Below are 45,697 nucleotides of genomic sequence, written 5' to 3' on the forward strand. Positions count from 1 at the left end.
TTCAGAGATTAAAAAAACACAGAGACGCAGCAAAGATTAGGCTCAAGGTTGGAGAAGTTACAAAAACTGACCTTTTAAGAGCAGAGGCTGAGCTCAGTGGAGCAGAAGCTGATTTAATATCAGCAAAAAATAACCTGAAAGTGGCAAAAGCTGTTTTAGCAAGAGATGCAGGAATTGAAGGAGATTTTGAAATACTGGAGGGAAAGCTCAATGATCCTTATTTAAACCTTAATGTTCAGCATGTTAAAGCTCTGGCAAAAGAATTAAGACCAGAGATTAAAGCTGCTTTAATTTCAAAGGAAATAGCTAAAAAAAATGTAAACTATGTAATTGGCTCCTTTTTTCCTTATTTAAGTCTTTCTGCTATCTATCAAAAACTTAACCAGACTCCCTCAAATCAAATGACAAATAAAGAATCAACCTATGCCATTGCCTCAATTAACTTTCCAATATTTGAAGGAGGACTAAGAAGAGCAGAACTTTCAGAAGCTAAAGCAAAACTAAAACAGGCTGAGCTTCAGTATGAAGATACAGTTAAGGAAGTTTTTATAGATGTTGAAGCAGCTTATCATGATTACATAACCCAAAGAGATACGATTAAATCTCTTCAGGATGAAGTAACATACGCAAGAGATAACTTTAACTCTGTATTCAAGCAATATCAATTTGGGCTTGCTTCAAGCCTTGATGTAACTGATGCAAATACATTTCTTGTAACTGCTGAGAAAAAGCTTATGGAAGCCCAGTATAACTATCAGCTTGCTATACTTAGGCTTAGACAGGCAACTGGAACATTGCTTAAAGCATTTGCCAGTAATGAACTCGTTGTTCAGGGGGTAAATAAGTGAGCTTTAAAGGCTTAAGGGAGAAATTCAAAAATTCAAAAAAGATTAAAATTGCTTTACTGATTGTTCTTGCTGTGGGCGTTTTGATTTTTATGGCAAAAGAAATTTATTACTACATTGTTTACGAAAGCACAGATGATGCGTATGTTGAAGGAACAATAGTGCCAATCTCTCCTCAGGTTTCAGGAAAAGTTGTAAAAGTTTATGTTGACTATAACCAGAGAGTCAAAAAAGGAGAGCCTCTTGTTGAGATAGAACCAGATGATTATTTAGCAGATGTAAGAGCGAAAAAAGAAAATGTAAATACATTGTCTAATCAGTTAAAAGAACTAAGCTCTCAGTTAAATGAAGCAATGGCAAAACTTAAGACAATGCAAGCCAATCTTCAGGCAGCCCAGGCACAGAGAGAGCTTGCTGAAAAAGAGTTTCAAAGAATCAAAGGCCTTTATGAGGAAGACCTTGTTTCAAAAAGCAGATTTGATTCTCAACAAGCAGCCCTGAAAGTAGCAATTGCACAGGAGAAAGCTGCAGAAAGTCAAATAAAAGAAGTTAGATCCTTAATAAATACCCTTACAGTAAAATTAAAAACCCAACAGTATCAAATAGGAAAAGCTCAGGAAGAACTGAAAATTGCTGAAATAAACTTAAAAAGAACTTTGATTGTTTCTCCAAGAGATGGAAGAGTAGCAAAAAAATCAGTTGAGGCAGGACAATATGTTCGTCCAGGACAACTTCTTATGGCAATTGTTGATGAACAGGATATATGGATAGGTGCTAATTTTAAGGAAACTCAAATAGAAAAAATGAGAGTTGGGCAGCCTGTTAAAATCAGGGTAGATGCCTATCCTGGCAGGGTTTTTAAAGGTCATGTTGCAAGTTTTCAACCTGGCACAGGTGCTGTTTTTAGCCTTTTCCCACCTGAAAATGCTACTGGAAACTTCGTAAAAGTTGTTCAAAGAATTCCAGTGAGAATAATAATTGACACCCCCTTTGATCCGAATTATCCTCTCTGGCCAGGCATGTCAGTAATTCCATATGTGGATGTTACAGTTAATACAGGAGCAAAGTTGAAAGATGTTATAGGAAAGCAATGAAATTAAGAACAGGATTTTTCTTAATTGTACTATTGACTTTGCAATCTTTAGCCTATGGCATTGACTCTTTAGAGTCCACCAATAAGCCTGTTTATACTCTTACAGATTGCATTAATATAGCATTAAAAAAAAATCCTGAGATCCTTGCATCTAAGGCTAATGTTAATAAAAGTTTTTTTAAGATTGGACAAGCCCGTTCTGGTTATTTTCCTCAAATAGATTTATCTTTAGGATATCAAAGAAGTTATCAAGAGGATAGAATCCCAAGGGAATACTCAAAAGAATACTCAGCCCAGCTTGGTCTTACTCAAACTATTTTTGACTTTGGGAAAACTTCTAAGCAGATACAGGTACAAAAGCAGCTGTATAAAGCAACACAGTGGCAGGATAAAGACACTGTTTTACAAACAATTTATAATGTTAAAGAAGCTTATTACAGCGTGCTCAAGGCAAAAAAACAGAAGGAAACAGCCAAGGAAGTGCTCAAGCAGGCTCAAAAACATCTTCAGCTTGCAAAAGGATTTTATGATGTAGGACTTAAGCCAAAAATTGAAGTAACAAAGGCAGAGGTTGAAGTAAGCAATGCAAAACTTAATTTGATTACAGCTGAAAAACAACTTACTCAAGCAATTTTAAATCTGAAAGTAGCAATGGGAGCAGTAGATATGCCAGAGTTTGACATTAAAGAAGAAGATTATGCAATAAGAAAACTTGATGAAAATGAGGCAATCAAAATAGCCATTGAAACAAACCCTCAACTTCAGGCAATAAGATTTAATAGGAAAGCGTCAATTTCAACAGAAGAACTGGTAAAAAAAGAATACTTTCCTGTATTTACAGCTTCAGCAAATTATGGATATGTTAATGAAGATTTTCCTCTTAATAAACAATGGAGTTTGTTTTTCAAAATGAGTCTTCCTCTTTTCAGTGGATGGTCAACAAAATATAAACTTTCTGAAGCAAGGGCAGATACAGAATATTATTCTTACAAAGAAATCTCCTTGATCCAGCAAATAACATCACAAATAAAAAATCTCTTTGCCCAGTTAAAAGAAGCTTCCCAAAAAATAGAAACTCTTAACCTAACATTAAAACAATCAAAGGAAAATCTTGATCTTGCAATGGCAAGATATGAGGTTGGAATTGGAAGTTCTATAGAAGTTGTTGATGCCATAGTTCTTTATGAACAGACAAACACTCAATACTGGCAGGCAATTTATGACTACAATGTAACATATGCACAAATCCAAAGATATGTAGGATGGGTAGAATGAAAGGAAAGAAAAAAATAGCATTGGTTTCCTTAGGATTTTTAATTATCATTTCAGGCGTTTTAATCATTCTTTTTTCAGGATCAAAGAAAACAGAATTTAAAACAGTTAAAGCTCAAAGAGGAGATATTATTCAGACAGTAACTGCAACAGGAAATGTAAATCCAGTAACAACAATTCTTGTTGGAACAAGGGTCTCTGGAACAATTATAGCCCTTTATGCTGATTATAACTCCATAGTTAAAAAAGGGCAGCTTATTGCTCAGATTGATCCAACTCCTTTTGAAAATGATCTAAAACAGGCTGAAGCAGACCTTTACAATGCAAAAGCAAATCTTTTAAAAGCTGAAGTTACGCTAAAAGATGCTCAGAGAACCTTCAAAAGAAAGCAAGAGCTTTTTAAGCGTGACCTTATTGCTCGTAGTGAGCTTGATGATGCGGAGACAGCATACAATACTGCAAAAGCTCAATATGAAATTGCTCTTGCACAGGTTAAAAAAGCTCTGGCAGGAGTAAAACAGGCAAAAACAAATCTTGGATATACAAGAATAGTTTCACCGGTCAATGGTATTGTTATTGCAAAAAATGTTGAAGTTGGTCAGACAGTGGCTGCAACCTTTCAAACTCCAACACTTTTTACAATAGCTCCAGATCTCACAAAAATGCAGGTTGATACAAATGTAGATGAAGCAGATATATCAAAAATAAAAAAGGGAATGGAAGCAACCTTTACAGTAGATGCCTATCCTGACAAAAAATTTAAAGGAACTGTAGCTCAAATAAGACTTTCTCCAACAATTACTCAAAATGTTGTAACCTATGATGTTGTAATAGCAGTTGATAACTCTCATCTGCTTCTTAAGCCAGGTATGACTGCAAATGTTACTTTTGTTACTGAAGAAAAAAAGAATGTTCTTAAAATTCCAAATGCTGCTTTAAGATTTAGAATGCCAAACACTCCTCCATCAAAACAACAGGCAGTATGGGTTTTAAGAGGAGGCAAACCTGTAAAAGTTAAGATAAAAACAGGAATAGGAGATGGTGAATGGACTGAAATTGTGGAAGGAGATATAAAAGAAGGTGAAGAAATTATCGTAGAAATTCAAAGTGGTAAGAAAACTTCTTCTACTTCTACAGGACATCCTCCACCGCGCTTTTAAACCCGGGACAACACAAGATATGTCAATTATAAGAGTTGAAAATATAACAAAAATTTATAAAATTGGACAGCAGGAATTGATTGTTCTTAACGGAATTTCTGTTACAATTGAAAAAGGAGAATTTGTTTGCATTATGGGGCCAAGTGGATCAGGAAAATCAACATTTATGAACATTATTGGATGTCTTGACACCCCAACAACTGGAAAATGCTATCTTGAAGGAATAGATGTTTCAACAATGGATGTAAACGAACTTGCTGAAATAAGAAATAAAAAAATAGGCTTTGTTTTTCAACAATTTAATCTTCTTGCAAGAGCTACTGCCTTAGAGAATGTTGAACTTCCTCTTATTTATGCAGGAATTCCTGCAAAAGAAAGAAAACAAAGAGCACTTGAGACTCTTTCCTGGGTTGGACTTAAAGATAGAGCAAATCATTATCCAAGACAGCTAAGTGGTGGACAACAACAGAGAGTTGCAATTGCCCGGGCACTTGTAAACAATCCATCAATAATACTGGCTGATGAACCAACTGGAAATCTTGATTCCAGAGCAAGCATGGAAATAATGGAAATTTTTAAAAAACTTAATGAAGAGCAAGGACTTACAACAATTATTGTTACTCATGAGCCAGACATTGCAGCCTTTGGAAAAAGACAAATACGCTTCCTTGATGGCAAAATAGTAAGTGATACAGCATCATGATAGCTCTTTCATCAATAATTAACATTGCAGTGCGCTCTCTCATAGCGAATGCTATGCGCTCTTTCCTTGCTATACTGGGAATTATCATAGGTGTTGGTGCTGTTGTAACAATGATTGCAATTGGTCAAGGTGCAAGTGAAAAAATCTCTGCTCAGATATCAAGCATAGGAAGTAATCTAATTCTAATTCTTCCTGGAGCAACAACTCAGGGTGGCATAAAAATGGGAATGGGAACACAGCAAACACTTACTATGGCAGATGCTGAGGCAATATCAAAAGAATGTTCTCATATCTGTCAGGTAGCTCCTGTAATATCAGGAACAGCACAGGTAGTCTTTGGAAATCAAAACTGGTCAACAGCTGTGCTTGGTGTAACTCCTGAGATGGCTGCTGTGAGAGAGTGGGAAATTGTCTTGGGAAGATTTTTAACAGAACAGGATGTAAGAAATGGAACAAAAGTAGCTGTAATAGGCCAAACAGTGGCTGAAAAGCTTTTTGGAAACCTTGAACCTATCGGCAAATTAATAAGAATAAAAAAAATACCCTTTGAAGTTGTAGGAGTTCTTGGCAAAAAAGGACAATCCCTCACAGGACAGGATCAAGATGACATAATATATGTTCCGATTACAACAGCTCAAAGAACGCTTTATGGTAATGTTTTACCTGGCAGAGTGAGATTAATTTATGCAAAAGCTCAATCCCTGGAGTCAATTCCTCAGGCAACAGAGGAGATTAAATCACTTTTAAGACAGAGACACAGAATTGCACAGGGGCAGGAAGATGATTTTACAGTAATGGACTTAACACAAATGCTAAAAACTGCTGAAGAATCAACAAAAACCATGTCAATTCTTCTTGGTGCCATTGCCTCTGTATCTTTAGTTGTGGGTGGAATAGGAATTATGAACATTATGCTTGTTTCAGTTACGGAAAGAACAAGGGAAATTGGAATAAGAATGGCAGTAGGAGCAAAGCCAAAGGACATAAGAATGCAGTTCCTTATTGAATCTGTTTTTTTAACAATGGTAGGTGGAATTTTTGGACTTTTCCTGGGGATTGCAGGCTCTTTAATTGTATCCCATCTTATGCAATGGCCAATAATTATTTCACCTTTTTCAGCTTTTATAGCTTTTTCTTTTTCAGCCTTTGTAGGTATATTTTTTGGATTTTATCCTGCTTACAAAGCCTCAATGCTAAATCCCATTGATGCACTGAGATATGAGTAATCTGTTATAATAAAAAAGTTGAAACTGGAGAGGTGGCCGAGTGGTTTAAGGCGGCGGTCTTGAAAACCGCTGTAGGGTATAACCCTACCGGGGGTTCGAATCCCTCCCTCTCCGTTAACATTTTCAAGGCTGCTCAATTCCGTGAAATTTAATTTTTTCCCATAGAGCCTTTCTGCTGATTCCAAGTTTTTTTGCTGCTTCAGTTTTTTTCCATCCGCATTCTTGTAGGGTTTTTATTATCAAATTTCTTTCAAAGTTTTCAAGACATTCTTTAAGGGAAAAATTACTTATAAAACACTGTTTTTGAAATGATCCCATTGGTGAGAATTCTTCTGGAAGATGTTTAATATCAATTACTCCATCCTTTGAAAGAAGAACAGCTCTCTCAATGGCATGTTTCAGTTCTCTCACATTTCCGGGATAATCATAACTCAGTAAAGCCTCATAGGCTGACGGAGATATAGTGATATTTTGCTTGCTGTATTTTTCTGAGAAAATTTTCAGAAAATGTTCAATAAGCGCTGAAATATCTTCTTTCCTTTCCCTTAAAGGTGGTATTACGATGGGAATAACATTTATTCTGTAAAAAAGGTCTTCTCTGAATTTTTCAGCTTTTATCAATTCTTTAAGATTCTTGCTTGTTGCATAGATGCATCTTACATTAATCTTTACAGGGTTCTTACCTCCAAGAGGATATACAGTTCCATCTTCAATAACCCTTAAAAGTTTTGCCTGTAGCGGTATCGGCATATCGCCAATCTCATCAAAAAATATTGTGCCTTCATTTGCCAGTTCAAACTTGCCTTTTTTTGTTTCAGTTGCTCCAGTAAAAGCTCCTTTTTCATATCCAAAAAGCTCTGATTCAAAAAGACTCTCAGGAATAGCAGCACAGTTTATTTTGATATAGGGTTTGTCTTTTCTTAAACTTCTTCTCTGGATTGCATCTGCTATAAGTTCTTTGCCTGTTCCGCTTTCACCCTGAATTAAAACAGACACATCAGTTTTTGCCACTGCATCAATTTTATCAAGAATTTCTTTCATAGCAGGACTTACACAAACTATTTCTTCAAATCCTTCTTTTCTTTTAACAATCTCTGTAAGATGTTTTACTTTTTTTTCCAGATCACGAAATTTTAAAAATCTTTCTATTACCAAAAAAAGCTCTTCATTTGTAAATGGCTTAGCAATATAATCAAAAGCACCATCTTTTATTGCCTGAACAGCAGTTTTTATTTCAGCAAAAGCGGTTATTATTATTACTCCGGTTTGGGAAGACTTATTTTTTATATGTTTAAGCAAAGAAAGACCATCAACTCCTGGAAGTTTAAGATCAACTATGGCAATGTCAAATCTCTCTGAATCAAGTATAGCCAGAGCTTTTCTACCATCTTCGCAGGATTTTACTTCATATCCACAGGACTTAAGAAAATAAGTCATTCCAAGATTCATTGCTGGATCGTCTTCTACTATGAGAATTTTCTCTTTCATCTTACTGGAAGCTCTACTGTAAAAGTAGTTCCCTTGGGAGAAGTTTCAACCAGGATTCGTCCATTGTGTTGCTCTACAATAGATTTACTTACTGAGAGTCCAAGTCCTGTTCCCTCTCCAACAGGTTTTGTTGTAAAAAATGGATCAAAAATTTTTGGAAAAATTTCAACAGGAATTCCGGGACCTGTATCAGTAAAAGAAATATAGCAGTTGTTATTTTCTAAATAGGTTTCTATTGTTAATGTTCCTTCTTTACCATCCATTGCCTGAATTGCATTAAGAACAATATTTAAAAATACCTGTTCTATTTTATTTGAATCAACCATGATTTCCGGGACATCTGGCGAAAGCTTTTTTATAACTTTTATTCCGTTTTTTGATATTAAATACTCAGTTAATTTTAAAACATTTTCCACAAGAGTATTTACAGAAACCACAGAAATTACAAGCTCGCTCTGCTTTGAAAAATCAAGGAGTTGTTTTATTATTTCCTGAATCTTTATAAGCCCCTGATTTATCACCTCAATGTGTCTTTTTTTTGTTTCTTCATCCATATGAGTGCTCACCAAATTATTTAAACAAAGTCTGATTCCTCCAAGAGGATTATTGATTTCATGAGCTAATCCTGCTGAAAGCTGCCCTATTGCTGCAAGTTTTTCAGTAATTCTCATCTGTTCTTCAATTTTTCTTTTCTCAGTAATGTCTTTAACATAATGAACTACTTTTATTACATTTCCTTTATCATCAAAAATTGGATAAAGATGAATGAAATAATGCCTTCCATCATCACCTTCCCAGTATTCGGAAAAAGGTTTTTTCGTATCTATTACCTTCTTAAGAAAGTGAACACAGCAGAATTTATCTGGATCAAATCTTTCAGAATCACATTTTCCATTGAATACAGCAGCTCTTCCTTCTATCATCCATGTTCTGTAAGCATAATTTGTCATTTCCACTGTACAATCAGGATTAACAAGTGCAAGTGGGTCTGTTATACCCTCAAATATTGTCTGAAGAGTTTCTGCATATTTTTTAGTAACTTCCTGAGCTTCATACAAATATTTTGCCATTTGATTAAAAGAAAAGATTAACTCACCAATTTCATCCTTTGTTTTTGCCTCAATAGTTTGATTAAGAGGTTCTGTTCCATTTACTATTCCTCTGAATAAGGAACTCAATCTTTTCAAAGGCTTAATTACAAAACTCCAAAAAGCACCTTGAAGTGCAACAAAAAGGAAGATTAAAGAAACCACACCAAATAGAAATGTAGAGATGGCAACACCTTTTATCTCACCCAATGTAGAAGCAATTGGAAGAGATACTGACTCAACTCCCATTATTTCTCCTTCTTTCCATGTGAAATCCTTAGAACGAGGAAAGATTTTAAGTAAAGCTTTGGGTGCGTTTTTAACCCTTCCATGACAGATTAAACATCCCTTTTCAACTATAATAGGTTTTGCCATTATAAGAATTTCCTGCCCCTCTGATTTTACAATCCCGCTCCATGATTCATTTTTTGGATTTTTTTTGAAATACTCAATCAATTTAACATGCAGTGCATCAGCTTTATGTTCTGGATTTATTGGATCTAAAGAAACTCTCTTATATATATAATTTCCTATTTTGTTATTAAATCTTTTCATTACGCTTAATCTTACATGGGTTGTTGACATTCCTTCAACTATAAATTCATCTTCTTTCCCTGTTTCATGAAGAAGCTTAAAAATTGCAGGTCTTAGCTCTTCTTTGACATAATTGCCAAGTGCATCAATCTGAGTAATAATAATTCTTGTTTTCTCATTTGCATCTTCTATTACCTTTTGTTTAAGGTGATAATAAATAAGAAAAGAAAAAATTACACAGAAAGCAAAAATTATCAAACTTATTGAAAGAGTAAATTTTGTATTCAGTGAAAGATTTTTAAGTTTCATTAATTTAAATTTTAATAGAGTTGACACAATATTGCAAATTTCATGAAATTGCAGATAAGATTAAATTTTCTCTCAAAATATTTCATAATAAATTTATGATGTATCTACGCCCCTTTGATCCGTGGAAGAGTGAGCTTTGCACATGTCCACCAAAGTATTCACTTAATCCATATACAGGATGTTCCCACGGATGCCTTTACTGTTATGCTTCTTCATACATAAAAGATTTTTTTCATTTAAGAGAAAAAAAGAATCTAATTGAAAGCCTTAAAAGGGAAATAAAAAAAATCCCTGAAAACTCCCTAATTTCATTATGTAATACCTCAGATCCTTATCCGCCAGTAGAAAAAATTAAAAAAATTACCAGAAAATGTCTTGAAATTTTTAAACAACACCATATGAGAGTTATCATCATAACAAAAAGTGATATAGTTTTAAGGGACATGGATTTACTAAGAGAGACATCATGTGTAACATTTACTATAACCACTTTCAAATATTACAAAAAACTTGAGCCAAATGCTCCTTCATCATTTGATAGATTTAAAGCAATTGAAAGATTAAGTAAAGAAGGTATTCCTGTTGGTTTGAGACTTGATCCGATTATTCCATTGCTTAATGAAGATGAAGTGGAAATAATTTTAAAGGAAGCAAAAAACTGTGGGGTAAGACATGTTACTGCAAGCACATTTAAACCAAGATGGGATAGCTGGAAGAGAGTCTCCAGAGTTTTTCCTGAAATAGCTGAAAAAATTGAAAGCCTTTACTTCAGAGATGGAACTAAGATTTCAAACTCCCTGTATCTTCCAGAATCCTTAAGAAAAAACTTGATGATTAAAGTAAAAAAAATTTGTGATTCTCTTTCTTTAACATTTTCTTCCTGTAGAGAAGGCTTCCTTGAGCTCAGCAATGCTCCAAGCTGTGATGGAAGTCATCTCATTCAGGAGAAAAGTTTTTCTCCAGCACAGGTATCCACTGTTTTTTAAAATCCTGAAATCTTCCCTCAGCTATAGCCTCTCTCATTTTTTCAAAGAATCTGCAGTAAAAATAAAGATTATGAATAGTATTAAGCCTCATTGAAAGAATTTCTCTACACATGTAAAGATGCCTTAAGAAAGCCTTTGTATAGTTTCTACATGTATAACAGTCACAGTCTGGATCAAGGGGAGAGTTGTCTTCTTTAAACTCACTTCTCTTAATGCTTATCCTTCCCTGAGATGTAAAAAGTGTTCCATTTCTTGCATTTCTTGTTGGTATCACACAGTCAAACATATCAATCCCATGCTCAACTGCATGAAGAACATCCATCAAATCGCCAACTCCCATCAAATAACGAGGTTTTTCTTCAGGCATTAAATGTGCAATGTTTTTTATCACTCTATACATGTCTTCCTTGGGTTCTCCTACACTTAAGCCTCCAAGAGCATATCCATCAAAGTCTATTTTCACAATTCCCTCCATTGCCTTTTGCCTTAGCTCCTCATAAATGCCACCCTGAATAATACCAAAAAGTGCTTGATCATTACGGTGTTTTTCAAAATAATCTTTACATCTTTTTGCCCAATCTTCTGTGAGTTTGAGAGATTTTTTTACATATTCCTTTTCTGCTGGATAGGGAACACACTCATCTAAAACCATCATTATGTCTGAACCCAGAGCAAGCTGAATCTCTATTGCCTTTTCAGGAGTTATAAAATGAAGGGACCCATCAATGTGAGAGCGAAATTCAACTCCTTGAGGTGTTATCTTTCTTAAAGATGCGAGGCTATAAATCTGAAATCCACCACTATCAGTAAGAATTGGTCCATGCCAATTAATGAATTTGTGAATTCCTCCAAGTTTTTTAATTATTTCATGTCCTGGTCTTAAGTAAAGATGATAAGTATTCGAGAGTATTATTTCATAACCGATTTCCCGGATCTCCTCAGGAGTCATTGCTTTAACTGTTCCATTTGTTCCCACAGGCATGAATACAGGTGTATTAATAATTCCTCTTTTGGTTTCAATTATTGCATTACGGGCAAATCCATCTTTTTTGAGAATTTTGAATTGCATTTAAATATTTTAATAAACCCTCTTAATCATTTTCCGAACATGCTTTTTTATTTATGAAGCTGTATAATAAACAAAAAACTAAATCATGAATCTCTGTCTTTTTAAATAATCTTTAATCTCCTCGCCTTCACTTTCAAAGCCTCTTTTGCCCATTGCACCATAGGTAAGCCTTTTGCCGAGCTCAACCCCTGGCTGATTAAAAGGATTTATTTCATAAAGAAGTCCTGTCATAGCAGTTACAATCTGAAGAAATTGAAAAATCTGACCTATGCTATAAGGGTTAATTTTGGGAAGAATTATTTTAAGATTTGGCTTTTTATTCATTGTTAAAGCCATCTCTGTGGCAAGCTGCTCTGTATTCATAAGCTCTTCAAGTGTATGTCCTCCAAGAAATCTCAATCCTTCTATGTCATGAAATTCCTCTGGAATCTCCTCCTGACAGTCATGCCTTTCAACTGAAATAAAGACAATCACTTTATCTTCAGGTCCTTCCATCCACAGCTGAAGCTGAGAATGCTGATCAGTTGTTCCTAAAGATGGATAGGGAGTTGTGCCTTTACCTTCTTTCCCAAGACTTTCTGCCCAGAGTTGACAGAACCACTCAGACAGGGTTTTGAGCCTGTCTGAATAAGGAAGAAAAACCACGATTTTTCTCCCTTTAACTCTATCCATCAGATATAAAGATGAAGCAGCAACTGCCATTGGATTTTCCTTTAGATTTTCACTGAAGGCTTTTTCTGAAATTTCTTTAGCAGCTTCAAGCATCTCTTCACTTTTTATTCCCAAGACTTCAGCAAGAAAAACTCCTACAGGAGATAAAACCGAGTATCTTCCCACAACATTTTTAGGAATTGAAAGGCAGGGAATTTCATATTCCTCAGCAAGCCTTTTTAAATTTCCCTTTTCTGGATCTGTAGTAAATACAAAATGCTCTTTTACATCAAGTCTTTTGTCTCTTATCATTCTCCAGAAAATTAAAAAAGATGCTAAAGTTTCTGAAGTAGCTCCAGATTTTGATATTACATTAATGAGTGTTTTCTTTAAATCAATAACTTCAATAATGTTTTTGAATGTTACAGGATCAACGTTGTCATATATAAAAACCTTTGGTTTTTTCTTGAGATTATGCATAGGGCTTAAAGCTTCAAGAATAACTTTTGGACCAAGAGCGCTTCCACCAATACCAAGAAGAACAAAGTATTCATAATCTCTTGCTTTTTTAGCAAGTTCTTTAACTTTGGATAAATCCTGTCTGTATAACTCTATGAAATCAAGCTCTTTATAAGGTCTTGATGAAATTAAAGATATTGCCTTCCTGGCATTAATTTCAATTTCATTAATAGAAATTCCACCTTCTCCTATTTCTTCGGATAAAATATTAGAAAAATCCAATTTTATCATCTTTGCTTATCCTTTTTTTGAAAAGTAGGCAATCACTGTAATTATTACTACACTAAGAATAACAATAATAGCAAGAACTTTGGTAATTTTAAATGCCATCATTACAAGAATAGCCAGGGCGATTAAAAGATAAATTCTCCAGCTCAAATATTCTGCCTCCTTGAATGCAAAAGAGCCTGCCTTGATGAAATAATTAAAACTACAGCAAATCCTGCCAATAATCCATAAACATTAAAAAGTCCGTACCTTGCAATAATCATAAGAAATATAAAGATTAAGCCCAATTTGATATAACTTAATCCAATTACAGCCATCTGAAACATTGGTTTGCCAAAAAATTTTTTTACAGCCCAAGAAAGCTCTTTAAGGCTAAGCCAGCTTGTTAGCCCTCCAATCATTATATTTAAAGCTATTATTTTATCCCATAGTATCCAGCTTAAAAAAGCAAAAATTGGAAGTAAAATCAAAACTTCCCTACTTATTTTCTTTATTACTTCCTTGTCCACTGACCTTTTCCACCTTTTTAATGTATTTAAATATTTCTTTAACTCCTGCAACAAATCCAGCCATTAAAAAAATTATAGAAAACAAAGGAAAACTATGAGTTAAATAATAATCAATCAAATAACCAATACCTGCACCAATTAAAACACATAATACAAAATTAATTCCTAAGGCTGATGCCTCTATAAAGGTTTTAAAAAATGATCTTTTTTCTTCCACTACCAACCCTCACATTCTGATAATACAAATTCCTTTAAAGAAGTTGCAACTTCTTTGTAAAATTCAGTCTTTGCTTTCTCATATAAAGCATCACAGAATAAAGGAATCCATTCACAAAGTCTTTTTAAAAATTCAATCTGTAAGTCCTTAAGATTTTGCTCTATAAGATAACTCATGAAAAGAAGCTCCATAGAGATGTGATCTGCTGGAAGGTCTATTTCTTCATCAATTGCAACGCCTGCATTCCAGTAAAAATGCTGGACATCTTTGAATTCAAAATTTACAGGGTTATCTTTATAAAGCTCCTCAAGATAATATCCTTCATAATTTGCAACTGCAGCCTCAACAAACAAAGCAATGTAGTCATTGCATATTTCTTCATATGTATCATTAATTTTGATTTCAGCGAATTCTTCAAATTCTTCAATATGTTCAATCTGAGGAATATGCATGAAAAGATAAGCAAAAAGTCTATAGGTTTCAGCTCGTTCCTGGTCTTCAAGAGATAAAAAATTCATAACTCTTTAAAGGTTTCATAAGCAGCTTTTACAGTTTTTTCTATATCTTTTTCAGTATGGGCAAGTGAGATAAATCCAGCCTCAAACTGAGATGGTGCAATATAAACTCTTCGCTTAAGCATTCCCCAGAAAAATTTTTTAAAGGCTTCAGTATCAGAAGTCTTCGCAGTCTGAGCATCAATCACTTCTTTCTCAGTAAAATAGGTGCAAAACATTGTTCCTGCCCTGTAAAATTTAACTTTTACGCCTGCTTGTTTAGCAGCATCTTTTAGTCCTCTTTCAAGAGACTGCATTGTCTTTTCAAGCTTTTTATAAGTGGAAGTTTTTGAAAGAACCTTTAATGTCTCAATTCCTGCAGTGACTGCAAGAGGATTTCCTGAAAGGGTTCCAGCTTGATAAACTCCTCCTTCAGGTGCAACAAGGCTCATTATCTCTTTTCTGCCTCCATAAGCACCAACAGGAAGTCCTCCTCCAATAACCTTACCAAGACAGGTTAAATCAGGTTTTACTCTATAATACTGTTGTGCTCCACCAAAGGCAACTCTAAATCCTGTCATAACTTCATCAAAAATCAAAACAATTCCGTATTTTTCTGTTTCTTCCCTTAAAGTTTTTAAAAACTCTTCCTTTGGCAGAATGCATCCCATGTTTCCAACAACAGGCTCAACAATTACACAGGCAATTTCTTTCCAGTGTTGTTTCAGGGTATTTTTAAATGCTTCTGTATCATTGAAAGGCAAAATTATTGTTTCTGAAATATATGATTGAGGCACTCCGAGGCTGTCTGGAATTCCAAAAGTTGCTCCTCCTGAACCAGCTGAAACCAGAAGCCCATCCACATGACCATGATAGCATCCTTCAAACTTTACAACTTTATTTCTTTTTGTAAAGCCTCTCGCAACTCTTATTGCAGACATAGTTGCCTCTGTGCCAGAGTTAACCATACGAATTTTTTCTATTGAAGGAAAAGCTTTTTTTACCAGAGTTGCAAGCTCAATCTCAAGAGAGGTTGGTGCTCCATAGCTTGTTCCTTTTTCAACTGCTTTTTTAAGAGCCTTTACAACTGCCGGATAGGCATGACCAAGAATTAGAGGACCCCATGAAAGAACATAATCTATGTATTCATTTCCGTCCACATCATAGATTTTTGAACCCTTTGCCTTTGCTATAAATAATGGATTGCCTCCAACTGCTCTGAATGCTCTTACAGGGCTGTTTACTCCACCTGGCATGACTGCTAATGCTTTTTTATAAAGTTTCTTAGATTTTCTTGTCTTCATAATCTCCTCCAGCTTTCTTTATTTCAATAAAATATCAGAAAAGTTAACAAAATCTCAATATTATGGTATAATTTTAACATGTCTAAAAAAGCACTTGTTATAGATGACAATGACCTTGTAAGAGAAACTCTGAAAGCAATGCTTGAATTTCTGGGGTTTGAAGTTGCTGTTAGTGAAAATGGTGAAGAAGCCTTAGAAAAATTCAAATCCTCTGAAAAAGCTTTTGATGTTGTCTTTGTTGACCTTGTTATGCCAGGAATCTCAGGGAAAACACTGCTACAAAAACTCATAGAGATTGACCCTCAGGTGAAAGCCATAATATCAAGCGGATACTCCAATGATCCAGCAATTGCTGACTACGAAAAATTAGGATTTAAAGGCATTCTCAATAAACCCTATACAATAGATGAACTTAAGGAGACTCTTAAGAAACTAAATCTCCTCTGATGCTGGAATATATATTCTGAAAGTTGTTCCAATTCCCACTTTACTTTCAACTTTTATTTTACCTTCCATCTTTTCTACTATGCTCTTTACAATACTCAATCCAAGCCCTTTGCCTTCCTTTTTCATTGTGAAAAAGGGATCAAAAATTTTGTCTATGTATTCTTCAGGAATTCCAGGACCTGAATCAGTGATTGTTACACAAACATAGTTTCCTTTTTTTAAATCTTTTTCTTCATGATTGATTAAATTTTGCAGGCTTATTTTAATTGTGCCTGTATCCTTCATAGCCTGCCTTGAATTCATTAGAATATTTTGAAATACTCTGTAAAGCTGTGCACTATCAGCATAAACAGGCAATAAAGAAGGCTCTGATTCAATAGTAAAATTAATTTTCGTGCCATTTAAAACAAATGTAGCTGCATTTTTAGCAATAGCTTCAATATTTAGTCTTTCTTTTTTTGAAATTAAATCAGGGCTTAAATCTTTAAGTTGCTCTATAATTATGTTCATTATCCTTGTTGCTTCAAGCATTTTCTGTATAATGTCTTTCTTATTTTCTGAGTTTTCAAGCTCTTTAAGCAGGGAAAGATTTCCTGTAAGAACCATAAGATAATTACTAAAATCATGCACAATTCCTGCTGATATCTTTGCAATTACATCCATCCTTGCAAGCTTCTTTGAAACCTCTTGCCTCTGAATTATTTCAGTGGCATCCTTTATTGTTATTACATCGCCAAATTTAACTCCCTTTATCAATATAGGATTCTCCTCATAAATCACTGGAATCTTCTTTACATTCACACTTAAAATTTTAAATTCCGGATTTTCATGTTCTTTCAAGCTTAATACCTCTGTCACATGTTTCCCCAACACCTCTTCAGAAGCATCTAAAATTCTTATAGCCTCTTTATTCATGTATTTTATTTTGCCTGAAGCATCAGTATAAATTATTCCTATGTCAATCGCATCAAAGGCAATTCTTTTTTCTTCAGCTTCCTCAGCGAGGCGGAGGAATATGCTTCTTATTCTCTCAAAGTTTCTTATAGCAAAGGAATGAGAAATAAAAGCAAGAATAATCAAGACAATGTAAAAAATGTTTTTATATTGCTCATAGATGAAAAGATTTAAAAAACTTGCAAGAAACCAGTCTTTAACAATCTCATGTTTGACAATCTGCCATTTCTGTCCGTTAAAGTCTTCAAAGATATTATCATCAATCTGTTTAAATCCTGAAGGCAAAAGCGTGTCATTACCAAAAATTTTCTCTTCATAAACTCTTTTAAGCTCCTCTTGTGATACATTAAAGAGCAATCTATTTATCAGCTCTGGTTTTCCTATCAAAACACCACCTGAAGAATGCATTAAAAAGGCATTCTCCATGTTAATCTGTTTTTTAAAATTCTCACCTATATAAAACTGAAAAACAAGCACGCCTGTAATACTGCCTTTATTATAGACTGGATAGGAAATCCTTATATCATCTCTTTTTGAATAAATACCCCTTGCGATAAAAACTGATAGATTTCCATTGATTGATTCTTTAAAATATCTCCTAAAGCTCACATCTTTATTAATAATTTGTTCTCTATATTCAGCAGAGCAGGCTCTTATAATTCCTTCTTTATCGGCAAACCATATGACCGCTGTATTAAGGGTTTGATTGAGATAGGAAAGATACTTATCAAGCTGTTTGGGTCCTTTTTTAATTGACATTTTAAAATCCTCGGAAGAGGCAACAACTTTTATGAAATTGCTCAAGGAATCTATTTTGTTTTTAACTTCAACAGAAAGCCTCTTTAAGGTTAATTGTTTATGATAGACATCCATGTTTTTTGTATTTTCAATAAATCTCAGAGAGAAATAAAATAAGACGGAAAAGACAAAAATAAAAATAGAAATGTAAAGAAGAAAGGTTTTATATTTTTCTTCGTAAAGAAAAATTACTCTGAAACACAGACTGAGGAAAACAGACATTGTTGCAACAATATTAAAAACTGTTAAATTTGTAATAAGATAAAGAGAAAGGAAAATGGAGTAAATGCCGAAGAAAACAAAAGGCAGAATCGTTCCTTTTCTTATAATTGAAGGAACAACATCAGATGGCTTTGATGTTAAAAATTTCTCTTTATAGTATATATGAAAATAAGAAATACTTGTAAAAAGAAGCCCTGAAAAGGCAAAAACCTCATTTTTCTGAAATATGAAAAATAGAAAAAGAATTATGGGTAGCAAAAGATAATAAAAATTGAAATTCAGTATTCTTCTGTATCCGTAAAAAAGAACTGTTCCGATTATAATAATGTTTAAACCAACCAGAAGGGGGTAAAAATTGCTTAAATAGTCTTTGAAAAGAACTAAGAGGTTTAATACGAAATTAAAAAAAATAACAGCCAAAACATATTCAATAACTCTTTTATCAGTTTGAGGCTCTATTTTACTCCGCCAGGACAAAACATAGTAAAAAACAATTGAATGAAATAGAAGAAAAGCAACTCTTAAAAAATTAGATAAATCATCAAAAAATTGAGCATTCATTTTATCACTTCATCAAATAGGGAAATTACTTTATCAGTAAGGCTGAGATTTATATCTCTTGCCCTTTTTAAATTGATAACTTTCACATATTTGTCAGCATCTTCTACTTCTATATCTTTAATTTTACCGGTTTTTAATACATGAGAAGCCATCTGACCTGCTCTGTATCCCATTTGATAAAAATCAACAGAAAATCCACCAAAAAAGCCAAGTTCTACAAAAGGTTTGCGAGATTTAACTTTTTCTGTAAAGTCATCACATCTTTTTTCAAGTTCCTGATCAGAGATTCTTCTTGAATCAAGATATGTAACTTCTATTGTTAAATCAGAAAAGTCTCTTTTTAAAGCATCAATCGCTCCTTGAACCTGTGGTTGTCCGAATATATCTTTATCATCATAGCTTGAAAGAATAAAAACAGTCCTCTCATTTGAGCATCCATAAAAAAGCATGAAGATAAGTGCAAAAAAGTAAATTTTTAAAAACTTTAGCATGATATATTTTACTAAATTTTATGAAATTGCCAACAGAAATTTATCTTCTTCAGAATTTATTTCTCAAAGAAGGCTTTATAAAAATTTCTTGCGCGCTGGGAGTATTCTATATTTATTTTTTCTGCTTCATTGAGGATTTTTTCTCTTAAAGGATGGTCCTCAAACCATTCTTCAAGAAGCTTTCTTGTTACTTCAATATGAAACTGCAAAGCATAGACATTGTGTTTATATCTGAATCCCTGATTTTCATAAAAAGAGGATTTTGCAAGATGAACCACATCAACTGGTAAATCAAATGTGTCTCCATGCCAGTGAAAGACTTTGAATTTCCTCCATACATCACCAACTGATGGATGCTTTGCAAGGGCAATCATTAATGGGTCTCTTAAACCCTCTGCTGTAAGCTCTATTTCATGCCAGCCAATTTCCTCACCGTGTCCCTTATAAACCCTTGCTCCAAGCGTATGGGCAATTAATTGAGCACCAAGACATATTCCCAGAACTTTCAGGTTTCTGTTTATTGCCTCTCTTATTAACCTTGAAGTTACCTTTAGATGGGGATAAATATCCATCTCATAAACACCCATTGGTCCACCCATAATGATTAGTCCTGTGAAATCTTCAAGGGTTGAAGGCAATTGCCCTTGTTCTGCTTCAAAGATTTTGTATGGAATTAAGTTTTCAATTAAATAGTTCTCTATGCTTCCTGGACCTTCTGATTTAATATTTTTAATTTATCGCTATCATTAAGATTTACTCCTTTCTTTATTAAAATTCCGTATTTTTTTATTCTGTAGTTAAGCTGCCGTTCAGTAAGACCCAGAGCATGGGCTGTTTTTCTTATATTATAATTAAATTTTGGAAGAGTATCCATGATGCGTATTCTTTCAAGTTCTTCAACCTCTTTGGGAAGTTTTAGTTCTCCACAGAAAGAGGATTTTATTTTAAATACTCCTCTTACAGTATCAGGAAGGTCATAAACCTTTATCTTATTGCTCTCTGACATAACAACAAGCCTTTCTATGGTGTTGGCAAGCTCTCTTACATTTCCAGGCCAGTCATAGTAAACAAGCATCCTTAATGCTTCTTCATCAATTAAGACTGATTTTTTATAAATCTTGCAGAACCTCTTAAGATAATGCTCAACAAGCAGGGGAATGTCCTCTTTTCTGTCTCTCAGGGGTGGAATGTATATGGGTATAACATTAAGCCTCCAGAAAAGATCTTCCCTGAATGTTCCTTTTCTTATTTCCTCTGAGAGGTCCTTGTTTGTTGCTGCAATTATTCTCACATCAACCTTTATTGTTTTTGATGAACCAAGAGGTTCAACTGTTCTTTCCTGAAGCACTCTTAATAATTTTGGCTGAAGCGAAAGAGGCAACTCACCTACTTCATCAAGGAAAATTGTCCCTGCATTTGCCTGTTCAAATTTGCCAATTCTCTTTACAGCACCTGTAAATGCTCCTTTTTCAGAACCAAAAAGCTCTGCTTCAAGAAGGTTTTCAGGGATTGCAGCGCAGTTTATTGCCACAAAATGGCCCTTTACTCTTTTGCTCTGAAAATGAATTGTCTTTGCGATAAGCTCTTTACCTGTTCCAGACTCTCCAAAAAGTAGCACTGTTGCGTCTGTTTCTGCAACTTTCATCACTGTTTTAAGCACTGCCTGAAAAGAGGGTGATTGTCCTACAAGATTGGGAAAGTTATATCTGTCTTTAAGTTGTACTTTCAGCAGCAAATTCTCATTTTCCATGACTTTATAACTCTCCCATAGTTTCAGAAACTGAGCAATAAGGGATGCAACTATTGAAAGAACTCTAAGATCATCATCCACTTCTCCCATTTCATCTGAGTAGATTCTATCAGCAGAGACAACGCCAAGAATTTCATCCTCAATCTTTATTGGAACACAAAGAAAGGAAATGCCTCTTTTGTTTGGTCTGCTTCCTGTTTTATTGAGAAACTGAGGCTCCTTTTCAATGTCCGGAATAAACATCGGCAATCCTGTGTCTATCACTTTACCGACAATACCTTCACCAACTCTGTATTTGCCTCTGTTAATCTCCTCCCGAGTCAATCCATAGGCAGCAACAATACTGATTTCTTCTGTCTTTTTGTCAAAAAGAAAAATACTTCCTCTTCGCATATCAAGTTCTTTTGAGAGAATCTCAAGAACAGAATAAAGATTTTTCTCAAGGTCAAGCCATGTAATTTCCTCTTCCTCTGTAACTCTGACCTTCATGAATATTCTTAGCACGAAAAATATTAACGCAGTCATTATAGCTGTGTAAACTATAGTAACTAAAACAGCTATACTCTGTGTCCATAGCTGACCTGGATTTCCATAGAGCAGCCCTTTCCCAGTTTCATTAACTAAAGGGTCTGCAAAAACTCCTGTAAGAATTGCACCCAGTATTCCTGCAACACCGTGAATCCCAAATACATCAAGGGCATCATCATATCCTATCTTTGGTTTCATTGCAGTGACAGTAAAGTAGCATACAAACCCTGCAACAGCACCAATTACAATTGAACCTACAATATTTACAAATCCTGCTGCTGGCGTAATTGCAACAAGACCTGCGATCATTCCTGATGTAAGACCAAGCACAGTTGGCTTCTTTGTTACTGCCCACTCTGTAAACATCCATGCAAGAGCTGCCACTGCTGTTGCAGTATTTGTGTTAATGAATGCCTGTGCAGCGAGAGCATTTGATGCAGCTGCACTTCCTGCGTTAAATCCAAACCATCCAAACCACAGAACAGCTGCACCAAGTGCTACAATAGTAAGGTTGTTTGGCAGAAGAAGAGTATTTTTTCTTTTACCAAGAATAAGCACTCCAACTAAAGCCGCTATACCAGCGTTTATATGAACAACTGTTCCACCTGCAAAATCAAGAGCACCCATCTTCGCAAGAAATCCTCCACCCCATACCCAGTGTGCTACAGGGACATAAACAAGGCTCACCCACAAAACTGAAAAAAATACCCAGGCTGAAAACTTCATCCTCTCAATGTATGCACCACTTATCAAAGCAACAGTAATGGCAGCAAAAGTAAGCTGGAACACGCAGAACAAAACCTCAGGTATTGTTCCCTGAAGTGAGTTCATTTTAACTCCTGATAAAAATGCCTTATCAAGATAGCCGATTATTCCTGCAAAATCTCCTGAAAATGTAAGGCTGTATCCATAAAGCACCCACAGTAAGCTCACAAGGCAATAACTCACAAAGCTCATTGCAATCGTGTTAAGAACATCTTTTTTCTTTGCCAGTCCACCATAAAACAATGCAAGTCCGGGCACTGTCATTAGCATAACAAGAGCAGTTGCACAATCATCCATGCTGTGTCACCTGTGTCAAGCTTTGGCTGAGGCTCAGCCTGAGCAGCTGTTTCAGCAAATATTAGATTCATTGAAATTGCTAAAATCATCATTGTTAATATGAATATGCTAAATAACTTTTTCATCTTATTCCTCCTTAAAAATTAAATGTTATGTTAATTCCTGTTACCCATGTATTATCAAGATGTCCATTGGGATTGTAAGAATTTCCATCCACGATTCTTTTTGCCTTGTTTGAAAGTGGAAACCCTTTTTTACTTCCTCTGCCTTAACCAAAGAAACAGACATCAGAAGAGCTAAAACTACCACAACATACCTAAAACTTTTCATAACAGCACCTCCATTTAATTTTTACTTTTATAAATGCGAAATATGTGCCAGAGTGTAACTCATTGATTTTAAAGGATTTGTGAGAATATGGATTATACAAATTTGTATGAAATTACAATTTCGTTGTTTTTCTTAAAACTTCCTAATCCTTGTAATTCTTACATGAGGGTATTATAATTAATCTTTGAACTAATTTATGAAAGCATTTATGAAACATATTATTTTCCAGGGTGGGCTTAAACTATTTTTTTGGCTTGGAAAAATTTTAAAAAAACAGCATCTTCAGAAATTTTCAATCCTGTTAGGAAGCCTTCTTTACTACATTCCCTGGTCAAGAAAACATATTGCCTTCGAAAATTTAAAAATCGCCTTTCAAGGGCAATACAGCGAAAAAGAACTAAAAAAAATCCTGAAAAAATTTATTCAGGAAGTTATATTAACTGCCCTTGAAGTTGCCTTTATTGTCAAAAAAAATGAAAAACTCGCTTCATGGGCAAAGGCAGAGGAACTTGAAGTGCTTGATGAGGCATTAAAACAAAATAAAGGAGTTATTGCATTAAGCGGGCATATTGGAAATATTCCTGTAATGCTTGCATGGCTCGCTGAAAAAGGTTATCCTGTAGCAGTGCTTTTTAAAGAAGGAAAGTATTTGCCAAAAGGATTTCTTTACAATTTGATAAGTTCCTATAAAATTTATCCAATTCCAATGCATTCTGACAGAGAAGTGCCAAAGGAGATTATTAAAGCATTAAACAAAAACATGATAGTTTTTATCCTTGCTGACCAGGCAAGACCAGGAGTATATGCAAAATTTTTTGGTAAGTATGTTCAATGTCAGAAAGGTGCTTTTGTAATTGCTTTAAGGAAGAATTCTCCAATAATTCCTATTTTCATTGTGAGAGAAAAGGAAGAACACACCATAAAAATTTACAGGGAAGAAAAAATTTTTCAATCACTTGAACCATCTCAGAACAAGAGTTTTTTATCCTCCGATGAATATGTTGTAAGACTGATTGAAAATTACAACTTCATTCTTGAAAGCCTGATAAGAAAATATCCTGAACAGTATTACTGGTTTCACAGAAGATTTAAGAAGAGCCTGGACTAAACTGTAGATGCCACAGTTCACTGTAAAGCCCTCCCAGTGAGAGTAACTCTTCATGAGTTCCTTGTTCAATAATCTGTCCTTTATCCATGACAATGATTTTATCAGCTCTTTTGATTGTAGAAAGCCTGTGAGCAATTACTATGGTTGTTCTTCCTTTTCTCATTTGTTCAAGTGCTCTCTGAATTTTCTCTTCTGACTCTGTATCAAGAGACGCAGTTGCCTCATCAAAAATTAAAATTTTCGGTTCTCTAAGAATCGCTCTTGCTATTGTTATTCTTTGTTTTTGTCCTCCTGAAAGCAAAATTCCCTTTTCTCCTATCAAGGAGTCATAACCCTGAGGCAATTTCATAATAAAATCATGGGCATCTGCAAGTTTTGCAGCAGCCAGAGCTTCTTCAAAACTGGATGAAATATTGCCAAATTTAATATTGTTTATTACTGAATCATTAAATAAAACAATATCCTGAGTTACAAGAGCAATCTGAGACCGCAAACTGTAAAGAGAAAGCTCCTGAATGCTTACTCCATCAATCAATATGTCTCCTTCTGTGGGATACCAGAATCCTGCAAGCAAATCTGCTATTGTGCTTTTACCTGCACCTGAAGGACCAACAATTGCCACAGTTTCGCCAGGTTTTATTTCAAAGGAAACATTTTTTAAAGCATAATCCTTTGCAAGTGGATATTTAAAAGAAACATTTTTGAACACAATATGACCTTTCAACTCTTTTTCAACTCCCTTTTCAGGCTCATGTTCAACAAATATTATTTCTCTCAATCTTTCAATAACATTTCTTCCCCTCTGAAAAGAGGCATTTACTCTGCTCAGCCTTTTAAGAGGAGTATACATGAGAATAACAGCTGTGGCAAAAGAAAAAAAGTCTCCAGAAGAAATTTTGTCGTGAACAACAAGCCATCCACCATAAAAAAGTATCATTGCTACACCAACTCCAGCAATCACCTCTGTAAGAAGATTGGTAAACTCTTCTGTTCTTACTTCGCGCATTATATTGCGATAATGCTCTCCAAGAGCTTTTTTATAACGCTCAATCATGTCTTTTTCCATTGTAAAAGCCTTAATAATCTTTATACCATGAAGTGTTTCATGAAGAAGAGTGGTCACTTTTGCAATTCTTAATCGAGTTTTCATGCCTATGTTTTTCATGTTTTTACCAAGTTCTGTCATAACATAAATCATAAAAGGAATAACTACAAAGGAAAGAATCGCAAGGTCCCATCTACGATAAAAAGCAACACCTGCTAAAACAACAACAGTCAATCCCTCAACAATGAAGTCTTTAATTGTATTTGAAACTGTGCTTTTAAGGAGGTCTACATCATTTAAAACCCTGGAGATGACATTGCCTGAAGAATCCCTGCAAAAAAATGAAAAAGGCAGTTTAAGAAGCTTTTCATAAATCATGTCCCTTATATTTTTCACTATTTTCGCACCAATTGAGTTCATTAGATAGTTATTTAAAAATGTAAAAACACCTCTTAGAGTAAAAAGAATCACAACTCCAAAAGTAATCAGATAAAGATACTCCGAAGATTTTTTAACAAAAATCTGATCCATTGCAGGCTTAACACTCCATGCAATGGCTCCATTTATTCCTGATATTGCAAACCCGCAAACAAGAGCCAGAAGGAGTCTTAGACGATGTTCCTTAATAAGTCTCCAGAAAACTGCAAGGTCATCTATCCATTGTTTTTTAAACTTAATTTTGAATTGTTTTTCTATTTCCATATTTTTCCCATGCTTCGGCATATTTTAAGAAGGAGTAAAAACTGTAAAGAACTGCCAGAATAAATCCTCTCAGACCATCCAGAAATCCTGCTCGTAAAATATACATTTTAAAAAAAGTAAAAAGAGGAGAAAAGATCATCCTAAAAATTATTTTATATTGAGAAGGATTGTTTTTAACAATCTCCTCTGCTGCCAGGCAGGCATAGCTCTTCATTTTTCTTATGAAATCATCAATGCTGTGATAAGTGTAATGAAGCAGAGGCTCTTTTAAATGTCCCACTTTACCTTCAACCAGGATTTTTTCATGGACCTGTCTTTTCTGCATTTTTCCTTTGCTTTTTTTAAAAAGTCTAAGCGTATAGTCTGGCCACCAGCCACTGTGTTTGATCCATTTACCAAGAAAAAAATTCTTTCTTGGTATAAAATATCCATCTTTATCTTCATTAATTTTATCCCTTATCTCCTTTTTTAAAGCCTCTGTAACTCTTTCGTCAGCATCTAAAACCAGAACCCATGGAAGAGTTGTTTTATCTATAGCAAGCTGTTTCTGTCTGGCAAAACCCTGCCATTGGCACTGAAAAATCTTCCCTGTATATTCACTGCATATCTGCACTGTTGTATCTTCACTGAAGGAGTCAATAACAACAATCTCCTCAAAATCTTTAACAGATTCCAGAGCATCTCTAATGTTTTTTTCTTCGTTTTTCGTTATGATTGCCACTGATACAGGAATTTTCAAAAAAACTCAGCCCCCTATTGTTGACATCGCTCTTAAAGGTCTATTGTCAGAGAGGCTCTGAGGCTTAAGCTGAATTGCTTTTATAAGAATTTGTCTTATTTCATCCTCTGATGCACCGCTTCTTAAAATTCTTTTTAAATCAATTTCTCTGTCTGAGAAAAGACATGGTCTTAATTTCCCTTCTGCAGTAAGCCTGAGCCTGTTACATCTTGTGCATATATGGGCTGAAAGAGGACTTATAAAACCCAGCAATCCTTTTGCACCTTCAAGAATAAAATACTCAGCTGGTCCTGATTTTTTTATCTCAACAGGTATAAGACTGCCTACTGTATTTTCTATTTTTTGTTTTACCTCTTCTCCAGAGATAAATAACTCTTTTCCCCAGTTGTTTTGCCCAATTGGCATAAACTCTATAAACCTTATTTGATAGGGAACTTCCATGCTCCAGCGGGCAAATTTTTCTATTTCATCATCATTAATTCCTTTCATTACCACTACATTTATCTTTATAGGATATAGTCCGGCTTTATAAGCCTGTTCAATCCCTTCAAGAACATCTTTCAATGAGCCTGATCTTGTTATTGTTTTAAATTTATTCTCATCTAAAGAGTCAAGACTAACATTAACTCTTTTAAGCCCTGCCTCGTATAGGTCCTTTGCATATTTTTTTAAAAGTGTGCCATTTGTTGTCATTGCCATGTCTTTTATGTCCTGTATCTTAGAGAGTCTTTCAATAAAACTTACAATGTCCTTTCTCACAAGAGGTTCTCCACCTGTTATCCTTATTTTAGAGATTCCTATTGTCGTAGCAATCCTTATTATTTTAAGGATTTCCTCATAACGCAATATTTCATCATGAGGAACAAATTTAATACCTTCCTGAGGCATGCAGTAAATGCAGCGGAGATTACATCTATCAGTTACTGAAACTCTTAAATAATCAATGTTTCTGTTAAAATTATCTTTCATCTTTTTGTTTTGCTTTTTACTTTTTTGGTAGGCTTTTTATCAGAATTCCAGCTTTTAAGTATCTCAGCTATTTTTTGCTGAGCAATCTCTGCTTCCTTGGATTGAGGATATCTTTCAATAACTCTTTCAAAAACCACCTTTGCTGTTTTTTTATCTTTCAACTCAACAAAAGCCATTCCTTCTTTAAGAAGTGCACCAGGAGCTTTCTCATGCTTTGGATATCTTTTTAAGAATTCTTCATATGCAAGAATGGCATCTTCATATTTTTTTTCATTATAATATGTTTCGCCAATCCAGAAGTAAGAATTTGGAAGAAGTTCAAAATCTGGATAATTTTTTATTATTTCCTGAAATTTTTCTCTTGCAGAGGCAAACTTCTTATTTTTCATATCAATATGAGCTGAATCATAAATTGCCTTGGGATCTTTTAATTGTTCCTCAGGAGCTTTTGCTGGTTGCTGTTTTTCTGAAGGTTGAGCTGGCTGAGTTAATTTAGCTTGTAATTCTGCTATTTTATCGCTTAGTTCCTTAAATTTTTTTTCATTCTGAAAAGAATTTTCTTCAAATCTTCCTTTTAGAATTTGAAGCTCCTTTACATAATCCTGTGTTTGAGCAAGAAGGGTCAGTTGCCCTTCCTTTAATGCCACTGCTGAGCTTAAATCCGAAGACATCTTGTCAACCCTTGTTTTAAGTTCTGAAATTTCCTGTTTTAATTGGTTGTTTTCCACATAAAGCCTGGCAATATCAGATTTCATCTGTTCAAACTCACCTGTTGTAACACATCCAGACAAAATTACTGAAGCTATAATGCCTGTAAATGCTATTCTAATTTTTTTCATTTTCCCTCCTCAATAAACACAAAATGTGCTCTTCTGTTTTTCTGCCAGCAAGATTCATTGTGCTCATTGCACAGAGGTTTTTCTTCACCATAACTGATTATTTCCATTTTAGATGAAGGCACTCCAAGAGTTATCAAATACTGTTTCACTGCATTTGCTCTTTTCTGTCCAAGAGCAAAGTTGTATTCAGCTGTTCCTCTTTCATCACAATGACCTTCAATTATAACTTTCAGTCCTGGGTATTCCTGCAAAATAGAGGCAACCTTTTTTAAAGTTGGAATATCTTCCTGTTTTATATCATACTTATCAAAATCAAAGTGTATATCCCTAACTTCATCTTGAAGTTTTTTTACAAGCTCTGACATCTTTTCAGTAGAAATTTCTTCTTGCTGTTCTGGTTTCCCAGCCTCTATTTTTTCTTCTTTTTTTGGGATTTCTCCTTCTACTTTGCCTTCAGGCATATATATTTTTCTTTCAGCACAAGCAAAGACAAAGAAAAGACAAAAAATAACTAAGAAAAAATTTTTTATGCTCATTTTTTGCCTCCATGGAGGATTTTTATAACAGGCTTGCCGTGTTTTTTCATATTTATATAATACAACAATTAATAAAGCTTTGAAAGGTCAGCAATAGATTTCAACAGCAAAGCCAACTCCTGCAAGAGCGCAAGTCTGTTTCTTTTGATATTTTCATCTTTATCCATAACAAGCACTCTATCAAAAAAGTTGTTTATAAATGGGGTAAGAATATTAAGACAATTTAAGGCATCAAGAAATTGAGCTTTTGTTAAATATTCCTTTAGCTGGTCTTTTTTTTCTATAATTGCATTGTAAAGATTTTTTTCCTCTTGTGTAATTAAAACAGATGGATTTAGTTCAAATTTTTCATAATTTTTAATAATATTTGAAACTCTCTTTACTGCAAGAAAAAAAGAATCAAAATCTTGTCTTTCATAAAATAATTTTACTGCCTGAAGCCTTTGTTCAACTTCATAAACAGGACGAAGCAGAATAAAATCAGTGATTGTTTTTATCAAATTTACTCCATAATTAGAACTCTCAAAATAGCTTTCCAATCTTTGAGCAATAAAAGTTGAAATCTGCTTCTTTATATTTTCATCAACAAAATTCTCTATTGTATCAACACAATCTTCAATGCTTAAAGGATATTTTTTTCTTAATAGTATGGATAAAATTCCATTTGCTGCCCTTCTCAAACCAAAGGGATCTTCTGTCCCTGAAGGAATCTGTCCAAGATAAAAAAACGAGGCAATATGATCAAGTTTGTCTGCTAAACTTAGAAGACAACCTTCTTCTGTAGAAGGCAGAGCATCTGTAAAACTCTTTGGAAGATAATGCTCTTTAATTGCCATTGCAACTTCCTGTGTTAGTCCTGCTGCTTTTGCATAATATCCACCCATTATTCCCTGAAGTTCTGGAAACTCTCCAACAACCCCACTGGCAAGATCAGCTTTACAGTATCTGGCAGCAATTCGGAGGGAGTCAATCTTGTTGGGTAAAACTTTTTGAGCAATTCTTTCAGCTATTTTTAAAATTCTTAAGCTTTTATCATATAGGCTTCCAAGTTTTTCGTGATATACTATGCCCTTTGTTGCCTCAACAAGACTATCCAATCCCTTTTTAATGTCTTCCTCATAATAAAACTTTGCATCTTCAAATCTTGCTTTTATAACCTTTTGAGCACCCTTTCTAACATTATCTTCATTTTCTTTTATTGTATTACTTACTACGATAAAATAATTTTTCAGTTTTCCATTAAAATCAGTAACTGCAAAGTATCTTTGATGATCTTTCATAACTGTAATGAGCAACTCCTCGGGAAGACTTAAATATTCTTCAGGAAACTCACATAAAACTGAGTTAGGAAACTCAACAAGATAATTTACTTCTGTGAGAAGCTCTTCATCCAGCAGAACTTTTCCATTTACTTTGTTTGCAAGCTCTTGAGCTTCACTGATTATTATCTGTTTTCTTTCTTTCTGATCAACGATTACAAAGGCTTCATTAAGAGCTTTTTCATAATCCTGTATTTTTGATAAAGATATTGAATTTTCAGTAAGAAATCTGTGCCCGTAGGTCTTTTCTTCTGCTTTTATGCCGTCTATCTCAAATGAAACTACTTTATCATTATACAAACACATAAGCCATCGTACAGGTCTTATAAATTTTATAGTTCCACTTCCCCATTTCATCATCTTTGGGAAACTAAGGGAAAAGAATAATTCCTTTAAAAGCTCTGGCAAAACTTCTTCTGTTTTTTTTCCTTTTTGTGTGACTTTAGCGCAAACATAGTTTCCTTTGCCTTTTTTCTTGATTTCTAATTGACAAACATCTATGTTTTGTGCTTTTGCAAAGGCATAGGCAGCCTCTTTTGGCTTTCCCTGTTCATCAAAGGCATGATGAGCAGGAGGACCCCATATAAGCCTTTCATCTGATGCTTGTTCCTCTGAAACCTTTGCCTTAATTGTAAGCCTTCTTGGTGTTGCATAAACCTTTAATTCTTCAATATTTATTCTGAAGTGAGAAAAAATTTTCCCCGAGTTTTCTTCCAATTGCTCGATTGCTTGCGGAATAAATCTTGCTGGAATTTCCTCAACTCCTATTTCAAAAAGCAGATTCATTTGTAGACCTCTTTTTTAAATAAAATTCTGCACAAGCCTTTGCAAGAGCCCTTACCCTTGCTATATAATTCGTTCTTTCTGCTACTGATAAAACTCCCCTTGCATCAAGAAGATTAAACATGTGAGAACACTTAAGACAGAATTCATAGGCAGGCAAAAGAAGCCCCAAATCAAGCATTCTTCTTGATTCTTTTTCAAAATCATCAAAATGTTTTTTTATTAATGCTGGATCAGAATAATCAAAATTAAAATAGGAGAATTCTATTTCAGAGTCACGATGAATCTGTCCATAGGTAAATTTTTCATTCCACTTAATATCAAACACATTGTCTACTTCCTGTAAATACATGGCAATTCTCTCAAGCCCATAGGTTATTTCAACAGAAACAGGATTTAAATCAATTCCTCCTACCTGCTGAAAATAGGTAAACTGAGTTATTTCCATTCCATCAAGCCATACTTCCCATCCAAGTCCCCATGCACCAAGAGTTGGAGATTCCCAGTCATCTTCTACAAATCTTATATCATGCCTGTTAAGCTCTATACCAAGAGCTTTCAGGCTTTCAAGGTAAATCTCCTGAGAATTCGCAGGTGATGGCTTTAAAATAACCTGATACTGATAATACTGTCCGAGTCTATTTGGATTTTCTCCATATCTTCCATCTGTAGGTCTTCGACATGGTTGAACATATCCTGTACGCCAGTGCTCTGTGCCCAGAACTTTAAAAAAAGTTGCACTATGAAAAGTTCCTGCTCCAACCTCAATGTCATAGGGCTGCAGTATCACACATCCTTTTTCTGCCCAGTATTTGTTTAGTGTAAAAATTATATCTTGAAAATACATAGATTTTCATGATACTTTAGCTTAGAGGTTTCTGTCAAATGTATCCAAGAATTCTTATAGCAGGCATTCGTGGTGGAGCAGGAAAAACAACTGTAGCTCTTTCAGTAATCTCACTTCTTGTTAATAAAGGATTAAATGTCATTGCCTTTAAAAAAGGTCCTGACTATATAGACAGTGGCTGGTTAAGTCTTTTTTCAAAAAATCCATGTTACAACCTTGATACATTCATGATTCCTCCTGAAAGAGTGATTAAATCTTTTATTGAAAGAGCAAAAGGAGATATCTCTGTCATAGAAGGAAATAGAGGACTTTATGATGGACTTGATACTGAAGGCACAGTTTCTTCAGCAGAATTGGCAAAACTTTTAAAATGTCCTGTTATTTTACTTGTAGACTGCACAAAAATAACTCGTTCAGTAGCTGCGATTATTCAGGGTTTTGTTAATTTTGACAGAGAAGTTCCAATAAAGGCGGTTTTATTGAATCAGGTTGCCAATGCAAGACATGAAAAAATTATTAAACAATCAATAGAAAGATACTGTAATATTGAAATTGTTGGTTCAATTCCTCGTTTCAAAAATATTAAAATGCCGGAAAGACATATGGGGCTTTTACCCCACCATGAACATGAACAACTCAAAGAAGCAAAACAGTTTATAGAAAAAGCTTCTCACTATATTGATATAGAAAAAATTATCAAAATCGCAAAAGAAGTTGAACCATTGTATTTAAATCTTATTGAAGATTCAGAATCTTTTGATGGAAAGGGATTAAAAATCGGCGTTATAAGAGATAGAGTTTTTCAATTCTATTATGAAGAAAACCTGGAAGAACTTAAAAAAACAGGAGCTTCTATTGTTTTAATTAACTCCTTAGAAGATAGAGCCTTACCGGATATTGATGCTCTTTATATTGGTGGAGGCTTTCCAGAGACCAATGTTAAATATCTTATTAAAAATTCTTCTCTTATGCATGACATCAAGGAAAAATCAGAAATGGGGCTTCCAATATATGCTGAATGCGGTGGATTAATGTATCTCTGTAAAATTCTAATTACTGAAGAAGGAAGTTTTCCAATGACAGGAGTTTTTCCTTTAACACTTAAAATGTTTAAAAAACCTCAAGCACACGGATATACAGTTGCAATAGCAGAAAAGGGCAATCCATTTTTTAATCCTGAAACAGAAATAAAAGGACACGAATTTCACTACTCAAAAGTTATAGATTACGAGGAGATACCGAAAATGTGTTTTAAAATGAAAAGAGGACAAGGCATAATTGATGGAATGGATGGTGCCTGTTATAAAAATACGCTTGGAACATATGTTCATATTCATGCTCTTGGATGTCCTCATTGGATTGAAGGTATTTTAAAAAAAGCAAAATCTTATAAGGAGATGAAAAATGTATAAAAGAGATTTGCCTACCTGTCTTTTTTGTGGACGAATGATCTTGCCTCCAGAGGAAAGGATGACTGAATTTGGTGAAATAATTTATGGTGAATGCGAATGTGGTGCCATATATGTATGTGAACCAACAGGACATAATCAGGGAGAAGCGTTAGTAAATGCTATGTTTATTGCCTCACCCCAGGGCATAGATAACATTGAATTAGGTGTAAACTATGAAATAAGACAAAGAGATTATGATCTGAGAACTCATCAGTATGTGTATATTAAAAGCTTTCTTTTCAGCGGAAAACTTTTTTTCATCAAAGCAATAACAAAGGAAGTAAGAACAAGAATGCAAGAAAAAATTAAAATGAACAGAAAAGACTTTATTTCTCTTCTGGAAAAAGATGATTTTGAAACAATTGAAAAAGCATCTTTACAGGATAAAAACATATTCCGCTGGATATTTTCATTATCATATGATAAAGAAAATATCCTATCATGGAAAGCAGTTGAAGCGATGGGACATGTAGCAAAGGCATATATTGAAGCTCAGGATATAGAGACATTAAGAAATACTATAAGAAAACTTTTGTGGTCAATGACAGATGAATCAGGAGGCACAGGATGGAGAGCAGCTGAATTAATTGGAGAGATAATCTATGCTGAGCCTTCGCTCTTTGATGATATAATTCCAATCCTCTGGTCACAAAGACAAGAAGAAAGCTTTCTTGAAAGCGTCTTAAGAAGTATGATTAAGCTTTCAAAAAAAGTTGATTTAAATAAATACATTCTAATAAATGATAATGAATTGCAAAATCTTCTACATCATGAAAAAGATGAAGTCAGAGCTCTTACGGCAATTTTAATTAACAAAATTAAAAGTCCTGTCCCTGTTCCAGAAGATATTAAAGAACTAATGTTATCGGTTTATACCAGGGGCAATATAATTAAACTTAAAATCTTTAAAGCTGAAAAATTTTTATAAAATTATAAACTAAATTTATTTGACTTCAAAACTCATTATACTTTAAAGTTGTTTTACCTTATTAAATGCAAATATGACTTGAAATTCTTTTTCTAAAGAAGTTAGAATATTTGCAAAAAAACTAAAAGGAGGTTAGAAAATGCCTTACATTGAATTTAAGGGAAAGCAAATTGAGATTGATGAGGACGGTTACATTCAGAATCTTGATGACTGGTCACCAGAGCTTGCAGAGTATATGGCTCAACAGGATGGAATTACACTTACTGAGCACCACTGGGAAGTTGTTAACTTCTTAAGAGATTATTATCAGAAATATCAGATTGCACCGATGATCAAGATTCTTGTTAAAGAAATGGCTAAGATGTTTGGACCTGAGAAAGGAAACACAAAGTATCTTTATAGTCTCTTCCCAGATGGGCCAGCAAAACAAGCCTGTAGATATGCTGGTCTTCCAAAACCAACAGGATGCGTATAATTTCTAATACAAAGGGACAGGCAACTGTCCCTTTTGTTTTTTGAAAGGGGGAGATATTAACCTAAAAGATTAAAAATTTACAGGAGAAAAAAATGACCATTAATGACCTCCTTTCAAAGAAAAAGGAGAGCATAATTGAAAAATCCTTTAATTTAACTATCTCAACTTATCCAGAAAATACGCAGGCTTTTTTCAAAGAAAAGAAAAAACAGTTTACCAATCCTGTTGGTTATACCATTTATCAAGGAATTCAGGATATTATTGATAGATTAATCAACGATGAATCTCTTGATAGTTTTATCCTTCCCCTGGAAGAGATTATCAAAATAAGAGCTGTACAGGATTTTAGCCCTTCTCAGGCAGTGGGATTTATCTTTTTTATCAAAAAGGCAGTATATGAGGAACTCAGTAAAGAAATTGCACCTGACAAACTCTTAGAATTTCTTTCACAAATTGATTCTCTTGCTCTCGTTGCCTTTGATATTTTTATGAAGTATCGTGAAAAAATCTATGACTTAAAAGCAAAGGAGCTGATTGACAGAACCTGGTGGATTCTTAAGAAATACAATATTGTTTCAGAAATTGAAAATGAAACTGTAGAAAAAACAAAAAAATTATAAAGAGAGGTAGGGTGAAATGGGTATAGGATTAGCTTTTATAGCAGTTTTAGGATTAATAATTTTCGCCTATATTGGCACTGATATTTTAGGGCTGGACAGTTTATTCGCAATCGTTTTTCCCTATGCTGCAGTCTTAATTTTCATCATTGGATTTATCTATAGGGTGGTCAAATGGGGAAAATCACCTGTTCCTTTCAGAATCCCAACAACTGCAGGACAGCAATTTTCTCTTCCATGGATTAAGTACAGCAAGATTGACAATCCTGCAACTGGCTGGGGTGTGGCATTAAGAATGTTTTTTGAAATTGCTTTTTTCAGATCCCTTTTCAGAAACACAAAAGCTGAAATACTCAATGGAAAGCTCTATATTGGTTCAAACAAATGGCTGTGGCTTGGAGCAATAGCTTTTCATTATTCATTTCTGATTATACTTATCAGGCATCTGAGATTCTTTGTAGCTCAAACTCCCTGGTGTGTCTCTATAATTGACTCTGTTGACTCTTTCTGGCAGATTGGTCTTCCTATGCTTTATATGACAGATATCATAATAGCTGCTGCTCTTCTTTATCTTTTAGGAAGAAGAATATTTAATCCTCATGTAAAATATATTTCTTTGCCTTCTGATTACTTTCCACTTTTCCTTATAATTGGAATAGTTACAACTGGTATTCTGATGAGATATTTTGCTCGAGTTGACATAACAAGCATAAAAGAACTTGCCTTAGGCTTAGCTTATCTTAAGCCCACCGTGCCTGAGGGAATAGGAAGTCTCTTTTACATTCATCTTTTCCTTGTAAGTGTTCTTTTTGCTTACTTCCCATTCAGCAAACTCATGCACATGGGTGGTGTATTTTTAAGCCCTACAAGAAATCTTGCTAATAACAACAGAATGAAGAGGCATGTGAATCCATGGGATTATCCAGTTAAGCATCGTCATTATGAAGAATATGAAGATGAATTTAGAGAAAAAATGAAAAAAGCTGGAATACCAGTAGAAAAGGAGTGAGACTATGGGATTACCAAAACCAGAAGAATTAATCTCAACAGTTAATTTAAAAAAGATGCCATCCAGATGGTGGATGGATACTTTACCTGTAGAATTTAAGCCTGGTTTTTACTGTTACGGTGCAAAAGGAAAAAACCTTGAATATGTTGATTTTCCAAATGCAAGAGATTTTCATCCAACTGATCCAGATTGGAAACTTCCAGAAGACTGGAAAAAAATAGTAATTGAAGGAATCAAACAAAGGCTTGAAAGATTCAGAACATTCCATGTATTCATGGACATATGTGTAAGATGTGGAGCCTGTGCTGATAAGTGTCATTTCTTTATAGGTTCTGGAGATCCGAAAAACATGCCGGTTCTGAGAGCAGAACTTCTAAGGTCAGTTTACAGAAAATACTTTACCACTGGTGGAAAACTCTTTGGAAGGAATGCAGGAGCAAGAGACCTTGATCTTGATGTTTTAAAAGAACTCTGGTATTATTTCTATCAATGCACAGAGTGTAGACGTTGCTCCCTCTTCTGTCCTTATGGAATTGATACAGCAGAAATAACAATAATTGCGAGAGAGCTTCTCAATCTTCTTGGACTGAATATTGATTGGATATCAGGTCCTGTTGCAAACTGTTACAGAACTGGAAACCATCTTGGACTTGAGCCTCATACAATGAAATCAACTCTTGAGTTCATGTGTAATGATATAGAAGAAATCACAGGAATCAAAATTGACCCACCAATAAACAAAAAAGGAGCAGAAATTCTTTTTGTAACACCCTCAGGAGACCTATTTGCAGACCCTGGAATATATACCTGCATGGGTTACATGATGCTTTTCCATGAAATAGGACTTGACTATACATGGAGCACCTTTGCATCAGAGGGTGGAAACTTTGGATTCTTTACATCCCATGAAATGGCTAAAAGACTTCATACAAAAATTTATGAAGAGGCAAAGAGGCTTAAAGTTAAATGGATAATTGGTGGTGAGTGTGGACACATGTGGAGAGTCTGGCATCAATATCATAATACATGGTATGGACCTGTTGATTTTCTTGAAGAGCCTGTTTCACCAATTACAGGAACAAAGTTTGAAAATGCTAAATCAAATAAAATTGTTCATATAAGTGAGTTCACTGCAGACCTTATCAGGCATGGAGTTCTTAAATTTGACAAATCAAGAAACGACAATCTTATAGTTACATTCCATGACTCCTGTAACCCATCTCGTGCTATGGGAATACTTGAAGAGCCAAGATATATCATTAAAAATGTATGTAATCACTTTTATGAGATGCCTGATGAAACAATACGTGAGCAAACATTCTGCTGCGGCGGTGGTGCTGGATTAAATGCAGGTGAAATTATGGAATTAAGAATGAGAGGAGGATTCCCAAGAGCAAATGCTGTAAGATATGTTCATGAGAAATTTGGGGTAAACATGCTTGCATGTATATGTGCAATTGATAGAGCAACTTTACCACCTCTTATGGATTACTGGGTTCCTGGTGTAAGAGTAACTGGAGTTACAGAGCTTGTAGCAAATGCAATGATAATGAAGGGTGAAAAGGAAAGAACAATGAATTTAAGGATGGAGCCACTACCAGGAAAGGAGGAACAATAAAATGTATGATGGATGGAAAATAATTCTTGGATTAATAGTTTTTGTAGTGATTGTGACTCTTCCTTTCACAATGAGTGTTGGAAAGACTTATGTAGAGCCTAAACCAAGCATTGATACTCCTGAAATACAGAAAATGGAAAAGAAACAATGTATTGAACCAAAACAATACATGAGAGAGATGCATATAAAAATTCTTTATTCATGGAAAGATTATGCTACAAGACAAGGCAAAAGGATTTATATTGCTTCAGATGGAAAGCAATACAATATAAGTCTTCAAAATACCTGTATGAAGTGCCATTCCAACAAAGAGAAATTCTGTGATGAATGTCACAATTATGTGAATGTGAAACCCTATTGCTGGGATTGTCATATTGAGCCTAAGGTGGGAGGGTTAAAATGATTACAAGAAGAGACTTTTTGAAAATAGCTGCTTTTTCATCATTGCTTGGTTTAGGTAGTGCCTTTACAATTAATGCACTGGAAAAAGAGCCAGGACAAAAGGTGTTAAAAGATATCAAGGCGCTACAAGGAAAAAGATGGGCAATGGTAATTGATACAAGGAAGTTTAAAACACAGGAAGACTTTGAAAAGGTTATAAGAGCATGTCATAAAGCTCATAATGTTCCTGAAATTGCCAATCCTCTTCATGAAGTAAAATGGATATGGACAGATGACTATGAACACACTTTCGCAGGCACTGCTGAGCAATACATATCAAAAGAAGTAAAAGAAAGAAAATTTTTACTGCTCTGCAATCACTGTGACAATGCTCCTTGTGTCAGAGTATGTCCTGTTAAAGCAACATTTAAAAGACCTGATGGAATCACAATGCAGGATATGCATCGTTGCATAGGATGTAAATTCTGTATGGCAGGATGTCCTTATGGTGCGAGAAACTACAACTTCCTTCCACCAAGAGACTATATTAAAGAATTAAATCCTGAGTATCCAACAAGAACCCTTGGAGTTGTAGAAAAATGCACATTCTGTAATGAAAGAATTGACAAAGGACTCCTTCCATACTGTGTTGAGGCTTCTGAAGGTAAAATCCTCTTTGGTGATCTCTATGATCCTAAATCTGAGATAAGAAAAGTTATAGCTGAAAACATAGTTATTCGCCGAAAAGTTGAACTCGGCACACAGCCTATGGTTTTCTACATAATTTAATGGGAGGTAAAAGATGCTTGATTTAGCGTTAAAAGGCAGACCAAGATACTGGATCTGGGTATCTTTTTTAATAACAATGATACTCATTGGTTTTATATGCTGGATGAGAGAACACCACATTGGTGCAGCTTTTACAACAGGATTAAGTAGAGATGTAACATGGGGCTTTCATGTTGGTCAGTTAACTTTCTTTGTAGGTGTTGCTGCTTCTGCTGTTTTGGTAGTGCTACCATATTACTTTCACAACTATAAGGTATTTGGAAGAATAGCTGTAATTGGAGAGTTTCTTGCTGTAGGATGTGTTCTTATAGCAATGCTTTCAGTTTTTGTTATTATGGGACAGCCTTCCCGTGTATGGAATGTTCTTCTTCATCCTACACCCCATTCAATAATCTTCTGGGATATGGTGGTCCTTATAACCTATTTATCTCTTAACCTTCTTTGTGGATGGACAGTGCTACATGCTGAGAAAAAAAGTGCTCCACCACCAAAATGGATTAAACCATTTATATACTGGGCAATACTCTGGGCACCCTCAATTCATACAGTAACAGCTTTCCTTTATGCAGGCTTACCTGGAAGACCTCACTGGATGACAGCTCTTCAGGCAGCTCACTTTCTTGCAACAGCCTTTGCAGCAGGTCCAAGTCTTCTTATAATTCTCAGCATGATAATCAGAAAGGTTTCAAAATTTGACCCTGGTCAGCAGGCAATTAATAAACTTGCAGAAATAGCTACCTATGCTTTAATCATTCATTTATTTTTTATAGGGCTTGAATTCTTCACTGCTTTCTATAGCCAGATTCCAGATCACATGAAACCATTAATATATCTTTATCAGGGACTTGAAGGACATAACAGACTTGTTCCATGGATGGCTGTATCCACACTGCTTGCCTTTATTGGATTAATTATATTCATATTCCCACCTTTAAGAAAGTGGAATGTAACCAAAGTAATTGCTGCTGCATGTGTATTTTTCTCTATATGGATGGACAAAGGATTTGCCTTTGTGGTTAGTGGTTTCATTCCAAATCCTTTTGACAGAGTCACAGAAGCATGGATAGCTCTGAATGAGTTTCTTGTGGCTGCTGGTGTATGGTCAGTAGGAGCACTTGTAATAACAGTGCTTTATAAAATCGCAATCACTGTTAAAGAAAAAGCAGTATTTGACAAATATGGGCAAAAACAGGTTATAGAGTAGAATTTAATATTAAAAATTGTCCAAGGGCGGTTAAATCCGCCCTTTTTTTATTCAAAAGAACTGAAAAGAGAATGTTTTCCCTTTAAAGATGCCTTTATAAATTCTCTAAATAAAGGATGAGGTCGGAAAGGTTTTGATTTAAACTCCGGATGAAATTGACACCCCAGAAACCATGGATGTTCTTTAAATTCAATTATTTCTACAAGCTGACCATCAGGAGATGTGCCACTAAAAACAACACCTTTTTCTTCAAGTATGGGTATATATTTATTATTAAACTCGTATCTATGTCTGTGTCTTTCTGAGATTTCTCTCGTTTTATAAGCTTCATAGGCTTTTGTTCCTTCTTTTAAGACACATGGATATGCTCCGAGTCTCATTGTTCCACCTTTTTGCGAATCAATTGTTCTAACCTCATACCTTCCAGTTCTTGGATTAAACCATCTTTCCATTAAATAAATAACAGGATGTTCTGTATCAGGGTCAAATTCTGTAGAATTAGCTCTATTGAGTCGTGCAAGATTTCTACTCAACTCTATTACAGCAGTCTGCATCCCAAGACATATTCCAAAAAAAGGAATTTTGTTCTCCCTTGCATATCTTATAGCTTCAATTTTACCTTCAATACCGCGGGTACCAAATCCTCCTGGAATCAGAATACCGTGAGCTTCTGAAAGATGTATTTTTGCTCCATCTTTTTCTATATCTTCTGAGTTTACCCATAAAATGTTAACCCTTGCTTCATTGGCTATTCCACCATGAATCAATGCTTCATTTAGACTTTTATAAGAGTCTTTTAATCCAACATACTTACCAACAACAGCTATATTGACCTCTGTTTTAGGATTCTTAATTCTTTGAACCACATTCTCCCATTCGGTTAAATCGCTCAATCTATGAGGTAAACCAAGTTTTTTTTCAATTAGCAAGTCAAGTCCTTCCTGTTTAAAATTCAAAGGAACTTCATAGACAGTCTCAACATCATGAGCAGAGATAACAGAGTCAAAATCAAGATTGCAGTGAAGAGCTATTTTTTTCTTAAGTGCATGTGGTAATGGGCGATCTGCTCTGCAAAGAAGAATATCTGGCTGAATTCCTATTGCTCTTAAACTGTTAACACTGTGCTGAGTTGGCTTTGTTTTGAGTTCTCCAGCACTTTTTACATATGGAACTAATGTAAGATGAATATATAAGACATTTTCTCTACCAACATCATATCTAAACTGCCTTATAGCTTCAAGAAAAGGAAGTCCTTCTATATCTCCGACGGTTCCACCTACTTCTACAATAACTATATCAAACAGTTCTCCAGCTGCTGATTTAATTGCCTGTTTTATCTCATCTGTAACATGGGGGACAACCTGAACAGTATGGCCAAGATAATCACCTCTTCTTTCTTTTGATATAACATTGTAGTAAATTTTTCCAGAGGTATAATTGTTAACATGTGTGGTTGTTAAATTAGTAAATCTCTCATAGTGTCCAAGGTCAAGATCAGTCTCACATCCATCATCAGTCACATAAACTTCTCCATGCTCAAAAGGGCTCAAAGTGCCTGGATCAACATTTATATATGGATCAAGTTTCTGAATTGTAACTTTAAAACCTTTTGCCTCAAGGAGTGCACCAATTGAAGCTGCTGCTATTCCTTTCCCTAAGGCTGATACTACTCCACCGGTTATAAATATGTATTTAGGCATTGCTCAGCTACCTCCAGATCTTCAGGAGTATCTATTCCAAATGAATCATATTCTGTTACCCCTACTTTTATTTTTATTCCATTTTCAAGTGCTCGCAATTGTTCTAAAGCCTCTATTTTTTCCAGTCTTGACTGTGGAAGTTTTATAAAATTTTTAAGGATTTCAACTGTATATCCGTAAATTCCTATGTGTTTATACATAAAATCATTGGTTGAAACTCTTTTTAAATATTTTTCTCTGTCAAATGGTATTGGACAGCGAGAAAAATAAAGAGCATAGCCTGCTTCATCAAAAACAACCTTTACAATGTTTGGATTTTGAAACTCCCTTTCATCATAAATTTTTTTTGCCAGAGTTCCAATAAATTTATTTGAATAAGAAACTTCTTTCATAATATTTACAAGCTGGTCAATCATTTGAGGCTTTATCAAGGGTTCATCTCCTTGAAGATTAATTATAATTGATTTATTGGTTAAATTATATCCATCCTCTATTAAAATATCAACTGCCTCAGCAATTCTGTCAGTTCCTGATAGATGCTTTTTTGATGTCATTATAGCTTTTCCACCAAAGGCAGTAACACATTGAAATATTCTTTCGTCATCTGTTGCTACAAACACTTCATCAACCAGCTGAGAGGCTTTTGCTTTTTCATATACATGCTGAATAATTGGTTTATTTTTTAAAGGAGCAAGAACTTTTCCAGGAAATCTTGTAGAAGCAAATCTTGCTGGTATAATAATTGTAACCATAAATTCAATTTTTATGATAACATAAATATCTAATGTTGTGGCCAGATTTTATAAAAGAGTTAAAACTTGATTTAATTAAAACAATTAAAAAATATTTTTTATCAGCTTTATCAGCTTTTGCACTGGTATTAAGCTTTGCTCCTTTTAATCTATTTTTTCTTGCATGGTTTTCTTTTTTACCATTTTTTTTCTTTTTAAACAGAGCTCAAGATTATAAAACTGTGTTTAAAGGAGGTTTGATTTTCGGATTTTTTTATTTTTTAGGAAATATTTACTGGATATATCATTCTCTTTACTATTACGGCTCTGTTCCTTTGCTTTTAAGTTATTTTATTGTTGGATTACTCAGTTTATATCTTGCGCTGTATCCTGCTTTTTTTTCTCTGATATATAAAACTTTGTTAAAAAATAATTTACCAACATCATTTTATGCTCCCTTTATATGGGTTAGTCTTGAAGTTTTAAGGAGTTATCTTTTTACAGGATTTCCCTGGGCAGTGATAGGTTATAGCCAGTATAAATTTTTAATAATCTCGCAAATTGCTGATATTACAGGAATTTACGGAATTTCATATCTTGTTGTACTTTTTAACTGTTTTATTTTTGATTTATGGAGCTTTAAAGAAAAAAAAGCTCAATATCCTCTTTTATCATACATTCCAAGCATTATAAACATAATTATGGTTTTAATAATTTTTGTTTTTTGTATAGGTTACGGAATAAAAAAACTTTATGAACCAGTTAGTGGTAGACAATTTAAAGCAGCTATAATTCAGGGAAGTATACCTCAAAATGAAAAATGGGATTTTAATAAAGTAAATGGGATTTTAAATATCTATAAAGACCTTACAATAAAAGCTAAAGCATATAATCCACAGCTTGTTGTATGGCCCGAAACAGCGGTTCCTTTTGTGTTTGAAAAAAATAAATACTTTACTTCAGATTTAATAAACTTTGTTAAACAGCAAAATATATATTTGCTCTTTGGAAGCATAATGGAAAGACAGAAGGATAATTACACAAACAGTGCTGTTTTAATTGATCCAAATGGAACAATTGCTTATTATTATGATAAAATACATTTAGTACCCTTTGGAGAATATGTTCCTTTAAGAAAAATTTTATTTTTCATTAACAAATTAACAGTTGGAATAGGAGATTATAAGCCTGGAGACAGCTATACTGTAGCAATTACACCGTTTGGAAGATTTGCAACTTTAATCTGTTATGAAAGTATTTTCCCTGGACAGGTAAGAAAATTTTATCAAAAAGGTGGACAATTTATTGTAAATATTACAAATGATGGATGGTTTGGAAACACTGGAGGGCCGTATCAGCATTTTTCTATGGCAGTATTTAGGGCAATTGAGAATAGAAAGCCTTTAATAAGAGCAGCTAATTCTGGGATTTCAGGTTTTATAGACAGTAAAGGAAGAATTATAAATAAGACAGCTTTATTTGAAAGAACTTATTTAGTTGAAGATATTCAAGGAGATGAAAAATTAAGTTTTTATACAAAATATGGAGATATATTTGCCTATTTCTGTATTGTATTTTCTTTAATTTTTGTTATAGGAAATGTAAGATTTGGGGGTAAAAGATGGTTACATATGAAGATTTAAAGGTTCTTTTAAAAGAAACTAAAGAGAGAATTTTTTCCTTAAGAGGTTGTCTTTGAGATAGATAAGCTTAAAAAAAGACTTGAGGATCTGAATAAAGAGCTTCAGAAAGAAGAAACTTGGCAGAATATAGAAAAAATAAAGAAAATTCAGAAAGAAAAAAATAGACTTTCAGAAGTAATTGAACCCATTGAAAATATTACTGACCGATTTTTGTATCTTGAAGAAGCTTTTAGTATTGCTGAATCTGAAGAAGAAGGATATCTTCTCTTAAAAGATTTAGAAAGCGAGATAGAGAATATAAAATCCCAGATTGATAATCTTGAAATTCAGCTTTTACTTAATGGAGAGCATGACAAAAATAATGCTATAGTTTCAATTCATCCTGGAGCTGGTGGAACAGAAAGTCAGGATTGGGCTGAAATTCTTTTTCGTATGTATTTAAGGTGGGCTGAAAAGAAAGGTTTTAAAGTAGAAATTATTGATTTACAAGCAGGTGAAGAAGCTGGAATTAAAGATGTTACTTTTACTGTTGAAGGACAGTATGCTTATGGATATTTAAAATCAGAATCAGGAGTTCATAGACTTGTAAGGATTTCACCCTTTGATGCTAATAAAAGAAGACATACTTCTTTTGCAGCTGTGTCTGTTTTACCTGAAATTGAAGATGATATTCAGGTTGAAATAAAAGATGATGATATAAGAATTGATACTTTTAGAGCTTCTGGAGCAGGTGGACAACATGTAAATAAAGTTTCTTCTGCAGTAAGAATTGTTCATATTCCAACTGGAATTGTTGTTACATGTCAGACTGAAAGGTCTCAACATAAAAATAGAGAAATTGCAATGAAAATTTTGAGATCTAAACTTTATGCTTTATTGCAGAAACAGCAGGAAGACAAGATTAAATCTATTGTAGGTGATAAAAAAGAAATAGCCTGGGGAAATCAAATAAGGTCTTATGTGCTTCATCCTTACAGGTTAATAAAGGACCACAGGACAAATATAGAAGTTTATAATGTTGAAGAAGTTTTAGATGGAAATATAGATATTTTTATTGAGACATATCTTAAAAAGTTTGCTTCAGTTTCTTAAATTTTTTATTTTAGTTTTTTTGAAGTAGTTATAGAGATGTTTATTATGTTTAAAATTGTTTTTTTGCTTCTTTTGTAAAAGTTTTGAATGTTTAAAATTTAGGATGGTTTTTTAACAAATTTAACAATTAATGATTAAAATGATTTTAACTATAAAAGTTATGTTAATAAATTTAGAGTTTTTAACAATTTATTGCTCAGTTTGTTAATTATAGGATATAATGAAAAGGTTCAAAATTGGCACTAAGGATAAAACTCTTTGAATTTAAAAAGTTTTTAATTTAACAGGCTTTTAACAGTAAAGTTTTTAACAAATGTTAAAAAGTTGTTGAAAA

43 protein-coding genes, 1 tRNA gene and 1 pseudogene (1 of these 45 running past the window's edge) are annotated in these 45,697 nt (G+C 34.2%); 21 read left to right on the forward strand and 24 right to left on the reverse strand.

The window, feature by feature from the left end:
- From V4D31_RS09250 to V4D31_RS09280, 7 genes are all read left to right on the forward strand, one after another.
- Positions 1-848, forward strand: the 3' portion of a protein-coding gene (locus V4D31_RS09250; RefSeq protein WP_353686152.1) for a TolC family protein. 469 nt of this gene lie to the left of the window's left edge; only the last 848 of its 1,317 coding nucleotides appear in the window; its start codon lies beyond the left edge, outside the window; its stop codon occupies positions 846-848.
- Positions 845-1,939, forward strand: a complete 1,095-nt coding sequence (locus V4D31_RS09255) for an HlyD family secretion protein (RefSeq protein WP_353686153.1) — start codon at positions 845-847, stop codon at positions 1,937-1,939. Before V4D31_RS09250 ends, V4D31_RS09255 begins: the two co-directional genes overlap by 4 nt.
- On the forward strand, positions 1,936-3,213 hold the full coding sequence (locus V4D31_RS09260) for a TolC family protein (protein WP_353686154.1): 1,278 nt from the start codon (positions 1,936-1,938) through the stop codon (positions 3,211-3,213). The genes V4D31_RS09255 and V4D31_RS09260 overlap by 4 nt, the downstream gene beginning before the upstream one ends.
- Positions 3,210-4,370 (forward strand): efflux RND transporter periplasmic adaptor subunit, encoded by a 1,161-nt coding sequence (locus V4D31_RS09265; RefSeq protein WP_353686155.1) that lies wholly within the window; start codon positions 3,210-3,212, stop codon positions 4,368-4,370. Before V4D31_RS09260 ends, V4D31_RS09265 begins: the two co-directional genes overlap by 4 nt.
- Before the next feature lie 19 nt (positions 4,371-4,389).
- Positions 4,390-5,073, forward strand: a complete 684-nt coding sequence (locus V4D31_RS09270) for an ABC transporter ATP-binding protein (protein WP_353686156.1) — start codon at positions 4,390-4,392, stop codon at positions 5,071-5,073.
- The gene (locus tag V4D31_RS09275; protein ID WP_353686157.1) at positions 5,070-6,299 is read left to right on the forward strand and encodes an ABC transporter permease; all 1,230 of its coding nucleotides are present in this window, start codon (positions 5,070-5,072) and stop codon (positions 6,297-6,299) included. Before V4D31_RS09270 ends, V4D31_RS09275 begins: the two co-directional genes overlap by 4 nt.
- 26 nt (positions 6,300-6,325) lie before the next feature.
- Positions 6,326-6,413: transfer RNA gene (locus V4D31_RS09280), tRNA-Ser, on the forward strand.
- A 9-nt stretch (positions 6,414-6,422) separates the two neighbouring features.
- Here the strand turns inward: V4D31_RS09280 and V4D31_RS09285 are convergent.
- Positions 6,423-7,787, reverse strand: a complete 1,365-nt coding sequence (locus tag V4D31_RS09285) for a sigma-54 dependent transcriptional regulator (protein ID WP_353686158.1) — start codon at positions 7,785-7,787, stop codon at positions 6,423-6,425.
- A complete protein-coding gene (locus V4D31_RS09290) occupies positions 7,784-9,718 on the reverse strand; it encodes a DUF3365 domain-containing protein (protein ID WP_353686159.1) in 1,935 nt (644 codons plus the stop codon). Before V4D31_RS09290 ends, V4D31_RS09285 begins: the two co-directional genes overlap by 4 nt.
- Before the next feature lie 95 nt (positions 9,719-9,813).
- Here V4D31_RS09290 and V4D31_RS09295 point away from each other — a divergent pair, with 95 nt between their 5' ends.
- On the forward strand, positions 9,814-10,704 hold the full coding sequence (locus V4D31_RS09295) for a spore photoproduct lyase family protein (protein WP_353686160.1): 891 nt from the start codon (positions 9,814-9,816) through the stop codon (positions 10,702-10,704).
- On the opposite strand, the gene tgt is transcribed toward V4D31_RS09295, so the two are convergent.
- The 7 genes from tgt to hemL all read right to left on the reverse strand — a co-directional run bounded on the left by tgt (position 10,655) and on the right by hemL (position 15,695).
- On the reverse strand, positions 10,655-11,773 hold the full coding sequence (tgt, locus tag V4D31_RS09300; RefSeq protein ID WP_353686161.1) for a tRNA guanosine(34) transglycosylase Tgt: 1,119 nt from the start codon (positions 11,771-11,773) through the stop codon (positions 10,655-10,657). The two genes, V4D31_RS09295 and tgt, sit on opposite strands and share 50 nt — an antisense overlap.
- A gap of 78 nt (positions 11,774-11,851) precedes the next feature.
- Positions 11,852-13,174, reverse strand: a complete 1,323-nt coding sequence (locus V4D31_RS09305; RefSeq protein ID WP_353686162.1) for a glucose-6-phosphate isomerase — start codon at positions 13,172-13,174, stop codon at positions 11,852-11,854.
- 6 nt (positions 13,175-13,180) lie between these two features.
- On the reverse strand, positions 13,181-13,321 hold the full coding sequence (locus V4D31_RS09310) for a hypothetical protein (RefSeq protein WP_353686163.1): 141 nt from the start codon (positions 13,319-13,321) through the stop codon (positions 13,181-13,183).
- Positions 13,318-13,680 (reverse strand): ATP synthase subunit I, encoded by a 363-nt coding sequence (locus tag V4D31_RS09315; protein ID WP_353686164.1) that lies wholly within the window; start codon positions 13,678-13,680, stop codon positions 13,318-13,320. The genes V4D31_RS09310 and V4D31_RS09315 overlap by 4 nt, the downstream gene beginning before the upstream one ends.
- On the reverse strand, positions 13,649-13,897 hold the full coding sequence (locus V4D31_RS09320) for an AtpZ/AtpI family protein (RefSeq protein WP_353686165.1): 249 nt from the start codon (positions 13,895-13,897) through the stop codon (positions 13,649-13,651). The genes V4D31_RS09315 and V4D31_RS09320 overlap by 32 nt, the downstream gene beginning before the upstream one ends.
- Positions 13,897-14,415 carry a molecular chaperone TorD family protein gene (locus V4D31_RS09325; RefSeq protein WP_353686166.1) on the reverse strand — a complete coding sequence of 173 codons (519 nt, stop codon included), beginning with the start codon at positions 14,413-14,415 and terminating at the stop codon, positions 13,897-13,899. The genes V4D31_RS09320 and V4D31_RS09325 overlap by 1 nt, the downstream gene beginning before the upstream one ends.
- A complete protein-coding gene (gene hemL, locus V4D31_RS09330; RefSeq protein WP_353686167.1) occupies positions 14,412-15,695 on the reverse strand; it encodes a glutamate-1-semialdehyde 2,1-aminomutase in 1,284 nt (427 codons plus the stop codon). Before hemL ends, V4D31_RS09325 begins: the two co-directional genes overlap by 4 nt.
- 78 nt (positions 15,696-15,773) lie before the next feature.
- Between hemL and V4D31_RS09335 the strand changes: the two genes are divergently transcribed.
- The gene (locus V4D31_RS09335; protein ID WP_353686168.1) at positions 15,774-16,142 is read left to right on the forward strand and encodes a response regulator; all 369 of its coding nucleotides are present in this window, start codon (positions 15,774-15,776) and stop codon (positions 16,140-16,142) included.
- Here V4D31_RS09335 and V4D31_RS09340 read toward each other — a convergent pair.
- From V4D31_RS09340 to V4D31_RS09365, 6 genes and pseudogenes are all read right to left on the reverse strand, one after another.
- Positions 16,128-18,677 (reverse strand): ATP-binding protein, encoded by a 2,550-nt coding sequence (locus V4D31_RS09340; protein ID WP_353686169.1) that lies wholly within the window; start codon positions 18,675-18,677, stop codon positions 16,128-16,130. The genes V4D31_RS09335 and V4D31_RS09340 overlap by 15 nt on opposite strands.
- Positions 18,674-19,168, reverse strand: a complete 495-nt coding sequence (locus V4D31_RS09345) for an ABC transporter substrate binding protein (RefSeq protein WP_353686170.1) — start codon at positions 19,166-19,168, stop codon at positions 18,674-18,676. Before V4D31_RS09345 ends, V4D31_RS09340 begins: the two co-directional genes overlap by 4 nt.
- Before the next feature lie 56 nt (positions 19,169-19,224).
- On the reverse strand, positions 19,225-19,902 hold the full coding sequence (locus tag V4D31_RS09350) for a type 1 glutamine amidotransferase (protein WP_353687101.1): 678 nt from the start codon (positions 19,900-19,902) through the stop codon (positions 19,225-19,227).
- Complete coding sequence (locus tag V4D31_RS09355; RefSeq protein WP_353687102.1) at positions 19,866-21,377, reverse strand: sigma 54-interacting transcriptional regulator; 1,512 nt, start codon at positions 21,375-21,377, stop codon at positions 19,866-19,868. Before V4D31_RS09355 ends, V4D31_RS09350 begins: the two co-directional genes overlap by 37 nt.
- Positions 21,363-22,579: pseudogene (locus V4D31_RS09360) on the reverse strand (ammonium transporter); the annotation flags it as partial. The gene V4D31_RS09355 and the pseudogene V4D31_RS09360, both read right to left, overlap by 15 nt.
- A 94-nt stretch (positions 22,580-22,673) precedes the next feature.
- Positions 22,674-22,838 carry a hypothetical protein gene (locus V4D31_RS09365; RefSeq protein WP_353686171.1) on the reverse strand — a complete coding sequence of 55 codons (165 nt, stop codon included), beginning with the start codon at positions 22,836-22,838 and terminating at the stop codon, positions 22,674-22,676.
- Between the two features lie 208 nt (positions 22,839-23,046).
- On the opposite strand from V4D31_RS09365, the gene V4D31_RS09370 reads away from it, so the two are divergent.
- The gene (locus V4D31_RS09370) at positions 23,047-23,946 is read left to right on the forward strand and encodes a lysophospholipid acyltransferase family protein (protein WP_353686172.1); all 900 of its coding nucleotides are present in this window, start codon (positions 23,047-23,049) and stop codon (positions 23,944-23,946) included.
- Here the strand turns inward: V4D31_RS09370 and V4D31_RS09375 are convergent.
- The 7 genes from V4D31_RS09375 to V4D31_RS09405 form a co-directional block, all read right to left on the reverse strand.
- Entirely contained in the window at positions 23,927-25,693 is a 1,767-nt protein-coding gene (locus V4D31_RS09375; RefSeq protein WP_353686173.1) for an ABC transporter ATP-binding protein, read from the reverse strand. The genes V4D31_RS09370 and V4D31_RS09375 overlap by 20 nt on opposite strands.
- Complete coding sequence (locus tag V4D31_RS09380) at positions 25,665-26,432, reverse strand: glycosyltransferase family 2 protein (RefSeq protein WP_353686174.1); 768 nt, start codon at positions 26,430-26,432, stop codon at positions 25,665-25,667. The genes V4D31_RS09375 and V4D31_RS09380 overlap by 29 nt, the downstream gene beginning before the upstream one ends.
- A 6-nt stretch (positions 26,433-26,438) precedes the next feature.
- The gene (moaA, locus tag V4D31_RS09385) at positions 26,439-27,401 is read right to left on the reverse strand and encodes a GTP 3',8-cyclase MoaA (protein ID WP_353686175.1); all 963 of its coding nucleotides are present in this window, start codon (positions 27,399-27,401) and stop codon (positions 26,439-26,441) included.
- Complete coding sequence (gene ybgF, locus V4D31_RS09390) at positions 27,398-28,240, reverse strand: tol-pal system protein YbgF (RefSeq protein WP_353686176.1); 843 nt, start codon at positions 28,238-28,240, stop codon at positions 27,398-27,400. The genes moaA and ybgF overlap by 4 nt, the downstream gene beginning before the upstream one ends.
- Positions 28,237-28,776 (reverse strand): peptidoglycan-associated lipoprotein Pal, encoded by a 540-nt coding sequence (gene pal, locus V4D31_RS09395; RefSeq protein WP_353686177.1) that lies wholly within the window; start codon positions 28,774-28,776, stop codon positions 28,237-28,239. The genes ybgF and pal overlap by 4 nt, the downstream gene beginning before the upstream one ends.
- Before the next feature lie 68 nt (positions 28,777-28,844).
- The gene (gene glyS / locus V4D31_RS09400; protein WP_353686178.1) at positions 28,845-30,881 is read right to left on the reverse strand and encodes a glycine--tRNA ligase subunit beta; all 2,037 of its coding nucleotides are present in this window, start codon (positions 30,879-30,881) and stop codon (positions 28,845-28,847) included.
- Positions 30,865-31,725 (reverse strand): glycine--tRNA ligase subunit alpha, encoded by an 861-nt coding sequence (locus tag V4D31_RS09405; protein WP_353686179.1) that lies wholly within the window; start codon positions 31,723-31,725, stop codon positions 30,865-30,867. The genes glyS and V4D31_RS09405 overlap by 17 nt, the downstream gene beginning before the upstream one ends.
- Before the next feature lie 38 nt (positions 31,726-31,763).
- Here V4D31_RS09405 and V4D31_RS09410 point away from each other — a divergent pair, with 38 nt between their 5' ends.
- From V4D31_RS09410 to dsrP, 9 genes are all read left to right on the forward strand, one after another.
- Positions 31,764-33,137 (forward strand): cobyrinate a,c-diamide synthase, encoded by a 1,374-nt coding sequence (locus tag V4D31_RS09410; RefSeq protein ID WP_353686180.1) that lies wholly within the window; start codon positions 31,764-31,766, stop codon positions 33,135-33,137.
- A 58-nt stretch (positions 33,138-33,195) separates the two neighbouring features.
- Positions 33,196-34,104: a DVU0298 family protein gene (locus V4D31_RS09415; RefSeq protein WP_353686181.1), complete on the forward strand. Its 909-nt coding sequence runs from the start codon at positions 33,196-33,198 to the stop codon at positions 34,102-34,104.
- A 139-nt stretch (positions 34,105-34,243) separates the two neighbouring features.
- Positions 34,244-34,579, forward strand: coding sequence for a TusE/DsrC/DsvC family sulfur relay protein (locus V4D31_RS09420; protein WP_353686182.1), 336 nt, complete (start codon positions 34,244-34,246; stop codon positions 34,577-34,579).
- Positions 34,580-34,671: 92 nt separating this feature from the next.
- Positions 34,672-35,199 carry an RsbRD N-terminal domain-containing protein gene (locus V4D31_RS09425; RefSeq protein ID WP_353686183.1) on the forward strand — a complete coding sequence of 176 codons (528 nt, stop codon included), beginning with the start codon at positions 34,672-34,674 and terminating at the stop codon, positions 35,197-35,199.
- Between the two features lie 16 nt (positions 35,200-35,215).
- The gene (gene dsrM / locus V4D31_RS09430; protein ID WP_353686184.1) at positions 35,216-36,205 is read left to right on the forward strand and encodes a sulfate reduction electron transfer complex DsrMKJOP subunit DsrM; all 990 of its coding nucleotides are present in this window, start codon (positions 35,216-35,218) and stop codon (positions 36,203-36,205) included.
- Between the two features lie 4 nt (positions 36,206-36,209).
- Positions 36,210-37,823: a sulfate reduction electron transfer complex DsrMKJOP subunit DsrK gene (dsrK, locus tag V4D31_RS09435; RefSeq protein ID WP_353686185.1), complete on the forward strand. Its 1,614-nt coding sequence runs from the start codon at positions 36,210-36,212 to the stop codon at positions 37,821-37,823.
- Between the two features lies 1 nt (position 37,824).
- Positions 37,825-38,226, forward strand: coding sequence for a sulfate reduction electron transfer complex DsrMKJOP subunit DsrJ (gene dsrJ, locus V4D31_RS09440; RefSeq protein WP_353686186.1), 402 nt, complete (start codon positions 37,825-37,827; stop codon positions 38,224-38,226).
- Positions 38,223-38,993: a sulfate reduction electron transfer complex DsrMKJOP subunit DsrO gene (gene dsrO / locus V4D31_RS09445; RefSeq protein ID WP_353686187.1), complete on the forward strand. Its 771-nt coding sequence runs from the start codon at positions 38,223-38,225 to the stop codon at positions 38,991-38,993. The genes dsrJ and dsrO overlap by 4 nt, the downstream gene beginning before the upstream one ends.
- Before the next feature lie 13 nt (positions 38,994-39,006).
- Positions 39,007-40,197 carry a sulfate reduction electron transfer complex DsrMKJOP subunit DsrP gene (gene dsrP, locus V4D31_RS09450; protein WP_353686188.1) on the forward strand — a complete coding sequence of 397 codons (1,191 nt, stop codon included), beginning with the start codon at positions 39,007-39,009 and terminating at the stop codon, positions 40,195-40,197.
- A 47-nt stretch (positions 40,198-40,244) separates the two neighbouring features.
- Here the strand turns inward: dsrP and V4D31_RS09455 are convergent, their stop codons facing one another.
- Positions 40,245-41,897: a CTP synthase gene (locus V4D31_RS09455; RefSeq protein WP_353686189.1), complete on the reverse strand. Its 1,653-nt coding sequence runs from the start codon at positions 41,895-41,897 to the stop codon at positions 40,245-40,247.
- Positions 41,876-42,649 carry a 3-deoxy-manno-octulosonate cytidylyltransferase gene (kdsB, locus tag V4D31_RS09460; RefSeq protein WP_353686190.1) on the reverse strand — a complete coding sequence of 258 codons (774 nt, stop codon included), beginning with the start codon at positions 42,647-42,649 and terminating at the stop codon, positions 41,876-41,878. The genes V4D31_RS09455 and kdsB overlap by 22 nt, the downstream gene beginning before the upstream one ends.
- A 32-nt stretch (positions 42,650-42,681) precedes the next feature.
- Between kdsB and lnt the strand changes: the two genes are divergently transcribed.
- Both lnt and prfB read left to right on the forward strand, forming a co-directional pair.
- The gene (gene lnt / locus V4D31_RS09465) at positions 42,682-44,271 is read left to right on the forward strand and encodes an apolipoprotein N-acyltransferase (protein WP_353686191.1); all 1,590 of its coding nucleotides are present in this window, start codon (positions 42,682-42,684) and stop codon (positions 44,269-44,271) included.
- Positions 44,250-45,363, forward strand: a protein-coding gene (gene prfB / locus V4D31_RS09470; protein ID WP_353686192.1) for a peptide chain release factor 2 whose coding sequence is annotated in 2 segments (ribosomal slippage) — positions 44,250-44,324 and positions 44,326-45,363 — 1,113 coding nt in all. Because the reading frame shifts where the segments join, the coding sequence is not laid out codon by codon here. Before lnt ends, prfB begins: the two co-directional genes overlap by 22 nt.
- Positions 45,364-45,697 lie beyond the last annotated feature (334 nt).

Source organism: Thermodesulfovibrio sp. 3462-1, from assembly GCF_040451425.1.
Classification (GTDB): Bacteria; Nitrospirota; Thermodesulfovibrionia; order Thermodesulfovibrionales; family Thermodesulfovibrionaceae; genus Thermodesulfovibrio; species Thermodesulfovibrio obliviosus.

Coding starts and splice junctions, on each gene's coding strand:
- V4D31_RS09305 (WP_353686162.1), bottom strand. CDS start 13,174: ATGATAAAATTGGATTTTTCTAATATTTTATCCGAAGAAATAGGAGAA.
- moaA (WP_353686175.1), bottom strand. CDS start 27,401: ATGAAAGATAATTTTAACAGAAACATTGATTATTTAAGAGTTTCAGTA.
- V4D31_RS09260 (WP_353686154.1), top strand. CDS start 1,936: ATGAAATTAAGAACAGGATTTTTCTTAATTGTACTATTGACTTTGCAA.
- V4D31_RS09295 (WP_353686160.1), top strand. CDS start 9,814: ATGATGTATCTACGCCCCTTTGATCCGTGGAAGAGTGAGCTTTGCACA.
- glyS (WP_353686178.1), bottom strand. CDS start 30,881: ATGAATCTGCTTTTTGAAATAGGAGTTGAGGAAATTCCAGCAAGATTT.
- V4D31_RS09455 (WP_353686189.1), bottom strand. CDS start 41,897: ATGCCTAAATACATATTTATAACCGGTGGAGTAGTATCAGCCTTAGGG.
- dsrP (WP_353686188.1), top strand. CDS start 39,007: ATGCTTGATTTAGCGTTAAAAGGCAGACCAAGATACTGGATCTGGGTA.
- V4D31_RS09325 (WP_353686166.1), bottom strand. CDS start 14,415: ATGAATTTTTTATCTCTTGAAGACCAGGAACGAGCTGAAACCTATAGA.
- hemL (WP_353686167.1), bottom strand. CDS start 15,695: ATGAAGACAAGAAAATCTAAGAAACTTTATAAAAAAGCATTAGCAGTC.
- V4D31_RS09285 (WP_353686158.1), bottom strand. CDS start 7,787: ATGAAAGAGAAAATTCTCATAGTAGAAGACGATCCAGCAATGAATCTT.
- V4D31_RS09405 (WP_353686179.1), bottom strand. CDS start 31,725: ATGTATTTTCAAGATATAATTTTTACACTAAACAAATACTGGGCAGAA.
- dsrM (WP_353686184.1), top strand. CDS start 35,216: ATGGGTATAGGATTAGCTTTTATAGCAGTTTTAGGATTAATAATTTTC.
- V4D31_RS09420 (WP_353686182.1), top strand. CDS start 34,244: ATGCCTTACATTGAATTTAAGGGAAAGCAAATTGAGATTGATGAGGAC.
- kdsB (WP_353686190.1), bottom strand. CDS start 42,649: ATGGTTACAATTATTATACCAGCAAGATTTGCTTCTACAAGATTTCCT.
- tgt (WP_353686161.1), bottom strand. CDS start 11,773: ATGCAATTCAAAATTCTCAAAAAAGATGGATTTGCCCGTAATGCAATA.
- V4D31_RS09340 (WP_353686169.1), bottom strand. CDS start 18,677: ATGAATGCTCAATTTTTTGATGATTTATCTAATTTTTTAAGAGTTGCT.
- dsrJ (WP_353686186.1), top strand. CDS start 37,825: ATGTATGATGGATGGAAAATAATTCTTGGATTAATAGTTTTTGTAGTG.
- V4D31_RS09415 (WP_353686181.1), top strand. CDS start 33,196: ATGACTGAATTTGGTGAAATAATTTATGGTGAATGCGAATGTGGTGCC.
- V4D31_RS09335 (WP_353686168.1), top strand. CDS start 15,774: ATGTCTAAAAAAGCACTTGTTATAGATGACAATGACCTTGTAAGAGAA.
- V4D31_RS09370 (WP_353686172.1), top strand. CDS start 23,047: ATGAAACATATTATTTTCCAGGGTGGGCTTAAACTATTTTTTTGGCTT.
- V4D31_RS09290 (WP_353686159.1), bottom strand. CDS start 9,718: ATGAAACTTAAAAATCTTTCACTGAATACAAAATTTACTCTTTCAATA.
- ybgF (WP_353686176.1), bottom strand. CDS start 28,240: ATGAAAAAAATTAGAATAGCATTTACAGGCATTATAGCTTCAGTAATT.
- pal (WP_353686177.1), bottom strand. CDS start 28,776: ATGAGCATAAAAAATTTTTTCTTAGTTATTTTTTGTCTTTTCTTTGTC.
- dsrO (WP_353686187.1), top strand. CDS start 38,223: ATGATTACAAGAAGAGACTTTTTGAAAATAGCTGCTTTTTCATCATTG.
- V4D31_RS09375 (WP_353686173.1), bottom strand. CDS start 25,693: ATGGAAATAGAAAAACAATTCAAAATTAAGTTTAAAAAACAATGGATA.
- V4D31_RS09345 (WP_353686170.1), bottom strand. CDS start 19,168: ATGCTAAAGTTTTTAAAAATTTACTTTTTTGCACTTATCTTCATGCTT.
- V4D31_RS09265 (WP_353686155.1), top strand. CDS start 3,210: ATGAAAGGAAAGAAAAAAATAGCATTGGTTTCCTTAGGATTTTTAATT.
- V4D31_RS09365 (WP_353686171.1), bottom strand. CDS start 22,838: ATGAAAAGTTTTAGGTATGTTGTGGTAGTTTTAGCTCTTCTGATGTCT.
- dsrK (WP_353686185.1), top strand. CDS start 36,210: ATGGGATTACCAAAACCAGAAGAATTAATCTCAACAGTTAATTTAAAA.
- V4D31_RS09270 (WP_353686156.1), top strand. CDS start 4,390: ATGTCAATTATAAGAGTTGAAAATATAACAAAAATTTATAAAATTGGA.
- V4D31_RS09410 (WP_353686180.1), top strand. CDS start 31,764: ATGTATCCAAGAATTCTTATAGCAGGCATTCGTGGTGGAGCAGGAAAA.
- V4D31_RS09275 (WP_353686157.1), top strand. CDS start 5,070: ATGATAGCTCTTTCATCAATAATTAACATTGCAGTGCGCTCTCTCATA.
- lnt (WP_353686191.1), top strand. CDS start 42,682: ATGTTGTGGCCAGATTTTATAAAAGAGTTAAAACTTGATTTAATTAAA.
- V4D31_RS09425 (WP_353686183.1), top strand. CDS start 34,672: ATGACCATTAATGACCTCCTTTCAAAGAAAAAGGAGAGCATAATTGAA.